Genomic DNA, 56,725 nt, shown 5'->3' with positions numbered 1-56,725 from the left:
TCGCGCTTCCCGGGCGAGGCATCGAGGCACGCACCGATGGCGAACGGCTGACGCTGGGCAATCATCGCTTGATCGAGGAGCGCGGCCTGTGCAGCAAGGAAATCGAGGCGCGGTTGGAGGTGCATGAATCGCAGGGGCGCAGCGTGACGATGCTGGCCTCGGAACGGCACGTACTGGCAATCTTTGCCGTCGCCGACACGATCAAAGACAGCTCGCGCACGGCCATCGCTGAACTGCATCAACTTGGCGTCGTCTCGGTGATGCTTACCGGCGACAACAGCGCGACGGCCGTCACCATTGCCCGCGAGGCCGGCATCGACGATGCGCGCGGCAACCTGCTGCCCGAAGACAAGCTGGCGGCCATCGAGGAAATGCAAGGCCGTTATGGTTTGACCGCCATGACCGGCGACGGAATCAACGACGCGCCAGCTCTGGCCCGTGCCGATATCGGCGTGGCGATGGGCGCGGCAGGTACCGATACCGCGATGGAAGCCGCCGACATCGTGATCATGAACGACGATCTGCGACGGATTCCTGAAGCCATTCGGCTGTCGCGGCATACCCATTCAGTACTCTGGCAGAACATCACGCTGGCCCTTGGTATCAAGGTCGTATTCTTGACGCTTGCATTGTTTGGTAGCGCCACCATGTGGATGGCGGTCTTTGCCGACATGGGGGCGAGCCTGATCGTAGTGTTCAATGGATTGCGGCTGCTGCGCAAATGAACTGGAAATTTGTGCTGTACGACTGGTTCGGATGGAATGTCACACTTTTCCAGCAGATCTATAGCCATGCCCCATCGACATTGACACCGTTGATCTCGATATTCGGGTTCGCCGGCAATTACTGGACTGCGCCCTTTGTGGCGATTGGCCTATGGCTGTGGTCGCGATCGGAGACTGAAAGACAGCCCTCCGAGACGGCACATAAGCAGTTGATCTGCTTTATTGTTGCGTTCGGATTGGCGGTGCTTCTGGCCGCGCTGCTAAAACTGACGCTGGGTTATCCGCGTCCGGCAGCGGTTCTAGGTGACCTGGTGCGTCACACGGAAGGTACTGACCTGAGTTACAGCCTGCCGAGCGGGCATGCGACCTACGCGGCATTGGTTGCCGGAGCGCTTTGGCCCTTGGCGGGAAAGCAATTGCGGGTGGCTCTGGTGCTGTATCCGCTGATGGTCGGCTGGGCGCGTATCGCTGCGGGCATGCATTTCCCGTCCGACGTGTTGGCGGGATGGAGTTTGGGTCTGGTCTGCCTCACCATCGCAAATGCCTTGATCCGCATCGGCGACAGATTCAGCAACCTGCCGACGTCGTTGCCCACCTTGCCATGGTATGGCCTGGCGTTTCTGGTCATGCTGACCGATCAATTCGTCAAACTGACAATCATCGATACATTCGTCTATGGTGAGCAAACGCCGGTTACTTCATTCTTTAATCTGGTGTACGTCGTCAATCCCGGTTCGGCATTCAGTTTCCTGGCGGATGCCGGGGGGTGGCAGCGATATTTCTTCATCGCACTGGCTCTGTGCATTTCGGGGTGGTTGATGTTCGCTCTTCGTCAGGGTAAACCCGGACTGGAATCGGCTGGCTACAGCCTCGTACTAGGCGGGGCTCTGGGCAATATGCTGGACCGAATATTGCAAGAACATGTTGTCGACTTTCTGGATTTCCATTGGCATGGAATTCATTGGCCGGCGTTTAACTTTGCCGACATTGGCATCAGCCTGGGCGCGACATTTCTTGTTCTCGCGACGTTCGTAACCGGCACTGACAGAACTGTCCGTAACGCCGTACCAAGATAGAAGCGCATGTGAGCATTATCCATCGAGGAGTATCCATGCGTCGGATCAGTGTTGTAGTCGCCTTGCGCTTGACCGAAGCCAGGGTGAAGCAATGGCTGTGGCGGGGCAATCCTATTTCTTGGAGGACATTTGCTTCACACCCCGGAGCGTATGCGGCACACGTTCAACTTTGACATGCGAACGGGGAGGCATATCGACCGGTTGCGCCAACTCATTGAGAATTCCGCAGTGTCCGGCATCCAGCGGGTCCCGACACAGCTTGCGTAGTCCTTTGAGTTGCTGTTCGAGATGCCTCAGTTCGCGGATGCGATTGCCTACGGTATCAATGTGCCCATCGAGCAGTTGATTCACACCCTCACAATCATTCGCAGGGTTATCTTTGAAGCGAAGCAGTTTCCGAATTTCATCGAGCGTCATGTCCAGGTTACGGCAGTTGCGGATGAAGGAAAGTCGCTCCAAGTGAGCTTCACCGTAAATGCGGTAGTTGCTGTCGGTTCGGGCAGCCACAGGCAATAGCTCCTCGCGCTCGTAATAACGAATCGTTTCCGCATTCGTGCCCGTGATTCGGGCCAGATCACCAATTTTCACGTTGAACCCTCAAATCCAGAAGTGCAACGCGGAAACGCCGCACCGGACGTAGCCCAAGTCCATCCACGTTTTAGCCGCCTTGATATCAAGGCCATTAAACACTTGACTCTGTAGCCACACAAGACTTTATGGTAGCAGACTGAAAGGAGTTGAAATGAGCACATTGCTAACAGAACAAGTGTTGAGCGTCCATCACTGGAACGAAACGTTATTCAGTTTCAAGACGAGCCGCAATCCCGGGCTGCGTTTCGCCAATGGCCAGTTCGTGATGGTCGGACTCGACGTAAACGGAAAACCGCTGACCCGGGCCTACAGCATTGCCAGTCCGAATTACGAGGAACATCTCGAGTTCTTCAGCATCAAGGTGCAAGACGGTCCGCTGACGTCCCGCCTGCAACATCTGCAGCCGGGCGACCCCATCGTCGTCAGCCGCAAACCCACCGGCACATTGGTGCTGCACGACCTTCTGCCGGGAAAGAATCTCTATCTCCTTGCCACGGGCACCGGTCTTGCCCCCTTCATGAGCGTCATCCAGGATCCGGAAACCTACGAACGGTTCGAGAAAGTGGTGCTTGTTCATGGCGTCCGCCACGTGAGCGAACTGGCCTATGCTGACTTCATCATCACGCAACTTCCGGCAAACGAATTCTTCGGCGAGGAAGTCCGCAACAAGCTCATTTATTACCCAACAGTGACCCGCGAGCCTTTCCGCAACCAGGGGCGGCTGACGGAACTCATCGACAGCGGCAAACTGTTCGCGGACATCGGCCTGCCACCACTGGATCCGGCCGTCGATCGGGCGATGATCTGCGGCAGTCCCGCCATGCTGCAGGACTGCTGCGACCTGCTGAATTCACGCGGCTTCCGGATTTCACCGCACATCGGTGCTCCGGCCGACTATGTGATCGAACGGGCATTCGTAGAGAAATGAAGCGCTCTCGACTGATTCTCCTGTTTGTCCTCGCGACCTGCGGTGCCCAGTCGGTCCTGGCGCAAGGCTGGCAATCCGGGCGCCAGGGCGGCGGCTGGAACAAGCTGGAGATGTGTCACGGCTGCCACGACATGGGAATGCGCGGCGGCATGGGAATGGGTATGGGTATGGGCATGAGTCGGGGAGATACCGCGCCGAAGCTCGGCGGGCAGCACGCCGCATATCTGGGAAAGGCCCTCAAGGCATACCGTTCCGGCGAGCGTCGGCATCCGGTCATGAACCGCATGGCCTCGATGCTGACGGACCGGGATATCGCGGACATCGCCCGCTCCTACGCGCAGGCGGAGTGAGGAAATGAAATCGCTATCGATCGCGTTCCTGCTGGCGCTGTCCTGGGTCGGCGTGTCTCCGGCAGCAAGCGTTTCGTCGTCGGGCAGGCTCAAGGCCGAACAAGTCTGCGCGGCCTGCCATGGGCCGAACGGCAACAGCGCAACGGACCAGTTTCCCCGGCTTGCCGGGCAGCGCGAGGCTTACCTGGAATCGGCGCTGCGCGCCTACCGTGCCGGGTTGCGCAACGACGCGACGATGCGTCCCCAGGCCGAGCGCCTCACCGATCAGGAAATCGCCGATCTGGCCGCCTACTACGGGGCTCGGACCGGTCTCACCACCCGCCGTGCGACCTGGTGCGGCGGGTAATTCGCCAAACTTCACCGAGGAGTAATCGAGCATGAAACATACGTTGATAATTGGCCTGGTTGCCATGGGCGCTCTCGGATTTTCCGCTGTCCACGCGGCCGATCCCAAAGCGGCATCGGACGACAAGGCCTTCCAGGAATACATGGGCAAGATGCAGGATCACATGAAACTGATGCAACAGCAGTGGCAGAGAATTCAACAGAGCAGCGATCCCGTCCAGCGCCAGAAGCTGATGCAGGAGCATTGGACTGCGATGCAGGAAGGCATGCGCATGATGCATGGCTCCGACGCCGTGCCCGGTTGCGGCATGATGATGGGGCCAATGATGGCGAGCATGGGGTGCTGGGGTGGCGACGGCAAGCAGGGCATGGGCGGTATGCACGGGATGGGCGGCATGCGAGGCATGGGGTGGTGGAACCCCGAGGACACCTCGCCCCAGGCCATGAAGCGCCGCCAGCAGATGACGGGAGCCTGCATGGGCATGCAGCAGCAAATGATGCAGGAGAACATGGACATGATGGGCGGGGGCATGGGCGGAATGATGGATCCCGCCATGACGGGCGGGAATGAGAAGGGCGCCACGACGCTCGCGCCGGCCGGCAAGAAGTAATGGGCCAACAGGCGCTCTCGCAAACCCACCTTCACTGCGGGCATTCATGAGCCTGAAGCCCGGCGTCAGGCCAGGCTGATCAACCACGACAGGAGAAATCTTATGGGCCCGGAACATTTCTGGTGGGGCGGATGGTGGCCATTTCCCATCATCATGCCTATCGCCATGGTCGTTATTTTTGTGACCATGTTCTACTTTGTCTTCGGGCGTAGCGGTTTCAGGCCGCCATGGTGGAACGATTCCAACCGGCCATCAGGCCACTCACAGCACTTCGAGACAGCCATCGAGGTTCTTGAGAAACGCTATGCGAAGGGTGAAATCTCCCGCGAAGAATTTGAACAAATGAAAAAGGATATTCTGGGCTGACCGCGTATATCGGAAGGAAAGCCAGATCGCCAGAACGCCGTAGCCCCAGCGCCGACTTTCTGACTCATCGCGCAGCCCCTCAATGCACGTCCGGCAGTTGCCTTCCCGGCGCGGCCGCTTTTGCTTCCAGCAGTTCCACGATCTCATCGTGGCCCTTCATGCCCGCCACCCACAGTGCATTCCGGCCTCCGGGGTCCATCGCGTCCCACTGAGCTCCTCCGGCCAGCAGCAAGCGGACCACTTCCAGATGCCCCTTGTAAGCAGCCATGAACAAGGGCCGGTCACCTTCATGGGTTCCCGCATTTGCATCGGCGAGGTGCACAACCAGAAAACCGACGATCTCCGTGTGGCCATTGAAAGCCGCCCAGAATAGCGGTGTCCATCCACGCCGGTCCGGGAGATCGATGTTCGCTCCTCGCGCGAGGAGTTCCTCTGCAATCGCGAAATGCCTTCTGAAAATCGCATGGAACAACATGCTGAAGCCGTTCTCATCCTGCCAATTGACAGCTGCTCCTTCCTGCAGATGGACGCGCACTCGCTCCAGTTGTCCCGCCCGGACGGCGGCCAGACAGCTTGTCTGCACGGCAGGATGTGTAGCCTCGGGGGCCGCAGGCAGCCTGCGCCTGTGCTTGCGCTTGTTTTTCATTGCCCGCCTCAGCGAATCTGGACTGAGCGCTGAATATCGTTCACAAAAATCCAGCCCGCTTCGGGCTGCCCCGTATGCGCCGCCTTGGCGATGGCGTCAACCAGGGCATTGGCCACGTCGTCAGCACATGCCAGTTCCAGTTTGTATTCGGTGACGACAGCTTCGGCCAGGTCCATGGAGTAATGCTGCTGTGTCGGGTCCGTGCTGGCCAGCGGCCGTTGCACTTGGGATACCGTGATATTGTGGCAACTGGCGCCAGGGGTAGCCAATTCGCAAAGGCCCGATTGCCGCAGCGCCTGTAGCACGTCGGCGATGCGGTGTTGGCGGATGAATGCCTTGATCTCTTTCATGTGATTTCTCCTTTGTTCGTTGCGTGGCCTGATGCCGCTCACTCGAAACGGAAATTGATGTACGTTCCCTCATCGGTTACGCAATGTCCCTGCGGGATAGCCATTGCCTGCCATGCGGCGTGGCAGCGCAAGGTCGCGCCATTCCCGGCGCGCAATATGGGCTCGGCCGAATACACGTAGTGGTCGGTATCCATGCCCGAAGAAATCCGATCCCAATGTCTACGGTCAGTCCCGTAACGGCGTTGCAATTTCGCGAGGTTCTGATTGCGCTCGATGGCGAAGCCTCGTGCCTCGAATCGGGCGCCCCGCCACTCCAGAACCATCGACGCTCCCTCCGGCCCTTCGTGCTGGAACCTGCCAACCGTGAGGTCCCGGTCGCTATCTTCCTGGGCCAGATTGTGCATATGGCCCGCGCAACCAGCCAGCGCGAACGTAGCCAGCCACGCCGATACTGCAATCCGTGTTTTCATGATTTCCCCAGTCCGTCCGACGAGCCCGGAGAACTCCGCTCTCTCCGGGTTTCCAGCCATTCATACATGAGCGGCAGCAACAGGAGCGTCAGCGCGGTCGAGGTAAACAGCCCGCCGACGACGACGGTGGCCAGGGGCCGCTGCGTTTCCGCGCCAACACCTTGGGAGAGCAGCATCGGGACCAGGCCGAGGATCGCCACCGAAGCGGTCATCAGCACTGGCCGTAGCCGCAGCGCCGCCCCTTCGCGCACTGCCTCGCGGATGCTGAATCCTTGTCGTCGCCGATCATTCAGAAACGACACCAGCACGATGCCGTTGAGCATCGCCACGCCGAACACGGCAATGAAGCCGATGGCGGAAGGTACCGACACGTACTGTCCGGTGATTGCCAGGCCGAAGACGCCGCCGATCACCGCGAAAGGCACGTTGGCGATGATCAGCGTGGCGTGGGCGAGTGAGTTGAATGCCGTGTAGAGCAGGATGAAGATGAGCCCGATGGTCAACGGCACGATCACGGCAAGCCGGGCCATGGCCCGCTGCTGGTTCTCGAAGGCGCCGCCCCACTCGATCCAGTAGCCCTCGGGCAGCTTCACCTGGCTGCGGATTTTGGCGTCGGCCTCCTTGACGAAGCCGTCCACGTCGCGGCCCTTCACGTCCAGTTGCAGTACCGCGTAACGGGAGAGCTGCTCGCGGCGCACGAAGGTGTAGCCCTCGTCCAATTCCACCGTCGCGACGCGCGACAGAGGCACCAGTGCCCCGGTCTGGGTACGCAAGGGAATGTCGCCGATCGCCTGCAGGCTGTCGCGGAAGGCCGGGTCGAGCCGCACCTGGATGTCGAAGCGGCGCACGCCATCGAGCAGGGTGCTGACGGCCTTGCCACCGATGCCGGCCTGCACCACTTCGAGAATCTCGTCGGCATTGATGCCGAAACGCGCCGCGGCCTCCCGATTGACCTTGACCACGATCTGCGGCTTGCCCTTGTTGGCCTCCAGCGAGAGGTCGGCGACCCCCGGCACGGTACCGAGCACCGGTTTGATCTCGGCCGCCAGGCGATCCAGCGTACCCAGTTCGGGGCCGTAAAGCTTGAGGGCCAGGGTCGCGCGCACGCCCGAGATCAGTTCCTCGACGCGCATCTGGATCGGCTGCGTGTTGCCCAATACCACGGTCGGCAGCGCTTGTTCCAGCGTCTCCTTCATCCGGTCGGAGAGCTCGGGCATGGAAATCTTCTCCGGCCATTCGTCCCGAGGCTTCACGTCCACCAGGACTTCCATGTAGTTGGCGTCGGTGGTCTCGCCCTTCTCGGCGCGGCCGATGGTGGCGAGCACCGAGCTGGTCTGCGGATATTCCCGCTTCAGCACCGCGTCCATCTTCTGCGAGACGCGCACCGATTCCTCGAGCGAGGTCGAAGGGATGCCGGTGACGCGGAACATGATGGCGCCCTCCTGCAGCGTGGGCATGAACTCCTTGCCCAGAAACGGGAAGGTGGCGAGGGCCGCCACCAGCAGTACCACGGCGGCGCCGATCACCTTCTTCTTGTTCTCCAGCGCCCGGTCGAGCAGCGGCAGGTAGGCGGCCTTGACCCAGCGCACGAGGAAGGTGTCCTTCTCTTCCATCGGCTTCAGGATCAGCGCCGCGAGCACCGGCACCAGGGTCAGCGTCAAGACCAGCGAGCCCACCATGGCGAAGGTGATGGTCAGCGCCATCGGCTTGAACAGCTTGCCTTCGAGGCCGGTAAGCGAGAACAGCGGCAGGAACACGACGATGATGATGAGGATGGCGAAGGCGATCGGGTTGATCACCTCGCGCGCCGCCTCCAGGATGATATGGGTGCGGTTCACCGTCTTGCCCGCCTGGTGGGAGAGCAATCGGAAACCGTTTTCCACCATCACCACCGCGCCGTCCACCATCATGCCGATGCCGATGGCCAGACCGGCCAGCGACATGAGGTTGGCCGACAGGCCGAAGTACTGCATCAGCAGGAAGGCGATCAGCATGGCGAGCGGCAAGGTCACGATCACCACCAGCGCCGAGCGGATCTCGCCGAGGAACAGGAAGAGCACGATCGCCACCAGGATCGAGCCTTCGGTCAGCGCCGCCGTGGCGGTCTTGATCGCCTTGTCGACGATATCGGTACGGTCGTAGACGGGATTGAGCGTGACGCCGGCGGGCAGCGCCTGCTGGGCCAGCTTGAGCTTCTGCTTCACCGCGTCCACCACATTCTTGGCGTTCTCGTTGATGCGGGAGAGCGCGATGCCAAGCGTAACCTCCTTGCCGTCGCGGGTTACCGCGCCGAAGCGGACGGCGGCGCCTTCCTTGACTTCGGCCACGTCGCGCACATAAATCGGCACACCTTCGTGCGCGGCGACGACGATACTGCCGATGTCCGTGGTGTTGGCTACCAGGCCAAGTCCGCGCACCAGGTACTGCTCCTGACCCAGGTTGACGTACTGTCCGCCGACTTGCCGGTTGTTGGCGGCGAGCGCCTCCATCACCGCCTTGAAACTCAGACCGTACTTGATCAGCTTCTGCGGGTGGATCAGGACCTGATACTGCTTTTCCTGGCCGCCCCAGGTGGTGACGTCATCCACCCCGGGCGCGGTGCGCAGCATGAGCCGCACGCTCCAGTCGTGCAGGGTCCGCAGATCCATCGCCGAGAGCTTCTGGTCGGCCGACTCGATGGTGTACCAGAACACCTGGCCGAGGCCCGAGCTGTTGGGTCCCAGCGCCGGTTCGCCATAGCCCTGCGGCAGGCGCTCCTTCGCCTCCTGCAGCTTCTCGCCGACGAGGCGCCGGGCGAAGTAGATATCCACATCGTCCTTGAAGTAGACCCCAACGTAGGACAGGCCGAACAGCGACACCGAGCGGATCTGTTCGACGCCCGACAGTCCCGCCATCGCGGATTCGATCGGCGCCGTGAGCAGCTTCTCGACATCCTCGGCGGCAAGTCCGGGCGACTCGGTATAGATATTGACCTGGTTCGGCGTGACGTCCGGGAAGGCATCCACCGGCACGGTCAGCACGGCGCGGACACCGAAGAAGGTCAGCAGCACGAAGCCCAGCAGGACCAGGAGTTTGTAGCGCAGCGAGAGATCGACAATTCCGTTTAGCATGCTGCCCCCTTAGTGTGCGTGGCCTTCGCCGAGCAGCGACTTCTGCACCCGTGCCTTGAGGGCATAGGTGCCGGCCGTCACCACGAGATCGCCGGCCTGCAGCCCGGCCTTGATGACGACCCGGCCGCGCAGTCTGTCGCCCAGTTCCACGGTACGCGGCTCGAAGCCGCCATGCTCCTCGATGAACACCGTGGGTTTGCCGTCCACCAGCACGACCGCGTTTTCCGGCAATAACAGGCCACGGCCCTTGCCGCCGGTACGGATTGCGGCGGAGGCGAACATCTCGGGCTTGAGCCGTCCGTCCGGATTGGCGACTTCGAGGCGCGCCTGGATGGTGCGGGTTTCCTTGTCGACCATTGCCGCGATGTAGGTCAGCTTGCCGCGGAAGACCTGGTCGGGATAGGCGGCGACCGTCACCTCGGCCTCCGCGCCGGTCTTGACGCGGCCGAGGTCCTTCTCGAACAGATTGGCCTCGATCCACAGCGTCGAGAGGTCGGCCACGGTGAATATCAGCTTGTCGGGCTGAGCCAGCTCGCCGAGGATGGCGTGCTTCTCGATTACCGTGCCGGCAAACGGCGTGGTCAGCGGGAAAGTCGATACGGCCCGGCCATCGTCGGCTGGCGTTGTCCCCACCCCGAGCATGCGCAGCTTGTCGCCGGCGGCGGCGAACGATGCCTTGGCCTTCTCGTACTCGGCGTGGGCGCGCAAATGGTCCTTCTGGGCGATGATCTGATCGCCGTGGAGTTTCTCGGCACGCTCGAAGTCGGCCTTGGCCACCGCGAGCTGGGTCTTCGCCTGGAGATAGCTGGAGTGCGCTTCGCCCACATCGAGGCTGTCGAGCACGGCCAGCGCCTGTCCGGCCTTCACCCGATCGCCGAGATTGACGTGGACCTTGACGATGCGTCCCGGCACCCGTGGTGCGACATGGGTGATGCGATCCTGGTTGGGGCGGATGGTGGCGGTGACCGTCAACTGCTCGCTGATTTCCTGTGCAGCGAGTTCTTCGACCTTGATCCCGGCAGCCTCGATCGCCTCGGCGCTGAGCTTCAATTGCTCCTCCTCGCCGTGTCCGGCCTCGCCTTCCTTGTGCTCGCCTTTCTTTTCACCCGGTTTGTCGGCCGACGCGCCGGGCTTCGCGGCAGCCGGCTGCGCGGCCGCCGTCGGCGATGGTTCGGGTTTGCCGCAGCCGGCCAGGGAGATGCTCGCCATGGCGATCACTAGCGCGATGCCCAGTTCCGTTCTTGATGTCTTCATGAGTTCTTTTCCAATACGTGTGTTCTTCAGGTGGCCGGCCATCATTTCGTTCCCGTCCAGCCGGCGCTCTGTTCCAGCTCGCTGCGGGTCAGGGCGAAATCGGTCATCGCCTCCAGTACCTCGCGGCGGGTGTCGAGCACCTGCCGGGTGGCGAGCAGCATCTGCACCAGGCTGATCTCGCCGGCGCGATAAGCGACGGTGGATAGGCGCTGGTTTTCTTCGAGGCGTTGCAATACCGACTGATCGAGCCGTTGTGTTCGCTGGTGCAAGCTGTCGAGCTTCTGCCACAGAGCCAGGACACGGGCGCGGGTGTCACGGCCGGCGGCCTGCTTCTCTATCTCGGCCTGGGTCAGTTCGGCCGAGGCCTTACCGATGCCGGCGGCATTGCGCCGGAAGAGTGGCAAGGGGAGCGATACACTCAGCCCGACGATCTTCTCGCGGGCATCGCCGGGGCCTTCGCGGGCCGAACTCAGGCCGACGGTGACATCGGGATAGACGGCGGCGCGTTCGAGGCCGAGCCGGTTGCGTGCCGCTTGTTCACGATAGTCGAGGGCACGCAGCTGCGCTCGGCTCGCAGCCGCTGCCAGCAGCTGTTCCAGGGTATAAGGCAGTTCCGGTTTCGCGACGAGCGCCCCTTTGACGACAGGCAGCTTCTCTGCAGGAAGTTGTAGCAGCATGGCCAGATCGGCGCGGGCCTGGATCAGTTGTTCGCCAACGGACTCAAGCTGGTTGCGCGTCCGTCCGAGTTCGACTTCGGCAAGATTGGCGTCGAGCTTGGTGTCTTCTCCCGCGTCGAAGCGCTTGCGGGTCACCGCGCTGTTGTTCTTGATCAGATCGACCAGACCCGTTTCCATCTCGGCGCGTAGTTGCAGGCTCACCACGCGGACGAACTTCTGTTCGACCTCGGCGCGCAATTGCCGGCGGGCTTCCTCGATGGTTTCGCGCAGCGCCGCCAGTTCCTGTTCCGCAGCCGTCCGCCGATAGCCCTGCTGGCCGGCAATCTCCAGCGTCTGCGTCAGGCCGACGTTCCACTCGCGCTGTGTGCGTTCGTTCAGCGTAGGGTCTGGGACCGTCCGCCGCAGGCGCTCGGCGGCGATCTGCGGATTGTTCCAGAGCAATCCCTGGGCGTCGGCGAGTTGTCCTTCGGCGGCGGCGAGATTCGCCCGTGCGCTGTTCAGGACTGGATTTGACTGGTCGGCGAGTTGCCAGGCGGCTTCCAGGGTCAGCGGGAAATTGGCCGCCGTCGCAGTGGCGTCAACAGGTGCAGGCGTCGCGACCGGGTTGGCCGGGTATCGCGAGTTTTGCGCGTGGGCGAGCAGCGCGGTAAGCAGCCCCAGCAATAGCAATAGTGTCTTTTTCATCGAATTCCTCAGCGAGTTGAATCATGCGAAGAATCCGACGGAACGCAGCCGACAGCCCGCTGGCGCGGGCTTGGTCAGCCGTCAAGGACGAAAAGGTGTAGCGCGTCCCGCCGGATCAGGCGAGGCGGGCGAGTGGCGGACGGTCGAAGGGATCGACAGTGGTGGAGCAGAACTCCGCGACAGGGAGTGCCACGAGTTGGGGCGGACTGTTATCGCCCAGCGTCGGCGACAAAGCCGGGACGAACGACGAGAACGACAGATGGCAGAATCCGCAGTCGGGATCGACCTGGGTGCCGGTGTCACCCGACTTGTCCGCCGAGCGATCATGTTGATGCACGTGGTGTCCGAAATGCGCCGCCTGCGGAGATTCCTTCTGATGCTGGCAATAACCGGCAGCCGCAGCAAAAGCGGCATTTAGCGGTAGCATAACCAGCAGCAGAATGGCGAGGAAGCGTCTCATAGGCGCCGCCATTATAGCAGTTGGCAGCTTAGAAAAACCCATCAGAGGTCGATTGACTCGATTGTGTGAGGCTTGACCGCCCGACGGGAGATCGACCCGCGGAGAATGTTTTGAGAGGCCGCATTCCACGCTCGGCTACGCCTCGCCCATGAAATTCCTGGAAGACTGGATCAGCACTCAGCATGAGCAGCAATTGGCGGCATAATGCCGATGGGTTGGAAGACGAAAAACAGAGGGAAGCTCAGTTTTGCATTTCACGATACCGTCAACGCGTCCATTTGATGTTGACGGTATCGATGTTACTGGAGCTCTCAAGAAATGCCAATACCGTCACCGATACCGTCTCCACAAGTGGGCTACCCTGAATAGTCAGGAATAGTAAAAAACAGAAAACCCCTTATTTTACCAAGGGGTTTTCGTATTTTTTGAATAGGTACGAATAGTACCGAAATGCTATGTAATCATTCCCACTCTATCGTCGCTGGTGGTTTGCCCGAAATGTCGTAGACCACGCGGTTGATACCGCGCACTTCGTTGATGATGCGATTGGAGACCCTGCCCAACAGTTCATGGGGCAGTTCGGCCCATTTGGCGGTCATGAAATCGGAGGTCTGCACGGCACGCAGGGCCACTACGTATTCGTAGGTGCGGCCGTCGCCCATGACGCCAACGCTCTTCACCGGCAGGAACACGGCAAACGCCTGGCTGGTCTTGTCGTACCAGTCGGCGGCGCGCAGTTCGTCGATGAAGATCGCGTCGGCGCGGCGCAGCAACTCCGCAAACTCGTGCTTCACTTCACCGAGGATGCGCACGCCGAGGCCTGGACCGGGGAAGGGATGGCGATAGACCATTTCGTGCGGTAAACCGAGCGCCACGCCGAACTCGCGCACTTCGTCCTTGAACAGTTCGCGCAACGGTTCCAGCAGCTTGAGGTTCAGCGTCTCAGGCAGGCCGCCGACGTTGTGGTGGCTCTTGATGGCGTGTGCCTTCTTGGTCTTGCCGCCGGCCGATTCGATCACATCGGGATAGATGGTGCCCTGCGCGAGCCATCTGGCGTTGGGCAGCTTCTGTGCCTCGGCCTGAAACACCTCGACAAACTCGCGACCGATGATCTTGCGCTTCTGTTCCGGATCGGCAATGCCATTCAGGTGTCCCATGAACTGGTTCACCGCATCGACATGGATCACCTTGACGCCCAGGTTGCGGGCGAAGGTGTCCATCACCTGCACGCCTTCGTTGAGCCGCAGCAGGCCGTTGTCGACGAAGACGCAGGTCAACTGATCGCCGATCGCACGATGCAGCAGTGCGGCAACCACCGATGAATCGACGCCGCCAGAAAGACCGAGAATGACTTCCTCCGCGCCAACCTGGGCGCGTACCTTGGCAATCGCCTCCTCCACGTAGTTGGGCATGTTCCAGTCGCCGCGGCAGCCACAGATGTCGCGCACGAAACGGGAATAGATCTCGCGCCCTTTCAGCGTGTGGGTGACTTCCGGATGGAACTGCACGGCATAGAAGCCGCGCGCCTCGTCTGCCATGGCGGCTATCGGCGTCGATTCGTTGCTGCCGATGACCTTGAAGCCGGGCGGCAGTTCGGTGACCTTGTCGCCGTGGCTCATCCAGACTTCGAGCAGGCCATGGCCTTCCGCATTGGTGCGATCCTGGATGCCGTCGAACAGTTTGGAGTGGCCGCGGGCGCGCATTTCAGCGTAGCCGAATTCGCGCTTGTGGCTGCTTTCGACCTTGCCGCCGAGCTGTGCAGCCATGGTCTGCATGCCGTAGCAGACACCCAAGACGGGCACACCCAGTTCGAAGACGATCTGCGGCGCCTTCCATTCCTCGGCCTCATAGACCGAGTTCGGCCCGCCGGAGAGGATGATGCCCTGCGGATTGAATTCGCGGATGAATGCCTCGCTGACGTCAAAGGGATGCAGTTCGCAATACACCTGTTGTTCGCGCACGCGGCGGGCAATGAGCTGTGCGACCTGGGAACCGAAGTCGAGGATGAGAATTTTCTGGTGGGCCATGGTGGGGTCTCGGTAAAAGAAAATGCAGTTTCAGTGAAGGCTAACGTCGGCACTTTGACGTTAAGCGTAGCGGCCGAAACTAAAAAGGCGGCCGCAGCCGCCTTTTCCGGACAAGAAACATCAATCGATATGGTAGTTCGGTGCTTCCTTGGTGATCTGCACGTCATGCACATGCGATTCCCGGATGCCGGCTGAAGTGATTTCGACAAACTCGGCCTTTGCGCGCATGTCGTCGATCGTGGCGCAACCGACATAGCCCATCGATGAACGCAAGCCGCCCATCAACTGGTGAATCACGGCGGTGACCGGGCCCTTGTAGGGAACGCGGCCTTCGATGCCTTCCGGCACCAGCTTCTCGACATTCGCGTCGGAATCCTGGAAATAGCGATCCGCGGCGCCGTCCTTCATGGCGCCGAGACTGCCCATGCCGCGATAGGCCTTGTAGGAGCGTCCCTGGTAGAGCACTGTTTCGCCCGGCGCTTCCTCGGTGCCGGCGAACAGGCCACCCAGCATCACGGCATTGGCGCCGGCGGCGATGGCCTTCGAGATATCGCCCGAGTAACGGATGCCGCCATCGGCCACCAGGGGGATGCCGCTGGCAGCGAGCGCATTGGCGACCATATCGACTGCGGTGATCTGCGGCACGCCGACACCGGCGACGATACGCGTGGTGCAGATCGAACCGGGGCCGATGCCCACCTTGACCCCATCGGCACCGTGATCGACCAGCGCCTTGGCGGCATTTGCCGTGGCGATGTTGCCGCCGATCACTTCGACCTGCGGGAAGTTCTTCTTGACCCACTGCACGCGCTTGAGCACGCCTTCGGAATGGCCGTGGGCGGTATCGACCACGATCACATCGACGCCGGCTTCGGCCAGCAGTTCGACGCGCTCTTCGGTGCCTTCGCCGACGCCGACGGCCGCACCGACGCGCAGATGTCCCTGCTCGTCCTTGCAGGCAAACGGATGTTCGCTGGACTTGAGGATGTCCTTGACGGTGACCAGGCCGCGCAACTGGAATGCGGCATTGACCACCAGCACGCGCTCCAGGCGATGCTTGTGCATCAAGGCCTTGGCTTCCTCGGCCGAACTGCCTTCGCTGACCGTGATCAGGCGCTCGCGCGGTGTCATGATGGCGCGCACCGCCTGGTCGAGATTGGTCTCGAAGCGCGTGTCGCGATTGGTGACGATGCCGACAACGACGCCGTTATCCACCACCGGCAAGCCGGAAATCCGGTGGGTGCGCGTTAACGCCAGCACTTCGCGCACGGTCATGGTCGGCGGAACGGTAATCGGGTCCTTCAGTACGCCGGACTCGAAACGCTTGACCTTGGCCACTTCGGCCGCCTGGGCCTTGGGATTCAGGTTCTTGTGCACAATGCCGATACCGCCTTCCTGGGCCAAGGCGATGGCCAAGCGCGCTTCGGTCACCGTGTCCATGGCGGCGGACAGCAGAGGCAGGTTCAACTGGATCTTGCGGGTAAGACGGGTGGCAAGGCTGACGTCGCGGGGGAGGATCGCCGAGTGGGCGGGTACCAGGAGGACGTCGTCAAACGTCAGCGCCTTCTGGAGCAGTCGCATAATTATTTTCCTTGATTCCAAAGCGGCATTATACGCGAGAGCACCTTTCCCTCTTTGCCGCAGCGTACAGTGGTGCCAGCGCCGTCCGCAAGGGATACCGTCTCCGGCAGAGCCGGAGACATAACTTTCTCAGGCATCTGCTTCGCCGCCGCCTTTTTTCATGGCCTTGCCTTCCGCCGCGCGCTGTTTGCGCACTTCCTTGGGATCGGCGATCAGCGGACGGTAGATTTCCACGCGGTCGCGGTCGCGCAAGGCCGTATCGGCTTTGGCCAGCTTGGCGTAGATGCCGAGCTTGTTCTTGGTCAGGTCGATTTCGGGATATCGGGCCAGCAGGCCCGAAGCTTCGATCGCCTGCCCTGCCGTGCTGCCGGCGGGCAAGGTGACACTGGCGACTTCCTGGCGGTCCGGCCGGGCATAGACAACTTCGACATGGATGGTTTCAGCCATAGACTTTCTGCGCCCTTTTGACGAAGGAATCAACGAAGGTATCGGCGATGTGATTGAACACGGGGCCGAGTACTTTTTCCAGCAGGTGGCTGGAAAATTCGTAGTGCAGGCGGAATTCTACCTTGCAGGCGGTCTCGCCCAGCGGTGTAAAGCGCCAATGTCCGTCCATTTGGGCGAACGGCCCATCGGTCAATCGTATGTCCATCTGACGCGGTTCTTCCTTGGTGTTCTCGGTCGAAAAGTGCGATTTGAGGCCATGGTAATTGATTCGTATGGTCGCCGCGGTGTGCGCCGCCGTCCGCTCGTGCAGTTCTGTGCCGCCGCACCAGGGCAGGAACTGGGGGTAATCCTCGACGCGATCGACGAGGGCGAACATCTGCGCCGGCGTGCGTTCGATAAGTACGGATTTTTCGACCAGAGCCATCGCAAAGCCGGGTAGACGGGGTGAAGTAGAATGCCGCATTTTATCGCGCCACTTCATGAGCATCGCCGACAACAAGAAGGCATTCCACGATTACTTCATCGAAGAGCGCTACGAGGCCGGATTGGTGCTCGAGGGCTGGGAAGTGAAAGCGATTCGCGCCGGCCGGGCGCAGATCAAGGAAGCCTACGTGGTGCTCAAGCGCGGCGAGGTGTTCCTGATCGGCGCCCACATCACGCCGCTGCTTTCCGCCTCGACCCATGTCCATCCCGATCCGGTGCGCACGCGCAAGCTGCTGCTGCATGCCACCGAGATCAGCAAGCTGATAGGCAAGGTCGAGCGCGCCGGCTACACCCTGGTGCCGCTCGACCTGCATTACAGCAAGGGCCGCGTCAAGCTGTCGGTCGGCTTGGCCAAGGGCAAGAAACAGCACGACAAGCGCGATGCCGAGAAGGACCGCGACTGGGTGCGGGAGAAGGCGCGCGTGATGCGCGACCGGCGCGGCTGATCGGCCACGCCAGGCCAAGATGACGCCCACCACCCTGCTCTGGCTGGTCACCGGCTGCCTGATGCTGCAGCCCTTGTCCACCGACCTCTACCTGGCTTCGCTACCAAGCATGGCCACCGACTTCGGTGTCAATCCGGCGGCCGTGCAGCACACCCTGTCGCTGTTCGTGATCGGCTTCGGCTCGGCGCAACTCGTCAGCGGTCCCCTGTCCGATCGCTACGGCAGACGCCCGGTGCTGATCGGCGGCTTGACGCTCTACCTGCTCGCCAGCGTCGCCTGTGCCCTGGCGCCGGGCCTGAGCTGGCTGATCGCGGCACGATTTGCCCAGGCGATCGGCTGCTGTACGGGCGTGGTGGTGGCCCGGGCGATCATTCGCGACGCCTATTCGCCGGCCGAAGGTGCCCGGGTGCTGGCCAGGGCCAGTTCCCTGCTGGCGCTGGCGCCCATCCTGGGACCAATACTCGGCGGCTACCTGCAAGTCGCTTTCGGCTGGCGTGCCGCCTTCGTTGCCCTGGCCTTGGCCGGCCTCGCCGTCTGGATCGCCGCTTTGCGTCGCATGAAGGAGTCGAATAACCAGCCCAACCCCGGCGCAATGCGTCTGGGCAGTCTCGGACGCAGCTACCTCGATGTCGCCCGCGCTCCCGAATTCTGGTCCTACGCCCTGCCTGGGGCGCTTTCGTACGCCTCCATCTTCGCCTTCATTTCCGGCACCCCCTTTGTGCTGATCAAGGTACTCGGCGTGCCGATTTCACACTATGGCTATTACTTTGCCGTCGGCGTTTTCGGTTATCTGGGCGGCACCTTGCTGTGCCGCCGCCTGCTCGGCCGAATCGGCCTGCAAGGCGCGCTGCTGCTGGGTACTACGATCGGTCTGGTCGGCAGCCTGGTCTTCCTCGCCCTGGTGCTCGGCGACGTCCATCATGTTGCGCTGGTAGTGGGCGCACAGTTTGTCGTCATGACGGCGCACGGCATCAACTTTCCCTGTACCCAGTCCGGCTCGCTCGCCCCGTTCCCGGAAAAAGCCGGTGCCGCAGCGGGCCTGTTCGGCTTCATCTCCATGTTGGGTGCATTCTTCACCGGCATGTGGGTCGGCGCCAGTCACGACGGCTCGCTGCTGCCGCTGGCCTCGATCAGCGCCGCGGTCGGCGTCATGCTGTTCACGTCGACCCGGCTGCTGGCGCGCTACGGCAAGGCGGCATAGCATTCCGCCAGCCCGCTGTCGGCGTGTCGCCATCCGCAGCGGCGAGGAGAGCGTAGTTTGCTCGGCCGCCCTGCTGCGCAGGGGCTTCATCAGCGCCGACTTTCAAGCCCGTCATCAGTAGAGGAAACGGGGTTCCAGGTCCTTGAGATTCAGCGCCTGCAATATCCGCTCGATGCGCTCGCGCGCATTGCCGCGCGGCGTACTGCTACGGCGGGCAATGATCAGTTCGTTCTTCATCGAATGCTCCCAGCCCACCAGTTCGGTAACAGTCAACTGGTAGCCATGCGCTTCGAGCAATAGGCAGCGCAGCACGTTGGTGATCTGGCTGCCGAATTCACGGGTGTGGAGCGGATGGCGCCAGATTTCGGCCAACGGCGTCTGTGCCAGCGATTCGCTCTTGTGTCTTCGCAGCACGGCCGCTACTTCAGCCTGGCAGCAAGGCACCAGCACGATGAACTGTGCCTCTTGGTGCAGGGCAAAGCGGATCGCGTCGTCGGTTGCCGTGTCGCAGGCATGCAGGGCGGTGACGATGTCGACCTGCGGCGGTAGCTGTGCCGACCCGATCGAATCCTCGACCGACAGGTTGAGCAGGGACATGCGGGCGAAGCCCAGGCGCTGCGCCAGTTCGCGGGATTTCTCGACGAGTTCCGTGCGGGTCTCGATGCCGAAGACCTGCCCGTGGTCGCGGCCCTTGAGGAACAGGTCGTAGAGGATGAAGCCGAGGTAGGACTTGCCCGCACCGTGATCGACCAGCGTCAGGTCGCCGCGCGCGGCCATGACTTCGGCCAGCAGCGGCTCGATGAACTGGTAGAGGTGATAGACCTGCTTGAGCTTGCGCCGGCTGTCCTGGTTTAGCTTGCCGTCGCGGGTCAGGATGTGCAGTTCCTTGAGCAGTTCGAGCGACTGCCCAGGCCTGATTTCGGGGATGCTTTTCAAACTCAAACTCAGTCTTCGGCGGGCAGGCGAATGATGTGCTGGCCGGACTTCTCGTCGCGCTCCAGCACCAGCAGCTTGTGCTTCATGGCGTCTTCCAGCAGTTCGCCGAAAGAGCGGTAACCGTAGTAGGACTCGCTGAAGCCGGGCTTGCGCCGCTTGAGCGTCTGCTTGACCATCGAACCCCAGATTTTCTCGTCCTCGCCGCGCTCGGTGACCAGAGCCTCGACGGTTTCGACCACCAGGTCGATGGCCTCCTGCCGCCTGCGGTCTTCGGTCTTTTCCTCGCTCTTCGGCTTGGCGGCCGTGCTGGCGGCAGGCTTGGCCGCAGCCTTGCGTTCGCTGCGCTGCTTCTTGGCCGGCAGTTCGCGCACCAGGTCGTCGTAGAAAATGAATTCGTCGCAGTTGGCGGCGAGCAGGTCGGAAGTCGCCGCCTTGACGCCGACGCCGATCACGCGCTTGTTGTTCTCGCGCAGCTTGGACACCAGCGGCGAAAAATCCGAGTCGCCGCTGATGATGACGAAGGTATCGACATGCGACTTGGTATAGCAGAGGTCGAGGGCATCGACCACCATGCGGATGTCGGCCGAGTTCTTGCCCGACTGGCGCACATGGGGAATCTCGATCAGCTCGAAGGCCGCCTCGTGCATCGGCGCCTTGAACTCCTTGTAGCGCGCCCAGTCGCAATAGGCCTTCTTGACCACGATGCTGCCCTTGAGCAGCAGACGTTCGAGCACCTTCTTGATGTCGAACTGCGCGTACTTGGCGTCGCGCACGCCCAGTGCGACGTTCTCGAAGTCGCAGAACAGCGCCATGCTGGTGATTTCGGGATTTCCGGCCATGATCGGGCTCCAGTGGATAGGCTTCGATGATATCAGCGTCGCGGCAGCGATTTCCCGTAAGCAGGGTGAGCGGGCATAATGCACGCCCCGCTCATCACCGTTTTTTCTGCATGGCTGACCCTCTCGACACATTGCGCCGCGTCTTCGGCTACCCCTCGTTCCGCGGACCGCAGGCCGAGATCATCGAGCACATGATCGGCGGCGGCGACGCGCTGGTGCTGATGCCGACCGGAGGTGGCAAGTCGCTGTGCTACCAGATTCCGGCCATGCTCCGGCCCGGCGTCGGCGTGGTGGTCTCGCCGCTGATCGCGCTGATGCAGGACCAGGTGGATGCCCTGCTGCAGGCCGGGGTGCGCGCGGCTTTCCTCAACTCCTCGCAGGATTTTGCGACGGCGTCCGAAATCGAGCGGCGCCTGCGCACCGATGAACTCGACCTGATCTATGTCGCGCCCGAGCGCCTGCTGACCGAGCGCTTTCTCGGCCTCATGGATCATCTGCTCGACAGGGAGCGCCTGGCCCTGTTCGCCATCGACGAAGCGCACTGCGTTTCGCAATGGGGCCACGATTTCCGTCCGGAGTACATCCAGCTTTCGGCCCTGCACCGGCGCTACCCGACGGTGCCGCGCATCGCGCTGACCGCGACCGCCGACCAGTTGACGCAGCAGGAAATCATCGCCCGGCTCGGCCTCGATGCGGCGCGCGTTTTCATTTCCAGCTTCGACCGGCCCAACATCCGCTACACCGTCGTCGAACGGGACAATCCGCGCCGCCAGCTGGTCGATTTTCTCGCCGGCTACCGGGGCGCCGCCGGCATCGTGTATTGCCTGTCGCGCAAGAAAGTGGACGAGACCGCGGTCTGGCTCAATGAACAGGGCATCAGCGCCCTGCCCTACCACGCCGGTCTCGATGCCGCCGTGCGTCAGCGCCACCAGCAGCGCTTCCTGCGCGAAGACGGCATCGTCATGGTGGCGACCATCGCCTTCGGCATGGGCATCGACAAGCCCGACGTGCGTTTCGTCGCCCATCTCGACCTGCCCAAGAGCCTCGAAGCCTATTACCAGGAAACCGGGCGCGCCGGCCGCGACGGCGAACCCGCCGAAGCCTGGATGACTTACGGGCTCAACGACGTGGTGATCCACCGCATGCGCATCGAGGAATCGGTGGCCGGCGATGAACAGAAACGGGTCGAGCGCAGCAAGCTCGACGCCCTGCTGGCCTGGTGCGAAACCGTCGCCTGCCGGCGCGCGCTGCTGCTCAGGTATTTCAGCGAGGAAGCCGGCGCTTGCGGCAACTGCGACACCTGCCTCGAACCGCCGGAACTCTGGGACGGCACGGTCGCCGCGCAAAAAGCCATGTCGGCGGCGCTGCGTACCGGCCAGCGCTTCGGTGCCGGACACCTGATCGACATCCTGCGCGGCAAGGCCACCGAAAAAGTGCAGCAGTTCGGCCATGAAAATCTGCCGACCTTCGGTGCCGGTGCCGAGCTCGACGATGCCGGCTGGCGCTCGGTGTTCCGCCAACTGCTGGCGGGCGGCCTGCTGCACGCCGATGCCCAGGCCTTCGGCGCCTTGCGCCTGATGGATGCGGCGCGTCCGGTGCTGAAAGGCGAGACCGCGCTGGCGCTGCGCAAACCGGCGGCGCGCGTGCGCGGCAAATCCAGGCGGCCGCAAGAGTTGGCGCTGGCGGGACGGCGATCCGGCACGGAAATCGCCGTCGCTGCCGCCGACCTTCCCCTGTTCGACGCCCTGCGCGCCTGGCGCGCCGATCTGGCGCGCGAGCAGGGTGTGCCGGCCTACGTCATCCTGCACGACAAGACCCTGCGCGAACTGGCGGCGCGCCGGCCGGCAGGCCCGGAGGAACTGCTCGGCGTGCCCGGCATCGGCCAGGCCAAAGTCGACCGTTACGGAGAGGCCCTGTTGCGGTTGATGGCTTGAGGCACAAAGATTTTTCCGCCCGAATGGCACCAGATTGGCGTGCCTACAGGCGATAATGTCGGGCTGCGAAAACGAAGTTTCGGTGGAGACTAACGCCGGCTTCATCGGCGTTAAGCGTAGCGGCCGTAACTAAACAATGGAAAAGCTTTCAATGAAGCGCGTCGATGATTTCCGCCTGCGGCTGGGCAAGCAGGAACTGGTGCCGATCGTGGTCGGCGGCATGGGTGTCGACATTTCGACCGCCGAACTTGCCCTTGAGGCGGCTCGCTTGGGCGGCATCGGCCACATTTCCGACGCCATGGTGCCGACGGTTTCGGATCGTCGCTTCAATACCAAGTACGTCAAGAACAAGCTCAGGCAGTACAAGTTCAACGTCGCCAATACCGAGAAAGCCGTGGTGCAGTTCGACCTCGGCCTGCTGGTGGAAGCCACGGCCCTGCATGTCGGGCGCACCATGGAGGCCAAACGCGGCGATGGCCTGATCTTCATCAACTGCATGGAAAAGCTGACCATGAACGCGCCTCGGGAAACCCTCCGTGCGCGGCTCAAGGCGGCACTGGATTCGGGCATCGACGGCATCACCCTGGCGGCAGGACTGCACCTGGGCTCATTCGCGCTGATTGAGGATCATCCGCGCTTCCGCGACGTCAAGCTCGGCATCATCGTTTCGTCGCTGCGCGCCCTGCAGCTGTTCCTGAAGAAAAGCGCGCGCACAGGCCGCCTGCCGGACTATGTCGTGATCGAAGGACCGCTGGCCGGCGGGCACCTGGGCTTCGGCATGGATTGGGCGAAATACGACCTGGCCAGCATCGTGATCGAAATCCGCGACTGGATGAAGGCCGAACATCTCGACATCCCGTTGATTCCGGCGGGCGGCATTTTCACCGGCTCGGATGCCGTCGCCTTCATGGAAATGGGCGCCGCCGCCGTGCAGGTCGCCACCCGCTTCACCGTGTCCAATGAATGCGGCCTGCCCGAAGATGTGCAGCAGGAATATTTCAAGGCCAGCGAGACGGACATCGAGGTGAATACGATTTCACCGACCGGCTATCCAATGCGCATGCTGAAGAACAGCCCGGCGATCGGCTCGGGCATTCGTCCCAACTGCGAGGCTTTCGGCTATCTGCTGGATTCCGCAGGCAGTTGTCAGTACATCGAGGCCTACAACCGCGAAGTCGCGCTGCATCCGGGTGCGAAGAAGATCAAGGTGATGGACAAGACCTGCTTGTGCACCCATATGCGCAACTTCGAGTGCTGGACCTGTGGTCACTATACCTACCGCCTGAAGGACACCACGCGGCGCAACGAGGACGGCAGCTATCGTTTGTTGTCGGCCGAGCATATCTTCCACGACTACCAGTTCAGCACCGAAAACAAGGTCGCGCTGCCTGATTGAAATCTGCTGCGCCGTGGGCCGGGGCGGCGCTCGCTACGTTTTCTGCGCGATTTAGGCCGGGAAAACCCCGGTCGACAGATAGCGGTCGCCGCGGTCGCAGACGATGCTGACGATCACCGCGTTCTCCACCTGACTCGCAATGCGCAAGGCGACCGCCAGCGAGCCACCGGATGAAATCCCAGCGAAGATGCCCTCCTCGCGCGCCAGCCGGCGCGTCATTTCCTCGGCCTGCCCCTGGCTCACGTTTTCGACCTGATCGACGCGCGAGCCGTCGTAGATTTTCGGCAAATAGGCTTCCGGCCACTTGCGGATGCCGGGAATCTGCGAACCTTCCTCGGGCTGGCAACCGATGATGCGGATCGCCGGATTCATTTCCTTGAAATAGCGCGAGCAGCCCATGATGGTGCCGGTGGTGCCCATGCTGGAAACGAAGTGGGTGATGCTGCCTTCGGTGTCGCGCCAGATTTCCGGCCCGGTGCCTTCGTAGTGCGCCAGCGGATTGTCCGCATTGGCAAACTGGTCGAGCACGATGCCCTTGCCATCGGCGACCATTTTCTCGGCCAGATCGCGCGCCGCTTCCATGCCACCGGCCTTGGGCGTCAGAACCAGTTCGGCGCCGAAGGCGCGCATGGTCTGGCAACGTTCGACGCTCTGGTTCTCCGGCATGATCAGGATCATGCGGTAGCCGCGCATCGCGGCGGCCATCGCCAGCGCGATCCCGGTGTTGCCCGAGGTGGCCTCGATCAAGGTGTCGCCCGGTTTGATGCGGCCGCGTGCCTCGGCGTGGGTGATCATCGACAGCGCCGGCCTGTCCTTGACCGAACCGGCCGGATTGTTGCCCTCCAGCTTGGCCAGGATCACGTTGTTGCGCCGGGCGTTCTCCGCGCCGGGCAGGCGCTTGAGCTGCACCAGCGGGGTGTTGCCGACGAAATCTTCGAGCGATCTGTATTTCATTTCGCGAGCCATTTCACATAGTCGGCCACGCCGTCTTCGACGGTGGCGAAGGTTTCCTGATAGCCGGCTGCGCGCAATTGCCCAAGATCGGCCTCGGTAAAGCTCTGGTACTTGCCTTTCAACGCATCCGGAAAGGGAATGTATTCGATGATGCCCTGCGCCACCAGTTCGGCCACCGACTGAGCCGGCTTGCCTTCCAGCGCGCGGCAGGCATTCACCGTTGCGGCGGCAAGCTCGTTGAAGCTCTGCGCGCGGCCGGTGCCGAGATTGAAAATGCCCGATGCCCGGCTTTCGAGGAAATCCATGTTGACCTTGACCACGTCCCCGACATAGACGAAATCGCGCCGCTGCTCGCCGTTGCCATAGCCGCCATAGCCCTCGAACAGCTTGACCTTGCCCTCGGCCCGGTACTGGTTGAAGTGATGGAAGGCCACCGAGGCCATGCGTCCCTTATGCTGTTCGCGTGGGCCATAAACGTTGAAATAGCGGAAGCCGGCCACCTGGGAGTCGGCGTTGGCGAGGCGGCGACGTACCACCTGGTCGAAGAGAAATTTCGAATAGCCATAGACATTGAGCGGCGCCTCGAACTCGCGTTCCTCGCGGAATACGCCACCACCGCCATAGACCGAGGCCGAGGACGCATACAGCAGCGGCATCTCCTGCTCGGTGCAGAAATCCAGCAGGGACAGCGAGAAGCGGTAATTGTTGGCCATCATGTAGCGGCCATCGGTTTCCATGGTGTCCGAGCACGCACCTTCGTGCAGGATGGCCTCGACGCCGCCGTCGAGCTGGCCGTTCTCCACCAGTTCGAGGAACTCGCGCTTGTCGAGGTAGTCGGCGATCTCGCAGTCGGTGAGGTTGAGAAACTTGTCGGCGCGGGTCAGGTTGTCGACCGCGATGATGTCGGTGACGCCACGCTCGTTGAGCGCCTTGACCAGGTTTGCGCCGATGAAGCCGCAGGCGCCGGTGACTACGTAGTACATAAGTTCCTCATCCTTCCATATTGAGCGGGCAAAGCCCGCTCCTTCTTAGTCACCCCCTTCCCCGGGAAGGGGGCTGGGGGGATGGCGCCTCTATGGACGTGCAGTCTTCAGCTCCTGAAGACTGCACGTCGCCGTGCCCAATTTGCCGACCACGATGCCTGCGGCGAGATTGGCCTGACGCATGGACTGCGGCAGGGACAGGCCGCTGCCCAGCATCACCGCCAGCGTCGCAATCACCGTGTCTCCGGCGCCACTGACATCATAGACCTCGCGCGCCACGGCGGCCTCATGGGCCACAGCACCGGCCGAAAACAGCGTCATGCCTTCCTCGCTGCGGGTCACCAGCAAGGCTTCCAGCTGCAATTCCTCGCGCAGACGCATGGCTTTGCGTTCAAGTTCGGCATCGTCTTTCCAGCGCCCGACGACCTGGCGCATCTCGGACCGATTCGGCGTCAGCAGTGTGGCGCCGGCATAACGGGCGTAGTCCTCGCCCTTCGGATCGACCAGCACCTGCTTGTCGGCGGCGCGGGCCAGGGCAATCATTTCCGTGATGTGGGCGAGACCGCCCTTGCCGTAATCGGACAGGATCACCACGTCGCAGTCGGCCAGGCGCGACTCAAAATCCGCCAGTTTGGCCTGCAGCACTTCGTGATCCGGAGAGTTCTCGAAATCGATGCGCAGCAACTGCTGCTGGCGGCCGATCACGCGCAGCTTGACCGTGGTGCTGAGCTTGGCGTCCTCGTGCAGGCTGCATTCGATGCCGGAATCATTCATCAGCCGCGCCAGGCTCAGGCCCGCCTCGTCGGCACCGACCACCGAGAGCAAGGCCACGCGCGCGCCCAGGGCGGCGCAGTTGCGCGCCACGTTGGCGGCGCCTCCCGGGCGCTCTTCAACGCGCTCGACCTTGACCACCGGCACCGGCGCTTCCGGCGATATGCGCGACACCTCGCCGAACCAGTAGCGGTCCAGCATCACATCGCCGACCACCAGGATGCGGGTGTTGGAAGTGTCAGGAACCAAGTTCACAGGCGGCCGATCGCGAAGTATTCCAGCCCGGCCTTGCGCGGCGTCGCCGGATCGTAGAGATTGCGGCCATCGAAAATCACCGGCGTCTTCAGCTTGGCCTTGATCGCCGCAAAGTCCGGGCTGCGGAATTCCTTCCACTCGGTGACGATGGCCAGTGCATCGGCGCCGTCGAGCGCTTCCATCGGCGACGCGGCATAGCGGATGCGCGGATTCTCGCCGAGGATGCGCCGAGCCTCATGCGCGGCCACCGGATCGTAGGCCTGGATCGCTGCGCCGCGTGCCAGCAATTCCTCGATCAGCACCAGGCTCGGCGCCTCGCGCATGTCGTCGGTATTGGGCTTGAAGGCCAGGCCCCAGAGGGCGAAAGTCTTGCCGTCGAGATCCTTGCCCAGGCGCGCGGTGATCTTGTGCCCCAGCACGCCCTTCTGCACCTGGTTGGCCGCCTCGACCGCCTGCAGCACCTGCAACTCCTGTCCGGCATCCTGCGCGGTGCGAATCAGGGCCTGCACGTCCTTGGGAAAGCAGGAACCGCCGTAGCCGACTCCCGGATACAGGAAATGGAAACCGATGCGCGGATCGGAGCCGATGCCCTTCCTGACCAGCTCGATGTCGGCACCGAGCTTTTCGGCCAGGTTGGCGAGTTCGTTCATGAAGCTGATGCGGGTCGCCAGCATGGCGTTGGCCGCGTATTTGGTCAGCTCGGCGCTCTTCACGTCCATCAGGATCAGGCGTTCATGATTGCGCTGGAATGGGGCGTAAAGCTCCCGCATCAGGGCTATCGCCCGCTCGTCGTCGGCGCCGACGACAATGCGGTCAGGCTTCATGAAGTCGTCGACCGCCGCACCTTCCTTGAGGAACTCTGGATTGGAGACCACGCTGAAGTCAATCTTGGCGCCACGCCCGTCGAGCTCTTCGGCGATCGCCGCGCGTACCTTGTCGGCAGTACCCACCGGAACCGTGGACTTGTCCACCACGACCTTGTAGCCGTCCATGTAGCGTCCGACATTGCCCGCGGCCGCAACCACGTATTGCAGGTCGGCGGACCCGTCCTCGTCGGGCGGCGTGCCGACGGCAATGAACTGCAGCACGCCGTGGGCGACCGCGGCCTCGATGTCGGTGGTGAACCGCAGGCGCCCGGCCGCTTCGTTCTTCCTCACCATGGCCTCCAGGCCGGGTTCGTAAATCGGAATGCCGCCTTCGTTGAGGGTGCGGATTTTCGCCGCATCGAGATCGAGGCAGAGCACGTCGTTGCCTACGTCTGCCAGGCAGGTGCCGGAGACCAGGCCGACGTAACCGGTGCCGATGACGGTGATCTTCATGGAGTTCCTCTACAAGGTAATATCGAATTCTTCGGTGCGCCGGGGCGGGTAGGTTTCCCAGCCGCCGCAGCCGGGGCAGCGCCAGTAGAACTGCCGCGCCTTGAAACCGCAGGCGTCGCAACGATAGCGCGCGACGCGGCGGGTGTGATTGTGGATCAGGTTCTTGATCAGTTCGAGGTCGGGGCGGCGCTCGGGCGGCACCACCAGGATTTGCGCCTCGAGCAGCTTGTCGAGTCCGAGCAGCGTCGGATTGCGCCGCAACTCGTCGCGCACCAGCGTATAGGCGACTTCGGCGCCGTCGTTGTCGAGCGTCGCGCGAAATACCGCGTCGAGCAGATCGAGCGAGGGATGACGTTCCAGCCAGCCGCGCAGGAGCTGCACGCCCTGTTCGCGGCGCCCGGCCTGGATGTGGGCGGTCATGAGCTTTTCCGCGGCCAGCGCGAGATACACCGGATTCTGCTGCTCGATGCGCTTCCAGTGGTCGATCGCCTCGTTTACGTCACCTCGACCAGCGTCAACTTTTGCCGCCAGGTCTCCCAGCAGCAAGGTGGCGCGCACGCATTTGCGGTTGGCGGCCAGCGCCTCGTCGAGCAGCCGGCGCGCTTCGTCGTGACGATCGTGAAGCATTTCGTTGGCGGCCATCTCGCAACGAAACTCGGCGATTTCCTTATGCCAGAGATGATCGGAATGGTTGGGCATGGCATCGCAAATGGCGATCGCCTTGGCCCATTCCTTTTCCTGCTGGTAGATTTCCAGCAGGTTCTTCAGCGCTTCCTCGTCGCGGTCAGTGCCGCGCAATTTGACGAAGATGTCCTCGGCGCGGTCCAGCAGGCCGGCCTTGAGATAGTCCTGGCCGAGTTCCGATAGCGCATGCAGGCGCTGGGCTGCCGACAAGCCATCGCGTTCGATGAGGTTCTGATGCACGCGGATGGCGCGGTCGGTCTCGCCGCGGCGGCGAAACAGGTTGCCCAGCGCGAAATGCAGTTCTATGGTTTCCGGATCGACGCGCGCCGCCTCGATGAAGGCCTCGATGGCCTGGTCCGGCTGTTCGTTGAGCAGGAAATTCAGGCCCTTGAAATAGGATCGCGGCAGGGCGCGCGATTCCTTCAGGAGCTGCCTGATATCGATGCGCGCCGCGACCCAGCCGAGAACGAAAAAAGCTGGCAGAACCAGCAGCCACCAGAGTTCGATTTCCATGGGGCTAATGCGGCTCGCGCGAGGAAGTGCGGTCGGGGCGCAGGAATACGCCCAGCGCCGCGGTCAGCCCGACCGCCACGCCTATGGCGAATACCGTGAGGATCACCAGCGAGATCGGCGCGGTCCAGGACTGTTCGAGAAAGAAGCGCAGTTCCATCGGGCCGCTGTTCTTGATCGCCAGTCCGAACAGGCCGACGAAGACCACGATACGCAACAGCCAGACAAGAAGCTTGAGCAGGGTGGTCACAATAGAATTCTGAAGGTCAGCAAAACGGCACCCTGACTAGGGTGCCGCTCTGATGCAAGCTGCGCGGCTCATGGCCGATAATCGACCCGTTCCCGCAGTTCCTTGCCGGCCTTGAAATGGGGCACGTACTTTTCAGGTACCTGCACCTTGTCGCCCGACTTCGGATTGCGACCTACACGCGGTGGCCGATAGTTCAGCGCAAAGCTGCCGAAGCCGCGGATCTCGATGCGATCACTGCGCACCAGCGCCGCAGTGAGGGCATCGAGCATCATCTTGACGGCATAGTCGGCATCCTTCGCCACGAGCTGGGGAAAACGCTCCGCCAGCCGGGCGATGAGTTCCGATTTTGTCATAAGGTCGGATTGTTATGACTGCTGGTTGAGTTTGGCCTTGAGCAGCGCGCCCAGATTGGTCGTGCCGCTGCTGGCCGAACTGCTGTCCGATGCAAGCTTCTGCATCGCCTGGCTCTGTTCCACCTGATCCTTGGCCTTGATCGACAGATTGATCGAGCGCGTCTTGCGGTCGACATTGACGATCATGGTTTCGATCACGTCGCCGACCTTCAGATGCTGAGTCAGGTCTTCGATGCGCTCGCGGGAGAACTCGGAGACGCGCAGATAGCCTTCGACCTCGGAACCCAGATCCACCACCGCACCGCGCTGATCGACGCTGGTCACCGTGCCGGACACCAGGCTGTTCTTGTCGTGAGTCGCAACGAAACTGGTGAAGGGGTCGCCATCGAGTTGCTTGACGCCGAGCGAAATGCGCTCCTTCTCGACATCGATGGACAGCACCACGGCCTCGACTTCATCGCCCTTCTTGAAGTTCTGCTTGGCCTCTTCGCCGGTGGCCGACCAGGACAGGTCGGACAGATGCACCAGGCCGTCGATGCCGCCGGGCAGGCCGATGAAGATGCCGAAGTCGGTGATCGACTTGATGGCGCCGCGGACCTTGTCGCCCTTCTTGTGGTTCATCGCGAAATCGTCCCACGGGTTCGCCATGCACTGCTTCATGCCGAGCGAAATACGGCGACGGTCTTCGTCGATTTCGAGGATCATCACTTCGACTTCATCGCCCAGTTGGACAACCTTGGTCGGGTGGATATTCTTGTTGGTCCAGTCCATTTCCGAGACGTGCACCAGGCCTTCGATGCCCTGCTCGATTTCGACGAAGGAACCGTAATCGGTCAGGTTGGTGACCTTGCCGAACAGGCGCGTGCCCTGCGGATAGCGGCGGGCGATTCCCACCCACGGATCTTCGCCCAGCTGCTTCATGCCGAGGCTGACGCGGTTCTTTTCCTGGTCGAACTTGAGCACCTTGGCGGTGACTTCGTCGCCGACGTTGAGCACTTCCGACGGGTGACGCACACGACGCCAAGCCAGGTCGGTGATGTGCAGCAGGCCATCGATGCCACCGAGGTCGACGAATGCGCCGTAGTCGGTAATGTTCTTGACGATGCCCTTGATGACGGTGCCTTCCTGCAGGTTTTCGAGCAGCTTCTGGCGCTCTTCACCCATGCTGGCTTCGAGCACGGCGCGGCGCGAAACCACCACGTTGTTGCGCTTGCGGTCGAGCTTGATGACCTTGAATTCGTATTCCTTGCCTTCGAAAGGCGTGGTGTCCTTGACCGGACGGGTATCGACCAGCGAGCCGGGGAGGAAGGCACGGATGCCATTGACCATGACGGTCAGGCCGCCCTTGACCTTGCCGGTGATCAGACCCTTGACCAGGGCGCCGTCGACCATGGCCTTGTCGAGATCGTTCCAGGCGGCGATGCGCTTGGCCTTCTCGCGCGACAGGCGCGTGGCGCCATAGCCGTCTTCGAGCATCTCGATCGCCACCAGGACGAAATCGCCCGGCTTGGCTTCGAGTTCGCCACGTTCATTGTGGAATTCCTCGACGGGAATCATGCTTTCGGATTTGAGACCCGCATTGACGACCACGAAATTCTGGTCGATGCGAACAACTTCGGCCGTGATTACTTCACCGGCACGCATTTCCTGGCGCTGGAGGCTTTCCTCGAACAGGGCGGCAAAGCTCTCCATGGGTGAAGCTTCGGCAATAGCAGCAGTAGACATTGAGTTGGGGACCTTACGGATGTGTGTCACCGGGGTGACGGGTTGGTTGATTTTCGCCGCAACAGCCGGGCGGCCGTTGCGACACCATTACTGTGTTGCTCTACTCGTATGACAATTTCCTGATGCTTGAATCACAGTGGCGACCGCTGGACGATGCTCATTACGGCTGCCACTGCTGCTTCGATGTTCATCTCGGTGGTATCCACCAGATCCGCATCGTCGCAATGCCGGAGGGGCGCCACGCTGCGTTGGGCATCGCGCGCATCCCGTTCCTGCAAATCTTGCAAAAGGGCGTGCATGTTAGCAGGCATCCCCTTTGCGATCAACTGTTTATAGCGTCTTTCTGCACGCGCCCCGGCCGAAGCGGTAAGAAACACCTTGGCGCCGGCCGCGGGGAAGACCACCGAGCCCATGTCGCGACCGTCCGCCACCAGGCCCGGGAAGCGACGGTAGGCCCTTTGCCGGGCCAGCAAGGCGGCGCGCACTGCCGGCAAAGCCGCCACTTTCGAGGCGCCAACCGAGATTTCCTCGGTACGGATGGCGTCGGTGACGTCATCGTCCGCGAGCAGAATGCGGCCGCCGGAGAAACTGGCGGGCAGGCCGGCCGCCAACGCGGCGACGCCGGTTTCGTCATCCAGCGCAAGGCCGGCGCGTAACGCCGCCAGGGCGGTCAAGCGATACAGCGAGCCGCTGTCGAGGTAGTGGTAGCCGAGGGCTGCCGCAACGCGCTCGGCCACCGTGCCCTTGCCCGAGGCCGACGGGCCGTCGATGGCGATCACCGGTGCGGTGATTTCGGCGAAGGCGTCGAAGTAGTCGGGGAAGGTCTTGTTCACGCAAGCGGGGTCGTTGATGGTGAGCGGCACGCCGCCCAGTGCCGCCAGCGAAAAGCACATTGCCATGCGGTGGTCGTCATAGGTGTCGATAGCGCAGTTAGGCACAAGAGTTGGCGCTGGTGAGACGGCGAGCCAATCGGCGCCCTCCTCCACGATCGCTCCGAGTTTCCTCAGTTCGGTGGCCATCGCTGCGATGCGGTCGGTTTCCTTGACGCGCCAGGAGCCGATGTTGCGCAGCAGGCAGCGGCCGTCGGCGAACAGCGCGGCAACGGCCAGCGTCATCGCCGCATCGGGAATGTGGTTCAGATCGAGATCGAAAGCTTTGAGCTTGCCGGAGACGGGCGCCCGCGCCTCGATATGCTGCTCGCCCCACTCGATGCGTGCGCCCATCGCCTGCAACGCCTCGGCAAAGCGTACATCGCCCTGGATGCTGTCGCGGCCGACGCCTTCGACCCGCACCGGGCCGCCGCCGATGGCGCCCGCGGCGAGGAAGTACGAGGCGGCCGAGGCATCGCCTTCGACATGCAGCACGCCGGGGCTGCGATAACCCTGCCCCGCGGCAAGCGTGAAGCGCTGCCAGCCCTCGCGTTCGACGTGCACGCCGAAGCGCGCCATCAGGTTCAGCGTGATCTCGATGTAGGGCCGCGAAATCAGCTCGGTGGTCATTTCGATCATCGCCGCTTCCCCAGTCAGCGGCAAGGCCATCAGCAACGCGGTGAGGAACTGCGAGGAGACATCGCCGCGCAGACGGATCGGCGCGGCGAGTTTCACGCGCGCCGGATGGATGGCCAGCGGCGGAAAGCCGGGCGTGCCGCTGTAACGGATATCGGCGCCGATCTGCAGCAGGCCATCGACCAGATCGCCGATCGGCCGCTCATGCATGCGCGCCACGCCGGAGAGGCGGTAATGCCCTCCCGACAAGGCCAGCGCCGCGGTCAAGGGGCGAATCGCGGTGCCGGCATTGCCCATGAACAGATCGGCATTCTTGACCGGGAAAACCCCGCCGCAGCCCTCGACGCGCCAGGCATTGCCGGCCCGCGAAGCGGAATCCCCGGCATGCAAAGCACTGCCCATCGCCGTCACGCCAACGCCAACTTTCTCCAGCGCCGCCAGCATCACGCGCGTGTCATCGGAATCGAGCAGATCGCGGATTTCGGTCGTGCCTTGCGCCAGCGCGGCGAGCAGCAGCATGCGATTGGAAATGCTCTTCGAGCCGGGCAGGCGCACGCATCCCGAGGCGGATCGCAAGGGCGGCAGATTCAGGCTTTCCATCACTCCCCCGGCGGCGGCAGGGAATCGAGCCAGGCGTCGCGCCTTGCCCGCGCAGTCGAGAACAGTTCCTCCAGCCCCTCCGCATCGGCGGCGGCCAGGAGTACCCGGGTGCGCATCAACTCGGCCATGTAGGCATCGAGTTCGAGCAGCAGCGCCTTGCGATTGGCGACGCAGATGTCGCGCCACATCTCCGGATGGCTGCTGGCGATGCGCGTGAAGTCGCGGAAGCCGCCGGCGGCGAAGCCGAACAGCTGATCCGAATTGGGGCGCTGGGCAAAATCATGGACCAGCGCAAAGGCCAGCAGGTGCGGCAGATGACTAACGGCTGCGAAAAGACGGTCATGTTCCTCTGGGGCGAGTTGCGATACCTTCGCTCCGCAAAGTTCCCAGATCGTGCGCACTGCCTGCACATCGGCGGCGGAGTTTTCCGGCAGCGGTGTCAGCACCACGCGGCGGTCAACATAAAGTTCGGCCTGGGCAGCGGCCACGCCGCTCTTTTCGGCGCCGGCAATCGGGTGGCCGGGTACGAACTGCCCGATCTTGTTGCCGAACGCGGCGCGCGCCGCTACGACCACGTCCGACTTGGTGCTGCCGCCGTCGGTGACGATGGTGTGCGGCTGCAGATGCGGCGCCAGCGCATTCATCACCGCCGGCATCTGGCCCACCGGCATGCCGAGCAGTACCAGGTCGGCGCCGTCCAGCGCAGATGCCCAGTCGGTCGCGATCGCGTCGATCACGCCGAGGCGCCGCGCCTGCTCCAGCGGCGCGCGCGTGCGCCCCATGCCCACCACCTGCAAATCCTGCCGTAGCGCCAGCGCCGACTTCTTGAGTGCAAGGGCGAAGGAGCCGCCGATCAGCCCGACGCCACAGATAACGATCTTGCTTTGCGCCATCAGAGCGATGTTTCCAGCGCTTCCAGGAAGCGTGCGTTCTCGGTCTCAAGGCCAACCGTGACGCGCAAATGATTGGGCATGCCGTAGCCGCCGATCGGCCGCACGATCACGCCCTGCTTCAGCAAGCGGCCGTTCACACCGGCGGTGTCGGCCACCTCGAAGGTGACGAAATTGCCGTGGGACGGAATATGCGACAGGCCGAGCCGCTTCAGGCCGGCAATGATCTGCTCCATGCCGCGGCGGTTGGATTCGTAACTTGCAGCAAGGAAGGCATGGTCGTCGAGCGCAGCAATGGCGCCCGCCAGGGCCAGGTTGTTCACGTTGAAGGGCTGGCGCACCCGGTTCAGCAGGTCGATCACCTCTGCCCGCCCTACCCCATAACCGACGCGCAGTCCGGCCAGGCCGTAGATTTTCGAGAATGTGCGGACCACCAGCAGGTTCGGGAAATCCCTGATCCAGGCCACGGTGTCGGCACGGTCGGCCGGCGCCAGGTACTCGGTATAGGCCTCGTCGAGCACCACGGCGATATGTGCCGGGATTTTTTCGATGAATGCGCGCACTTCGGCTTGCGGCAGGAAATTGCCGGTGGGATTGTTGGGGTTGGCAATCCAGACCATGTGCGTGTCGGGACGGATTGCGGCGAGCATCGCCGCCGGATCATGGCCATAGTTCTTCGCCGCGGCGGCAATGCATTCGGCGCCGGCGGACATGGTCGCCAGCGGATAGACGGCGAATGCATGCTTGGAGAACACGGCCGAACGCCCCGGCGCCAGAAATACGCGGGCCGCCAGGTCGAGCACGTCGTTCGAGCCGTTGCCCAGCACCACCTGCTCCAGCGCCACGCCGTGGCGCTCGGCCAATGCGGCGATCAGATCGAACTGGTCCGGGTAGCGCTCGACACCGGCCAAAGCCCCTTCGACCGCCTTGCGCGCCAGCGGACTCATGCCCAGAGGATTTTCGTTCGAGGCCAGCTTGACGATCTTTTCGACCGGCAGACCCATCTGGCGGGCCAACTCGGTGATCGGCTTGCCGGGGATATAGGGCGAGATGGCTCGAACATAGGACGGAGCCTGGAGAACAATGCTCATGGTCGGACCTTTAGTAAATGGCTTTGGGATAAGAGCCCAGCTCTTTGACGAAGCCGGCGCGGTGACGGAGTTCTTCCAGCGCGCGGGCAACCGCCGGCTCGCTGCGATGGCCTTCTATGTCGATATAAAACACATATTCCCAGCGGCTGCCGCCAAAGCCGCGGGCCGGACGGGATTCGAGGCGGCTCATGGAAACGCCGTTATCGGCGAACGGCGCCAAAAGCTGATACACCGCGCCCGGCCGGTTCTGTGCCGAACACACCAGCGAGGTGCGATCCGCCCCGGAAGCGCCGGCATCATGGTCGGCAATGATGACGAAGCGCGTGGTGTTGTTCGGGTCGTCTTCGATGTTGGCGGCCAGTATCGGCAAGGCGTACAGCTCGGCGGCCGCATCGCCCGCGACGGCGGCGGCGCCGGCTTCTCCCGCCGCCAGGCGCGCCGCCTCGGCATTGCTCGCCACCGGCACGCGGATCGCCAGAGGCAGGTTGCGGTTGAGCCACTCATGGCACTGCGCCAACGATTGGGCATGGGAATAGACGCGGGCCACATCGGGCAATGTGCCGCACCGGGTCATCAGGTTGTGATGAATCGGCAGATTGATCTCGCCGCAAATCTTGAGCGGCGAGGACAACAGCAGATCCAGCGAACGGCCTATGGCACCCTCGGTCGAATTCTCGATCGGCACCACGCCGTAATGGGCGTTGCCGGATTCGATCGTCCTGAAAACATCGTCGATCGCCGCACACGGCAGCAGGGTTGGTGCGCCGCCGAAATGCTTGCGCGCCGCCGCCTCGGAATAGGTGCCGGCCGGACCCAGGTAGGCGATGGTCAGGGGCTGTTCCAGCGCCAGACAGGCCGACATGACCTCGCGAATGATGCGCTGCGCCGCGGCCGCGGAGAGCGGGCCGGGATTGCGTTCGGCAACCCGCCGCAGCACTTGTGCTTCGCGTTCCGGCCGGTAGATATTGCCCTGCTTGATTTCGCCGATGCGGTGCGCGAGTTGCGCCCGTTCGTTGATCAGGCGCAGCAGTTCGCCGTCGATCGCGTCGATTCCCTCGCGCAGCCTGCCCAGCTCCTGCGAATCGTCGGCCACTCTCAGTTCTCCAGCGGCAGATACCGAACAGCCAGCACACCATCGATTTTCGCTATGGCGTCGATCACCGCGGGTTTCACCTGACTGTCCACATCCACCAGCGTATAGGCCATTTCGCCGCGCGATTTGTTGACCATGGTGTGGATGTTCAATCCCGCATCGGCCATGGTCGTTGAAATCTGGCCCAGCATGTTCGGCACATTGGCGTTGGCAACGGCAATGCGGAAATTCGATTCACGTGGCAGCGTGACGTTGGGAAAGTTCACGGCGTTCTGCACATTGCCGTGCTCCAGATATTCGCGCAACTGGTCGGCGACCATGATGGCGCAGTTTTCCTCGGCCTCGCCCGTGGAAGCGCCCAGATGCGGCAAGGCGATTACATGGGGATGACGGTTGACGTCGGCGCTGGGGAAGTCGCAAACATAGGCACCGAGCTTCCTGGTGTCGAGCGCGGCGAGCACTGCCACCTCATCCACCACGCCCTCGCGGGAAAAGTTCAGCAGCACGGCACCATGCCTGGCGTGCGCCAGCATCTCCGCGTTGATCATCTTGCGCGTGGCATCGACCAGCGGCACATGCATCGAGATGAAGTTAGCGCTTTTCAGCACTTCCGCCACGCTGTTCGCCTTCTTGACCTGCGACGGCAGGCTCCAGGCGGCATCGACCGTGATCTCGGGATCGTAGCCAAGCACGTGCATGCCGAGCTTGATCGCCACATCGGCGACCAGGCAGCCGATTTTGCCAAGACCGATCACGCCCAGCGTATGCCCCGCCAGCTCGAAGCCGGCGAAGGTCTTCTTGCCGTCCTCGACCTTCTTCTCCATGTCCGGATCGGCGGGATCCAGCGATCCGACGAACTTCATGGCGCCGCCGATGTTGCGCGCCGCGAGCAGCATGCCGGCGACCACCAGTTCCTTGACCGCATTGGCATTGGCGCCCGGCGCATTGAACACCGGCACGCCGCGCGCCGACATGGCCTTGACCGGAATGTTGTTGGTACCGGCGCCGGCACGGCCGATGGCTTGCACCGACGGCGGAATCTGCATCGAGTGCATATCGGCCGAGCGCACCATGATGGCGTCGGGGTCGGCGATGTCCTTGCCGACCTTGTAGCGCTCCGTCGGCAGCCGCTTCAGGCCGTTTTGCGAAATCTGGTTAAGGACCAGGACGCTGATCGGCTTGGCCATGCTCATTTGCCAAACCTCGCCTCGAATTCCTTCATGTAGGTCACCAGTGCCGCAACGCCGCCCACCGGCATGGCGTTGTAGATCGAAGCCCGCATGCCGCCCACCGAACGGTGACCCTTGAGTTGGGCCATGCCCTTGGCCTTGGCGCCCTTGAGGAATTCCTCGTCGAGTGCGGCATCCTTGAGCGTAAAGGGCACATTCATGATCGAGCGGTCTTCCTTGCGCACCGGATTGGCGTAGAAGCTCGATGCGTCGATACAGTCATAGAGCATCTTGGCCTTGGCGATGTTCTGCTTCTCGATGGCCGCCAGTCCGCCCTGTTGCTTGAGCCACTGAAATACCAGGCCGGCGATGTAGATGCCATAGGTGGGCGGCGTGTTGTACATCGAATCGTTTTCGGCATGGGTTTTGTAATCCATCATGGTCTGCGGCGCCGGAACGCCCTTGCCGATCAGGTCGTCGCGGATGATGACGATGGTCAGGCCGGCCGGACCGATGTTCTTTTGCGCGCCGGCGTAGATCAGGCCGTACTTGCTGACATCGATCGGCTTCGACAGGATGTTCGAGGACATGTCGCACACCAGCGGCACGTCGCCGGTTTCGGGAGTCCAATGGAATTCGACGCCGCCGATGGTTTCGTTGGCGGTGTAATGCACGAAGGCGGCATCCTTGTCGAGTTTCCATTCCTGCTGCGCCGGGGCGTAGGTGAATTTGCCTTCTTCGCTGCTGGCCACGATATTGACCTTGCCGAAAGCCTTGGCTGCCTTGATGGCTTTCTTGGCCCACTCGCCGGTATGCACGTAGTCCGCGCTGGCCTTGCCGGCGAACAGGTTCATCGGGATCATCTCGAACTGAAGTGTGGCGCCGCCCTGCAGGAACAGCACCTTGTAGTTGGCGGGGATGGCCATCAGTTCGCGCAGATCGGCTTCGGCCTGGGCGTGGATGCCCATGTACTCCTTGCCGCGATGGCTCATTTCCATGACCGACTGGCCACTGCCGTGCCAGTCGAGAAGTTCGTCGGCAGCTTGCTTGAGTACGGTCTCGGGAAGCGCCGCGGGTCCTGCGCTGAAATTGAAAATACGTGCCATAACCAGCCTCCGGAAGTGACTAAATCAATGTGGGAAAATCAGGATAGCAAAAGAATACAGGATACCGTATACATTAATCGATGGATTGTCACGTCCACTCGCGCGGGATAGCCCTTGGCTAGTCCGCCGGGTCTTCGATCGGCAGGTCCGCAGCCGGATCTTCATCTTCGGTTTCAATCACCTTCTCGACGCCGGCCAGATAGGTGCCTTCATCGAGGTTGATCAGCGTCACACCCTGGGTTGAGCGGCTCATGACGCGGATGTCGGCAACCCGGGTGCGGATCAGCACGCCGCCAGTCGAAATCAGCATGATCTCTTCGCGCGTTTCGCCGAGGTCGGCAAGCACGGCAGCAACCACCTTGCCATTGCGTTCGGAAGTCTGGATTGCGATCATGCCCTTGGTACCGCGCCCATGCCGGGTGTATTCGGCAATCGGCGTGCGCTTGCCGAAGCCGTTTTCCGTGGCTGTCAGTACCGAGTAGTCTTCGCTGTCGGCCACCAGCATGGAAATCACCTGCTGATCGTCTTCCAGCATCATGCCGCGCACGCCGCGCGCCTCGCGCCCCATCGGCCGCACGTCGTCTTCGGCAAAGCGTACCGCCTTGCCGGCATCCGAGAACAGCATGACGTCGCACTGGCCGTTGGTGATCGCGACGCCGATCAGGTGATCGCCCTCGTCCAAGCCGACGGCGATGATGCCGGCCTTGCGCGGATTGGCAAAGCTGGTCAGCGGCGTCTTCTTCACCGTACCCATGGCCGTGGCCATGAAGACGAAGTGTTCTTCGTCGAATTCCTTGACCGGCAGGATCGCCGTAATCTTCTCGCGCTCTTCGAGCGGGAAAAGGTTGACGATGGGTTTGCCGCGCGAATTGCGCGTGCCTTCCGGCGCTTCATAGACCTTGAGCCAATAGACCCGGCCGCGGTTGGAAAAGCACAGGATGTAGTCGTGGGTGTTGGCGATGAACAGGCGATCGACGAAATCGTCATCCTTGATCGCCGCCGCCTGCTTGCCGCGGCCGCCCCGCCGTTGCGCGCGATAATCGGCCAGGGGTTGGCGCTTGACGTAGCCGGTATGCGAGAGCGTGACCACCATGTCCTCGCGCACGATCAGGTCTTCGAGGTTGATATCGGCTGTGCTGAGGACGATCTCGGAACGCCGCGCGTCGCCGAACTGCGCCTTGACCGCCGCCAGTTCGTCGCCGATGATCGTGGTGATGCGTTCGGGGCGGGCCAGGATGTCGAGCAGGTCGGCGATCTGGTCCATCACCTCCTTGTACTCGGCAACGATCTTGTCCTGCTCCAGCCCGGTCAGGCGCTGCAGGCGCAGTTCCAGAATCGCCTGGGCCTGTGCGTCCGAGAGCAGATAACCTTGTGCGGAAAGACCAAATTCCGCCGCCAGGCCTTCGGGACGCGACGACTCGGCAGACGCGCGAGCCAGCATGCCTTCGACCATGATTGAGCGCCAGCTGCGCCCCATCAGTCCGCGCTTGGCGTCAGCCGGCGTCGGCGCCGCCTTGATCAAGGCAATGATTTCGTCGACATTGGACAAGGCGACGGCCAGGCCTTCGAGGATATGCCCCCGTTCGCGCGCCTTGCGCAGCTCGAACACCGTGCGCCGGGTGATGACTTCGCGCCGATGGGCAAGGAAGCACTGCAGCATTTCCTTGAGATTGAGCAGGCGCGGCCGGCCATCGACCAGGGCCACCATGTTCATGCCGAAGGTGTCCTGCAACTGCGTCTGCTTGTAGAGATGGTTCAGCACCACCTCGGGCACTTCGCCCTTCTTCAGTTCAATTACCAGGCGCATGCCCGACTTGTCGGACTCGTCCTGAATATGTGCGATGCCGTCGATCTTCTTCTCGTGCACCAGTTCGGCGATCTTTTCCTGCAGGGTCTTCTTGTTGACCTGGTAAGGCAGTTCGTCGACCACGATCGCCTGGCGCCCGTTGCGCGGCAGATCCTCGATGTGCGTGCGTGCCCGCATGATCACGCGCCCACGACCGGTGAGATAGCCGTCGCGTACGCCGGAAACGCCGTAGATCAGTGCGGCGGTGGGAAAATCCGGGGCCGGAATGATATTGATCAGTTCGTCGATCGTGGTTTCCGGATTGCCCAGCAGCAGCAGGCAGGCATCCACCACTTCGTTAAGGTTGTGGGGCGGAATGTTGGTCGCCATGCCGACCGCGATACCCGAGGAGCCGTTGATCAACAGGTTCGGGATGCGCGCCGGGAGAATCAGCGGTTCATGTTCGGATCCGTCGTAATTGGGGCCGAAATCGACGGTTTCCTTGTCGATATCGATCAGCAATTCATGGCCGATGCGTGCCATGCGCACTTCGGTATAGCGCATCGCGGCCGCATTGTCGCCGTCAACCGAGCCGAAGTTGCCCTGGCCATCGACCAGCATGTAGCGCAGCGAGAAATCCTGCGCCATGCGCACGATGGTGTCGTACACCGCCGTGTCGCCATGCGGATGGTATTTACCGATCACGTCGCCGACGATGCGCGCCGACTTCTTGTAGGCCCGGTTCCAGTCGTTGGACAACTCGTGCATGGCAAAAAGCACACGGCGATGGACGGGTTTCAGGCCGTCCCGCACATCCGGCAGCGCCCGCCCGACAATCACGCTCATGGCGTAATCGAGGTAAGAGTGGCGCATCTCCTCTTCGAGGCTGATCGGCAGGGTTTCTTTGGCGAACGAGGTCATTTAGGCTGCCTTAACCGACTTGCGGCGGACGATGGCGTAAAAAGGAGCAATTTTAGCATGCGCGGATAGCCGCGGCGGTTGTCGCGGCCAGCCAAATCTGGTTGAATCGAGCCATGAATGCACTCGCCGCCCTGAGCGCCAATCCCGTCGATGTGGATCTTCTGATCCATCCCGAATGGATCATCCCGATCGAACCCGCCGGAGTAACGCTTTCCGGCCATTCACTGGCAGTCAAGGACGGCCTTATCCTTGGCCTGCTGCCCAATAAAGAGGCAGCGCAACGCTGGCGACCAGGGCAGACGCTCGATCTGCCGGGCCAAGTGCTGATGCCGGGCCTGGTCAACCTGCACACCCACGCCGCCATGAGCCTTTTGCGCGGCTACGCCGACGATCTACCCCTGATGCGCTGGTTATCCGAACGTATCTGGCCGGCCGAATCGCGCCACGCCGGACCGGATTTCGTGAGGGACGGCACCCTGCTGGCCTGCGCCGAAATGCTGCGCGGCGGCATCACCACCTTCAATGACATGTATTTTTTTCCAGGCGCCGTCGCCGCTGCGGCAAAACGGGTCGGGATGCGCGCTGTGTTGGGAATCATCGCGATCGAGTTTCCCACCAGCTATGCCGCCGATGCCGACGATTATCTGGCCAAGGGACTCGCAATCCGTGACGACTTCGCCGGCGACCCCCTGCTGAGTTTCTGTCTCGCCCCACATGCACCCTATACCGTCGCCGACAAGACCTTCAGCAAGATCGCAACCCTCGCCGCGCAACTCGAGCTACCGATACACGTGCATGTTCATGAAACCCGCCACGAAATCGAGGATAGCCTCAAACAACATGGCGTGCGTCCGATTGAACGTCTGCGTCGTCTGGGCCTGATCGGGCCGCAGTTGATCGCGGTACATGGCGTCCACCTCGACCCCGGAGAGATCGACCTGCTGGCGCACGAAGGATGCCACCTGGCACATTGCCCGACATCCAACCTGAAACTCGGCAGCGGCATTTCGCCCCTGTCCGCGATCCAGTCGCATGGCATTAATTTCGGCTTCGGCACGGACGGCGCCGCTTCGAACAACCGTCTCGACATGTTCCAGGAAATGCGCCACGCCGCACTGCTGGCCAAAGGCGCGAGCCAGAATCCGGAAGCGCTCGCGGCCCATGCAACACTTGCAGCGGCTACGCTGGGCGGCGCTCGCGCCCTCGGACTGGACGGAAGAATCGGTTCGCTGCTGCCCGGCAAGGCAGCCGACCTATGCGCCGTACGCCTCGATGAATGGCTGATCCAGCCTTGCTTTGATCCTGCATCCCACCTCGTTTATGTGGCGGGACGGGAACAGGTTAGCCACACTTGGGTCGCGGGAAAGTTGGTAATGAGCAACGGTGTTCCCGCACAAATCGGCATTTCTGAATTGCTTGACGTCGCAGGTTTGTGGCATACTCATCTGACGTCGTGACGAAATGCTGCGCTCCGGAAAAAGAAAAAGCCGGATTCCGTCAAACTCAACAAACCCAACAAAGGGGGAAACATGATCAATAGCGCCAAACATTCTCTGCTGCTCGCCACTCTGCTCGGACTTTCCGCCGCCGCCGTCGCTCAGACGCCGGGTATCGACCGCTCGGGTACCGTTGGCTATGTCATCGACCAGCGCGACAATGTCGTCAAGAGTGGTACCGGCCTTTGCTGGCGCACCGGATTCTGGACCCCGGCCATGGCCATCGCGGAATGCGACCCGGATCTGGTGAAGAAGGCGCCGATGGCTGCGCCGATGGCGAAGCCTATGGCACCCGCTGCCAAGCCCGCCGCCGCACCGAAGCCCGCCGCGCAGAAAGTGACCCTGGCCGCCGATGCGCTGTTCGATTTCGACAAGGCCGTCCTGCGTCCTGAAGGCAAGTCCAAACTCGACAAGCTTTCCGGCGACATCAAGGGTATCAAGCTCGAAGTGATCATAGCCGTCGGTCATGCCGACCGCTTCGGTAGCGACGCCTACAACCAGAAGCTTTCCGAGAAACGTGCGGAAGCCGTCAAGGCCTATCTGGTGAGCAAGGGTGTCGAGCCGAACCGTGTCTACACCGAAGGCAAGGGCGAGAAGCAGCCGATCACCAAGGCCGATCAGTGCAAGGGTCCGAAGAGCAAGAAGACCATCGACTGCCTGCAGCCTGATCGTCGCGTTGAAATCGAAGTCATCGGAACCAAGAACCAGTAATTTCGTCTGACTCCGGAAAAAGCCCTGCCCTGCAGGGCTTTTTTTGTTTTGGCCACTGCGCTTAATGCTGATAGATGACCTGGGGCACCCACATGAATCCAAGCAGCAACGCCGACCCGCGGGAACTCGACAAATTCGGGGAAGTCGCCCATCGCTGGTGGGACCCGAATTCCGAATTCCGCCCCCTGCATGACATCAACCCGGCCCGTCTGGCATGGATCGACCGCCACGCAGGACTGAGCGGCAAACGCGTGATCGATGTCGGCTGCGGTGGCGGGCTGCTCAGCGAAGGCATGGCGGCGCTGGGTGCGCAGGTGACCGGAATCGATCTATCGGACAAGGCCTTGGGCATTGCCCGCCTGCATCTCTACGAGAGCGGCCATGCCATCGATTACCGCCTGATCTCGGCAGAGGCCGTGGCAGCTGAAGCGCCGGCAAGCTTCGACCATGTCACCTGCCTTGAAATGCTGGAACACGTGCCCGATCCGGCCAGCACGGTGGCAGCCTGCGCGCGCCTCGTGAAACCCGGCGGGCAAGTGTTCCTGTCCACGCTCAATCGCAACGCCAAGGCCTATCTGCTGGCGGTTGTCGGCGCCGAGTACCTGTTCAACCTCCTGCCACGCGGCACCCACGACTACACGCGCTTCCTCAAGCCGGCCGAACTCGCACACCTGTGCCGCGATGCCGGGCTGGAAGTGCTCGAAATCACCGGCCTGCGCTACAACCCCTTCACGCGCGAAGGCGTGATCGGCGCAGATACCGACGTCAATTACCTGCTCAGGGCACGGCGCAGTGCCTGAGGCCGTACTTTTCGACCTCGACGGTACGCTGGCCGACACGGCACCAGACCTCGGCGGGGCCCTCAACCAATTGCTGCGGGAGCGCGGACGCGATCCACTGCCGATGGAAAAGCTGCGCCCACACGTCTCCTCGGGCGCCCGCGGCATGATCGGTGCCGGTCTCGGCATCACGCCGGCTGATCCGGGTTATGTCGACCTGCAGCAGAGGTTTCTGGCCATCTATCAGGAAGCATTGTGCGTCGGTACCCGGCTGTTCGAAGGCATGGCCGAGCACCTCGATGAGCTGGATGCCCAGGCAATTCCCTGGGGCATCGTGACCAACAAGTCGCAGCGTTTCGCGATTCCCCTCATGGAAGGTCTGGGCCTGCGTCAGCGCTGCGTCTGCATCGTCTGCGGCGACAGCGCCCGACGTGCCAAGCCTCACGGCCATCCCATGCAGCTTGCCAGCGCGGTGATGGGAGTCGCCGCCAGCGCATGCGTCTACGTCGGCGACGATGAAAGGGACGTGATCTCCGGCCGCGCCGTCGGCATGAGGACCATCATCGCCGGCTGGGGCTACCTCGGCGACGGCAAGCCACCGGCAAGCTGGGGCGCCGATGCGATTGCCGGGACGCCGCAAGATATCCTGCAAGATATCCTCGGCATCGCCGCAGCAAAGCGTTAAACTCCTACTTGCAATCCGCAGATCAGGCGCCATCTGATTTGCACCATCCAGGGGGCGACATGGCTTCGACATGGGTGACAAAGCATGCAGGGCATACCGAGGATCCGGGTACCTCGTAAATCCATCTGGAAAGTACTAACTGCCAACGACGAGCGTTTCGCTCTAGCCGCTTAACAGCGGCTGGCTTCCGAACTGGTTTGCTTCTGGACCAGGCAGCGCAAGCTGCATCGGAATCATATACAGGAGATAAGGCTGTGCGGAGTCGCGATGCACAGTTCGAAAATTCAGCGAATCGTCTGCAACCAGCCTGTCCGTCGGCGTGTTGCAGGTTAAATCAAATGACGCGACTAAGTATGTAGAACTGTATGTGGCGCACTTATGGACGCGGGTTCAATTCCCGCCGCCTCCACCACCAACCAATAAAAGCGGCTCCCCTGCGGGAGCCGTTTTTATTGGTGCCGGCAGTCGGAATCGAACTGACGACCTACCGCTTACAAGGCGGTTGCTCTACCAACTGAGCTATGCCGGCAAAAATGGAATTATAACGGAGCCGATCCGCTATAAACTTCCTCTTCGCCACATCCGACGTTGCCCATGGTCGCCACCTCCTCTCCCCGTCAGCCCTTGCACCTGCTGGTCATTGCGGCCTCCGACGAGGCCATGGAGCGTCTGCTGCCGATCCTTGCTGAGTCGGACAAGGCCTGTAAATTCCATCGCGTCGACAGCGCTGCCGGATTGCGCAATGCCCTCGGCGAGCAGCCGTGGGATGCGGCGCTCTACCTGCCCGGCGTTGCCGCGCTCTCGCTGCCGGCGGCGGTGCGGGAAATCGATGGGTTCGGCATGGACCTTCCGGTGATTCTCGTTGCCGGTCCCGGCGACCAGCCCGCGATGCAGCCGGCGATGAAAGCCGGTGCGCGTGACGTGATCGACGCCGACCGGCTGGAACGGCTGATCCCTGCGGTCGAACGCGAAGTGCGCGAGGCGCGACATCGCGCCGACCACCGGGCCGCGCTGGAAATGCTCAACGAGAGCCAGGCGCGCTTCGACGCCCTGGCGTCCAACCTGCCGGGCATGCTGTTTCATTTGCGTCGCGATGCCGAGGGCGGATTTCGCTTCCTCTTCGTCAGCGAAGGCTGCCAGAAGCTGTTCGGCTTCAAGCAACAGCATCTGCTGGCTTCGGCCAACAAGCTGTTCGACGCCTTCGATGCGGACAAGCGCAAGAGCCTCGAACATGCGCTGCTCGAATCCGCCGCCAAGGGCACTTTGCTGAACTGGGAGGGCCACACCAAGGGACGCACCCGGCAGAAGTGGATCAACCTGCGCTCGACGCCCTACCGTTTCGATTCGGGCGTGGTCGAATGGCGCGGCATCGCCACCAATGTCACCGAAAGCAAGGAAAGCGAAGCCGAACTGCGCCGCTCGCGGCAGCAGCTCGCCGAACTCTCGACCCACCTCGAAGCGGTCAAGGAAGAAGAACGCGAGCGCATCTCGCGCGACATCCACGACGAACTCGGTTCCATCCTGGTTTTCCTCAAAATCGAGGCCGCGCACCTGGCCAGCAAGTTGCCGGAAGGCACCGGCCGCCTGCGCGAGAAGGCCCACTCCATCGAACATCTGCTGGACCAGGCGATGAGCACGGCGAGCCGCGTCGCGCGCGAACTGCGTCCTGGAATCCTCAAGGAATTCGGCCTGCCCGCCGCGATCGAATGCCAGGCGGAGGACTTCACCCAGCGTTTCGGCATCCCGTGCCGGGTGCAATGCGACGAAGACGCCATCGAGCCGGAACCCGATACCTCGCTGGCGCTGTTCCGCATCGCCCAGGAAGCGCTGACCAATGTCGCCAAACATGCCCACGCCTCGCTGGTCGTCATGCGTTTGCGACGCGAACGCGGTAACATCCTGCTCGAAATCAGGGACAACGGTCGCGGCATTTCGGAGGTCGATATGCAGAAGCCGAAATCCTTCGGCCTGCGCGGAATCCGCGAGCGTGTCCTGAGTCTTGCCGGCGAGTTTTCGATCGAACCGGCGGAACACGGTGGCACCCATATCGTGCTGCGCGTTCCGGAACGCGCGGGTGTGGAACCGCCGAGCGAAGAGGAATTGCAGCGCAACCTGTTTTAGTCGGGGCATGACGTCGCCGTGCGGCGCCAGCCTTCCCTGTAAAACCAATGCTTAGTTACCATGGCCGACAAGATCCACGTCCTTATTGCTGATGACCATGCCATAGTGCGGCAGGGCCTCAAACAAATTCTGTCCGAAACCGAGGATCTGCTGGTCACCGGCGAGGCCGACGACGGCGCCGAAGCGCTGAACCTGGCCCGCCAGCAGCCGTGGGATGTCTTTCTGCTGGACGTATCGATGCCCAACCGCAATGGCATCGACACCCTGAAACAGCTCAAGAAGGAGTTTCCGCGCCTGCCGGTGCTGATTCTCAGCATGCATCCCGAGGAACAGTACGCGGTGCGCGCGCTCAAGGCCGGCGCTTCGGGCTATCTGACCAAGCAGAGCGCGCCGGAACTGCTGGTCACCGCCATTCGCCAGGTCGCTTCCGGCCAGAAATACCTGAGCCCGGCCGTTGCCCAGCAACTGGCCGAGGCCATTTCGGACAATTCCGAAAAGTCGCCGCATGAACGGATCACGGACCGCGAGTACCAGGTGCTGGTGCTGATTTCCACCGGCAACACGCTGACGCAAGTCGCCGAAAAGCTCAACCTCGGCGTGGCCACGGTCAGCACCTACCGCGCCCGCCTGCTGGAAAAAATGGGCCTCAAGAGCACGGCCGAACTGATTCGTTACGGCCTCGAACACGGCCTGGCCGAGTGAAGCCATGCTCGGGGGATCATCCGCGCCGCATTTGAAATCCGCCGCATGCAGCGAACACCGGCGCCGCGTCTTACTGCACAATAGCAAGCATGCCGAGTTCGCAGCGAACCGGCTAAAGATCAACGCCCAGTAGCGGCCGCCAGCGGCCAGCCTGTCAACCGGAGGAGAAGTCGTCATGAAAACCCTGAAACAATTACTTGATGAGCGTCCGCGCGAACCGCTTGCGGTGTCTCCCGACGATTCGGTTTTCTCGGCCCTGGAACTCATGGCGAAGCACGACGTCGGCGCCGTGCTGGCAATGCGCGACGGACGCCTCGCCGGCATATTCAGCGAACGCGACTATGCGCGCAAGGGCATCCTGTTCGGAAAGTCGTCGAAGGAAACCCTGGTACGGGAGATCATGACCGAAAAGGTGCTCTATGTCCGGCCCGAGCAGACCACCGACGACGCCATGGCGCTGATGACGGAAAGGCGCGTGCGCCACTTGCCCGTGCTCGATACCAACCAGCGCGTGATCGGCGTGGTGTCGATCGGCGACCTGGTCAAGGAAACCATCTCGGAGCAGGCCTTCCTGATCCAGCAACTGGAGCAGTACATCGCCAGCTGAGCCGCCTGTGCGCTTCCTCAGCGCGATTGCTTGATCGCCAGCAGGGCCTGGTTGCGCAAGGTCTTCAGCAGGGACAGTTCCTTGTCCGGGATCGCGATGCTGCCGGCCTTGTCGCGGTCGCAGTAGATCAGCGCCACGGCATTGCCCTTGATCAGCAGGGGCAGCAGGACGAAGGTCTTGGCGATCAGGATCCTGCGGTACCACGCCGGGATCTTGTCCGCGATCTTCGGATCATCGACATCGGTGATGATGATATCCACACCCCGCGCGATCGCCAGTTGAAACACGTTCGGCGTGTCGCTCGCCATGAAGCGGAACTTGTGCGCCAGTTCGTTGGTGTCGGCGCCGAAACCGAAGCGCCCCACCATGCTGCCGCTGACCGGATCCTTGAGGCAGAGCAATACCCGCTGGAAGCCGATTGCGCGATACATGGTTTCCAGCGTGATGCGCAGGATGTCGTTCAGTGAAAAATCATCCACCAGCGAATTGCTGATGTCCTGGATACCGGCGGCGAGGATGTCCTGGGCGTCATCCGGCACGCCATCGGCATCGTCGGCCGCCGCCTGCTTGCGCAGCACGGGATCGTCGAGCCGGGTGCTGTCCAGCGCATTCGCGCCGCCATCGATGACGGTTGCTTCATGCGGCTTGCCGGTCCAGGCCTTGACGTGGCGGGCGAACGGGCTTTGCGTCAGATTCACCCGCAGAATGGCCGCCAGCTCACCGAGTTCGTCGAAGGATTTTTCGAGCACGGCCTGCAACTGCTTGTCGGAAAAGCGCAGCGCGGAATAGAAGCGCTCGCGCGCCGCCTGGGTGGCGACGCCGCGCTGCTCCCGCGGTACGGAGGCGATGGCCGTGCAAATCTCGTTGGCAAAACCCGAAACCACGCGCAGTGCCTCATCGTGCGTCTCGGGCTTCCTGATCACGCCTTCGGGCAGGGGCCGCAGGCTATTCACCAGCCCCGGCGGGAAGCCCCAATGCCGCGCAATGCCGATGCCGAGGTCCGAAAATGACAGGCCCAGCACCAGCGCGGAGGCGACTTCCTCGCTGCAGCTTCTTTGCAGCATGACCTTGCGGATTTCCGCGACTTCCTCGGGAAAGTAGAACTGCGCCAGCAACTGGCCCAGGCTATGGAACAGGGCGCAGATGTAGGCGGCCTCGGCTTCCCGTGCCATGAACTGCTTGCTCGCGTCGCGCGCCAGGCAACCCGCCAGGTTGGCGCGCAGGAAGGCCTCCTTCAGTTCGCGGGCGCTGCCCTTGTCCTGCATGTGCTCGAACAGCAGGATCGTCACCGCGATATTGCGCAGCGCATCGAAACCCAGCACGATCACCGCGCGCGACACGGTGTTGATGGTGCCGCCCGAGGCCTGGCGGTAATAGGCCGAGTTCACCAGGCGCAGGATCTTGTTGGTCAGGCCGTAGTCCCTGAGTATGGTGTTCGACAGGCGGTTGACGCTCTCCTTGTCCGAGTTCGTCAGCTTGTTGATGGCCGACACCGAATCGGACAGGGCCGGAAAGTCCTTCTTGTGCTTCATGCGCCGCATGAGGAATTCCAGCGTGTCCTTCTTCCTCGCCTCGGCGGCGCCGGCGGCGCCGGCGGCATCGATCGGCGTGGCGGCGGCGCCGAGATAGTCGTCCAGCTGCGCCTTCATCTGCGCCGCGCCGGGCGTGCGCAAGGCCGGATCGCGGGCGCTGGCGGTCAGGATGATCCCGGTCAGCTGATTGTCGATGCTGACATCGGCCGGCAGCGTGACCGGCTGGTTCAGGATCTGGTTGAAGATCGCGACGGGCGTGTCGGCCGACACCCATGGCCGGCCCGAAAGCATTTCGACCATCACCAGGGCGGCGGCGAAGACATCGGTCTTTTCGCTGACCTGCTGGCCGTCCAGGTATTCCGGAGCGAGATAGCTCAGCGTCCCGGAAATCTCCTTCAGGCGCCGGCTGGCGGCGCTGTCGTCGAGGCGCATGGCAATGCCGAAATCCATGACGCGCGGCCGCCCCTGCGGGTCGATCAGGATGTTCGAGGGCTTCAGGTCGCGATGGATGATCCCCGCCGCGTGCGCCGCGGCCAGCGCATCGAGCACCTGGCGCATCAGGTCGGCAGCGCGCGCGGGCGCCAGCCGGCCCTCCTCGGCCAGCAGCGCGGCGAGGTTCGGGCCGTCGACGAATTCGAAGACCAGGTAGGGATCGCCGTCTTCCTCGCCGACGTCGAAAATCGGCACCAGATTGGGGTGGCGCAGGCGGCTGACCGCGCGCGCCTCGGCGATCAGGGCATCGTTGCGCTGCGCATCGGTGTTGGCGAAATGCAGGGTCTTGATGGCGACTTCGCGTTCGAGTTGCGGGTCCCATGCCAGGTACACGATGCTCTGCGCACCGCGCCCCACTTCGCGACGGATTTCAAAACGGCCGACATGCTCTTTCATGGCCGGATAATAACGTGTCCGGGTTGCCAAGAAGCCGCGGCGCCCATACCATAGCGCCATGGAACCGATCGATGCGACAGATACTCCCGAGGCCCTACTGACGCGCCTGATCGATTTGCGCACCGAGCATCGGGATCTCGACGAAGCCATCGGCCGCCTGACCCAGAGCCCCCCCGATGACCAGCTGCTGCTGCGGCGCCTGAAGAAGCGCAAGCTGCTGATCAAGGATCGCATTTTTGCGCTGGAGCGCATGCTGGATCCCGATCCCGACGAATACGCATGAGCGCTCCGCACGGCCGCCCGAAGGGGCGCCAGTCATCACACGAAGCCGCGCAGCGGCGCACCGTAGTCACCCCCTCGCTCGGCGAGGGGGCTGGGGGGAGGGTAGTCCAGTGAGCACCGCCGCAGGGCCGCGCCAGGACGGCACAATCGACAACATGGAGCCGCGCCAGCGGCGAACCGCAATCACCCCCTCCCGTGCGGAGGGGCCGGGGGGAAGGCCCAACAATGACTTATAACTTCGATACCCTGGCCCTGCATGCGGGCCAGGTGCCCGACGAGCGCTACGGCGCGCGGGCGACGCCGATCTACCTGACCACGTCCTTCGTCTTCAAGGATTCCGACCAGGCCGCCGCGCTGTTCAACATGGAACGCGCCGGCCACGTCTATTCGCGCATTTCCAACCCGACCAATGCGGTGCTCGAAGAGCGCATCGCCGCGCTCGAAGGCGGCGTCGGCGCGATCGCCACGGCCTCGGGCCAGGCCGCGCTGCACCTGGCGATCGCCACGCTGATGGGCGCCGGATCGCACATCGTCGCCAGCCGCTCGCTCTACGGCGGCTCGCACAACCTGCTCGATTACACGCTGCCGCGCTTCGGCATCACCACCACCTTCGTCGATCCGCGCGATCTCGACGCCTGGCGCGCCGCGATCCGTCCCGAGACGCGCCTGCTGTTCGGCGAGACGCTGGGCAACCCCGGCCTCGACGTGCTGAACATTCCCGAAGTCGCCGCCCTGGCCCACCAACACAGCCTGCCGCTGATGGTGGACAGCACCTTCACCACGCCCTGGCTGATGCGCCCCTTCGACCACGGCGCCGACCTGATTTTTCATTCCGCGACCAAGTTCCTCGGCGGCCACGGCGTCGCCATCGGCGGCCTGCTGGTCGATGGCGGCACCTTCGACTGGGACAAGTCCGGCAAGTTTCCGACCCTGACCGAGCCCTACGAGGGCTTTCACGGCATGGATTTCAGCGAGGAATCCACGGTCGCCGCCTTCCTGTTGCGCGCGCGGCGCGAAGGCCTGCGCGACTTCGGCGCCTGCATGAGCCCGATGACCGCCTTCCAACTGCTGCAGGGCATGGAAACCCTGCCGCTGCGCATGGCGCGCCACATCACCAACACGCGCCAGGCGGTCGAGCATCTGACCAAGAGCGAGGCCGTGGCCAGCGTCGGCTACCCCGAGCTGGAAGACCATCCCGACCACGCGCTGGCGCAGAAACTGCTGCCGCGCGGCGCCGGCTCAGTGTTCAGCTTCACGCTCAAGGGCGGGCCCAATGAGGCAAGGGCGGCGGGGCGCAAGTTCATCGAAGCCCTGCGCGTGTTCTCGCACCTGGCCAATGTCGGCGACGCCAAATCGCTGGTGATCCATCCGGCATCGACCACGCATTTCCGCATGTCCGACGCCGCGCTGGTGGCCGCCGGCATCCATCCCGGCACCATCCGCCTGTCGATCGGCCTCGAAGACGCCGGCGACCTGCTCGAAGACCTCAATCGCGGCCTCGCGGCTGCACAAAAAACATAAAAGCGGGTCTGAACATGGAACTCGAACTCAACGGTCAACAGGCTTACGCCTACACCGGCGGCAAGCCCTTCGATGCCGCCCTGCCCTGCGTCGTGTTCATCCACGGCGCGCAAAACGACCACAGCGTCTGGGGGCTGCAAAGCCGCTGGTTCGCCCATCACGGCTTTGCCGTGCTGGCGGTCGACCTGCCCGGCCACGGGCGCAGCGCCGGCGCGCCGCTGCCGTCGATCGAGGCCCTGACCGACTGGATCGAACTGCTGCTGGAGAAAGTTGGCGCTGGCGACACGGCGGCGCCCGGCAAGGTCACTCTGGTTGGCCACAGCATGGGTTCGCTGACCGCGCTGGAATGCGCGGCGCGCCACCCGGCGCGCATCGCGCGCATCGCCCTGGTCGGCACCGCCGTGCCGATGCCGGTGTCCGACGCGCTGCTGGGTGCGGCCCGCGACAAGGAGCCCAAGGCGATATCGATGATCAATGCCTGGTCGCATTCGCCGCGCGGCGCCGTCGGCGGCAACACCGTGCCCGGCATGTGGCTGCTGGGCAGCTCGAAGCGCCTGATGGAACGCCAGCAGCCCGGCGTGCTGCACAACGACCTCGCCGCCTGCAACGCCTACACGCACGGCATGGAAGCCGCCGCCGCGCTCACCTGCCCGGCGCTGATCGTCAGCGGCAGCCGCGACATGATGACCCACCCCAGGGCTGCGGCCAAGCTCGCCGCCGCAATCAGGCAATCCACAAGCGTCAGCCTCGAAGGCGCCGGCCATGCCCTGATGGCCGAGCAGCCCGACGCGGTGCTCGACGCCTTGCGCGGCTTCATTGCCTGACCGCCTTGGCTTCGCCCCAAGACCCACCCCAGCCGCAGCAGAACCCGTTTCCGGCGGTCCGCAGCGGCCTGCCCTGGTCGGCGCCCTTCGTATGGCTGCGGTACGGCGCAGCCGACCTCAGGGCCTGCGGCTTCGCCAGCCTGTTCTACGGCATCTGCTTCGCCGCCGCCGGCGTCCTGCTCTGGCTGGCCTTTCGCCATGCCGTGCAAACCGTCACCGCCATCACCACCGGCTTCATGCTGGTCGGGCCCTGCCTCGCCATCGGCCTGTATGAACTCTCGCGCCGGCGCGAAGCGGGCGAGCCGCCGCAACTGCTGCCCACGCTGATGGTCTGGCGGCAGAACCTCGGCTCGATCGGCATCTACTCGCTGATCCTGATCGTCATCTACCTGGTCTGGGCGCGCGCCTCGCTGGTGATCTTCGCGCTGTTCTACCAGGGCGGCATGCCGACCCTGGGCAGCTTCATCGCGCAGATATCCAAGTTCGACAACCTCGAATTCCTGCTGGCCTACCTCGTCGTCGGCGGCTTCTTCGCCGGGTTGGTGTTCGCCTTCTCCGCGGTGTCGATCCCGATGATGCTGGACCGCAAACAGGACACCGTCACCGCCATGCTCGGCAGCTTCCTTGCGCTGGTGCGCAACTTGCCGGCGATGCTGGTCTGGGCGGCGCTGATCGTGCTGCTGACCGCCATCGGCTTCGCCGTGGGCTTCGTCGGCCTGATCCTGACCATGCCGCTGGTGGGCCATGCCACCTGGCATGCCTACCGCGCACTGATCGAACCCCTGCCGGCATGAGCTACCGCAAGAACGTAACGCTGCTGGCCGCGGCGCAGGCCCTGCTGCTGACCAACGGCATCATGCTGGTCTCGATCAACGGCCTGCTCGGCCTGCAGCTCGCGGCCGACAAGCGCCTGGCCACGCTGCCGATCACCACCTATGTGATCGGCGGCGCGCTGGCGACCTTGCCCGCGGCCTTCTTCATGAAGCGCTTCGGCCGCCGCGCCGGCTTCATGCTCGGCGCCGGGCTGGGCATGCTCGGCGCGGCGATATCGGCCTTCGCCGTCAGCATCGGCAGCTTCTGGCTGCTGTGCCTCGGCACCGTGTTCGCCGGCATCTACAACGCCTTCGGCCAGCAATACCGCTTCGCCGCCGCCGATGCCGCGCCGCTGGACTGGAAGGGCAAGGCGATTTCGCTGACGCTGACGGGCGGCATACTCGGCGGCGTGATCGGCCCCGAAGTCGGCAAGCTCACGCGCACCTTCCTGGAGCCGACCTACCTCGCCAGTTACGCCGCACTGATCGGCTTCGCCGCGCTGTCGATGCTGATCGCCAGCCGGCTGAATATCCCGCCGCTGTCGGTCGCCGAGCAAAAGGCCGTCGGCCGCCCGCTGCGGCAGATCGCCCGCCAACCCGCCTTCGCCGTCGCCGTGCTGGCCGCGGCCTGCGGCTACGGCGTGATGAACCTGCTGATGACGGCGACCCCGCTGGCCATGGACATCTGCGGCATGCCCTTCGCCGACACCGCCTTCATCCTGCAATGGCACGTGATCGGCATGTTCGCGCCCTCGTTTTTCACCGGCGACCTGATCAAGCGCTTCGGCGTGTTGAACATCCTGATCGTCGGCGCCGCGCTGATGTTCGTCTGCATCGGCATCGCATTGTCCGGTGTGACGCTGATGCACTTCTGGTGGGCGCTGGTGCTGCTCGGCATCGGCTGGAATTTCCTGTTCATCGGCGGCACCACGCTGCTTACCGAGACCTATCGCCCCGAAGAAAAGGCCAAGGTGCAGGGCACCAACGATTTCCTGGTGCTCGGCGTGCAGGGCCTCACCTCGCTGTCTTCGGGCGTTCTGGTCACCAGCGCCGGCTGGGGCACGCTCAACACCTACGCCGTGCCCATCGTCGCCATGACCGCGCTGGCGACCTCGCTGCTGTGGCTGTACAGGCGTTCGGCACGCGCCGGAGACGCAGCATGAATCCCGTGCTGCCCGTCGTCAGCGCCGCGCTGGCGGCCGCTCTCTACTTGGTCGGGCTGGCGCTCGACATGTTCTGGCTCAAGCTGCTGACCAAGCCCTGGCTGGTCGTCGCGCTGGCCGCGGCGGTATGGCTCCATGCCGACCGGCGCGCCGGCCGCCTGATCGCCTGGGGTCTGCTGGCCGGCGCCGTGGGCGACGTCTGCCTCGCCCTGCCCAACGCCTTCCTGCCCGGCATGATCGCCTTCGCCATCGGCCACGCGCTGTATGTCGCCGCCTTCCTGCAATGGAGCCGCACGCCCGCGCTGGCCTTGCTGCTGCCGGTAGGCATTTTCGCCGCCGCGGGGCTGTGGCTGATGCTGCCGGGCGCCGGCGCGCTGACGCTGCCGCTGGTGGTCTACGTCCTCGTCATCGGCGCGATGATCTGGCGCGCTGCCGCCTGTGCGCTGGACGCGCAGGACGACGCCCTGATCCACTGGGGCCCGCTGGCCGGCGCGATCCTGTTCGGCTTTTCGGATTTCCTGATCGGCATCCACCGTTTCCACCAACCCCTGCCCGGCGCGGCCTTCCCCATCATCCTCAGCTACTGGACCGGCCAGGCGCTGTTCGCGGCGACGGCAATCAGGCGCAAGGCCTAGTAGTCAGTCGACAGGGAAAAGGCGCATTCCCTGCAGGAGCGAGCTTGCTCGCGATAAGCCGCTATCGCG

At 63.0% G+C, this 56,725-nt stretch carries 54 protein-coding genes, 1 tRNA gene and 1 other RNA gene (1 of these 56 cut by a window edge); 25 read left to right on the top strand and 31 right to left on the bottom strand.

Annotated features, from left to right (window positions below; genetic code table 11):
• Positions 1-725 carry the final stretch of a heavy metal translocating P-type ATPase gene (locus RMO95_RS00280; protein WP_409574912.1) on the top strand. The gene continues 1,489 nt to the left of window position 1, outside the view, so 725 of the gene's 2,214 nt are visible here — the last part of the coding sequence; its start codon lies off the left edge, out of view; it ends in the stop codon at positions 723-725.
• The gene (lspA, locus tag RMO95_RS00275; protein WP_310448579.1) at positions 722-1,801 is read left to right on the top strand and encodes a signal peptidase II; all 1,080 of its coding nucleotides are present in this window, start codon (positions 722-724) and stop codon (positions 1,799-1,801) included. The genes RMO95_RS00280 and lspA overlap by 4 nt, the downstream gene beginning before the upstream one ends.
• Before the next feature lie 111 nt (positions 1,802-1,912).
• On the opposite strand, the gene cadR is transcribed toward lspA, so the two are convergent.
• Positions 1,913-2,389: a Cd(II)/Pb(II)-responsive transcriptional regulator gene (cadR, locus tag RMO95_RS00270; RefSeq protein ID WP_310448578.1), complete on the bottom strand. Its 477-nt coding sequence runs from the start codon at positions 2,387-2,389 to the stop codon at positions 1,913-1,915.
• 154 nt (positions 2,390-2,543) lie between these two features.
• On the opposite strand from cadR, the gene RMO95_RS00265 reads away from it, so the two are divergent.
• The 5 genes from RMO95_RS00265 (at position 2,544) to RMO95_RS00245 (ending at position 4,992) form a co-directional block, all read left to right on the top strand.
• A complete protein-coding gene (locus RMO95_RS00265) occupies positions 2,544-3,320 on the top strand; it encodes a ferredoxin--NADP reductase (protein WP_310448577.1) in 777 nt (258 codons plus the stop codon).
• Positions 3,317-3,670, top strand: coding sequence for a cytochrome c (locus RMO95_RS00260; RefSeq protein ID WP_310448576.1), 354 nt, complete (start codon positions 3,317-3,319; stop codon positions 3,668-3,670). Before RMO95_RS00265 ends, RMO95_RS00260 begins: the two co-directional genes overlap by 4 nt.
• A gap of 4 nt (positions 3,671-3,674) precedes the next feature.
• Entirely contained in the window at positions 3,675-4,016 is a 342-nt protein-coding gene (locus tag RMO95_RS00255; RefSeq protein WP_310448575.1) for a cytochrome c, read from the top strand.
• Between the two features lie 31 nt (positions 4,017-4,047).
• The gene (locus RMO95_RS00250) at positions 4,048-4,626 is read left to right on the top strand and encodes a hypothetical protein (RefSeq protein WP_310448574.1); all 579 of its coding nucleotides are present in this window, start codon (positions 4,048-4,050) and stop codon (positions 4,624-4,626) included.
• A gap of 102 nt (positions 4,627-4,728) precedes the next feature.
• On the top strand, positions 4,729-4,992 hold the full coding sequence (locus RMO95_RS00245; protein ID WP_310448573.1) for an SHOCT domain-containing protein: 264 nt from the start codon (positions 4,729-4,731) through the stop codon (positions 4,990-4,992).
• Between the two features lie 79 nt (positions 4,993-5,071).
• Here RMO95_RS00245 and RMO95_RS00240 read toward each other — a convergent pair whose 3' ends face one another.
• From RMO95_RS00240 to RMO95_RS00190, 11 genes are all read right to left on the bottom strand, one after another.
• Complete coding sequence (locus tag RMO95_RS00240) at positions 5,072-5,638, bottom strand: ankyrin repeat domain-containing protein (protein WP_310448572.1); 567 nt, start codon at positions 5,636-5,638, stop codon at positions 5,072-5,074.
• Between the two features lie 8 nt (positions 5,639-5,646).
• Positions 5,647-5,988 (bottom strand): P-II family nitrogen regulator, encoded by a 342-nt coding sequence (locus tag RMO95_RS00235; protein WP_310448571.1) that lies wholly within the window; start codon positions 5,986-5,988, stop codon positions 5,647-5,649.
• A gap of 38 nt (positions 5,989-6,026) precedes the next feature.
• Positions 6,027-6,458, bottom strand: coding sequence for a hypothetical protein (locus RMO95_RS00230; protein WP_310448570.1), 432 nt, complete (start codon positions 6,456-6,458; stop codon positions 6,027-6,029).
• Entirely contained in the window at positions 6,455-9,568 is a 3,114-nt protein-coding gene (locus RMO95_RS00225; protein WP_310448569.1) for a CusA/CzcA family heavy metal efflux RND transporter, read from the bottom strand. The genes RMO95_RS00230 and RMO95_RS00225 overlap by 4 nt, the downstream gene beginning before the upstream one ends.
• 9 nt (positions 9,569-9,577) lie before the next feature.
• Positions 9,578-10,822 carry an efflux RND transporter periplasmic adaptor subunit gene (locus RMO95_RS00220; protein ID WP_310448568.1) on the bottom strand — a complete coding sequence of 415 codons (1,245 nt, stop codon included), beginning with the start codon at positions 10,820-10,822 and terminating at the stop codon, positions 9,578-9,580.
• A gap of 41 nt (positions 10,823-10,863) precedes the next feature.
• On the bottom strand, positions 10,864-12,183 hold the full coding sequence (locus RMO95_RS00215; protein WP_310448567.1) for a TolC family protein: 1,320 nt from the start codon (positions 12,181-12,183) through the stop codon (positions 10,864-10,866).
• Positions 12,184-12,298: 115 nt separating this feature from the next.
• Positions 12,299-12,643 (bottom strand): cobalt-zinc-cadmium resistance protein, encoded by a 345-nt coding sequence (locus RMO95_RS00210; RefSeq protein WP_310448566.1) that lies wholly within the window; start codon positions 12,641-12,643, stop codon positions 12,299-12,301.
• Positions 12,644-13,104: 461 nt separating this feature from the next.
• Positions 13,105-14,670, bottom strand: a complete 1,566-nt coding sequence (guaA, locus tag RMO95_RS00205; RefSeq protein WP_310448565.1) for a glutamine-hydrolyzing GMP synthase — start codon at positions 14,668-14,670, stop codon at positions 13,105-13,107.
• 120 nt (positions 14,671-14,790) lie between these two features.
• Entirely contained in the window at positions 14,791-16,251 is a 1,461-nt protein-coding gene (gene guaB, locus RMO95_RS00200; RefSeq protein ID WP_310448564.1) for an IMP dehydrogenase, read from the bottom strand.
• Between the two features lie 129 nt (positions 16,252-16,380).
• Positions 16,381-16,698, bottom strand: a complete 318-nt coding sequence (locus RMO95_RS00195) for an RnfH family protein (RefSeq protein ID WP_310448563.1) — start codon at positions 16,696-16,698, stop codon at positions 16,381-16,383.
• Entirely contained in the window at positions 16,691-17,122 is a 432-nt protein-coding gene (locus RMO95_RS00190; protein WP_310448641.1) for a type II toxin-antitoxin system RatA family toxin, read from the bottom strand. The genes RMO95_RS00195 and RMO95_RS00190 overlap by 8 nt, the downstream gene beginning before the upstream one ends.
• Before the next feature lie 55 nt (positions 17,123-17,177).
• On the opposite strand from RMO95_RS00190, the gene smpB reads away from it, so the two are divergent.
• Together smpB and RMO95_RS00180 are read left to right on the top strand one after the other, a co-directional pair.
• Positions 17,178-17,627: an SsrA-binding protein SmpB gene (gene smpB, locus RMO95_RS00185; RefSeq protein ID WP_310448562.1), complete on the top strand. Its 450-nt coding sequence runs from the start codon at positions 17,178-17,180 to the stop codon at positions 17,625-17,627.
• Between the two features lie 19 nt (positions 17,628-17,646).
• A complete protein-coding gene (locus RMO95_RS00180) occupies positions 17,647-18,828 on the top strand; it encodes a multidrug effflux MFS transporter (protein ID WP_310448561.1) in 1,182 nt (393 codons plus the stop codon).
• A 114-nt stretch (positions 18,829-18,942) separates the two neighbouring features.
• On the opposite strand, the gene RMO95_RS00175 is transcribed toward RMO95_RS00180, so the two are convergent.
• Both RMO95_RS00175 and RMO95_RS00170 read right to left on the bottom strand, forming a co-directional pair.
• Positions 18,943-19,764 (bottom strand): SAM-dependent methyltransferase, encoded by an 822-nt coding sequence (locus RMO95_RS00175; protein WP_310448560.1) that lies wholly within the window; start codon positions 19,762-19,764, stop codon positions 18,943-18,945.
• An 8-nt stretch (positions 19,765-19,772) separates the two neighbouring features.
• Entirely contained in the window at positions 19,773-20,603 is an 831-nt protein-coding gene (locus tag RMO95_RS00170; protein WP_310448559.1) for an NYN domain-containing protein, read from the bottom strand.
• Positions 20,604-20,713: 110 nt separating this feature from the next.
• Between RMO95_RS00170 and recQ the strand changes: the two genes are divergently transcribed.
• On the top strand, positions 20,714-22,537 hold the full coding sequence (gene recQ, locus RMO95_RS00165; RefSeq protein ID WP_310448558.1) for a DNA helicase RecQ: 1,824 nt from the start codon (positions 20,714-20,716) through the stop codon (positions 22,535-22,537).
• Between the two features lie 151 nt (positions 22,538-22,688).
• Positions 22,689-23,933 (top strand): nitronate monooxygenase, encoded by a 1,245-nt coding sequence (locus RMO95_RS00160; protein ID WP_310448557.1) that lies wholly within the window; start codon positions 22,689-22,691, stop codon positions 23,931-23,933.
• A gap of 51 nt (positions 23,934-23,984) precedes the next feature.
• On the opposite strand, the gene cysM is transcribed toward RMO95_RS00160, so the two are convergent.
• The 15 genes from cysM to gyrA form a co-directional block, all read right to left on the bottom strand.
• Positions 23,985-24,887 (bottom strand): cysteine synthase CysM, encoded by a 903-nt coding sequence (gene cysM, locus RMO95_RS00155; protein ID WP_310448556.1) that lies wholly within the window; start codon positions 24,885-24,887, stop codon positions 23,985-23,987.
• Positions 24,884-25,870 (bottom strand): ADP-glyceromanno-heptose 6-epimerase, encoded by a 987-nt coding sequence (gene rfaD, locus RMO95_RS00150; RefSeq protein WP_310448555.1) that lies wholly within the window; start codon positions 25,868-25,870, stop codon positions 24,884-24,886. Before rfaD ends, cysM begins: the two co-directional genes overlap by 4 nt.
• Before the next feature lie 90 nt (positions 25,871-25,960).
• On the bottom strand, positions 25,961-26,896 hold the full coding sequence (gene rfaE1, locus RMO95_RS00145) for a D-glycero-beta-D-manno-heptose-7-phosphate kinase (RefSeq protein WP_310448554.1): 936 nt from the start codon (positions 26,894-26,896) through the stop codon (positions 25,961-25,963).
• Positions 26,893-28,215 carry a UDP-glucose/GDP-mannose dehydrogenase family protein gene (locus RMO95_RS00140; RefSeq protein WP_310448553.1) on the bottom strand — a complete coding sequence of 441 codons (1,323 nt, stop codon included), beginning with the start codon at positions 28,213-28,215 and terminating at the stop codon, positions 26,893-26,895. The genes rfaE1 and RMO95_RS00140 overlap by 4 nt, the downstream gene beginning before the upstream one ends.
• Before the next feature lie 9 nt (positions 28,216-28,224).
• Positions 28,225-29,412 carry a lipopolysaccharide assembly protein LapB gene (lapB, locus tag RMO95_RS00135; RefSeq protein WP_310448552.1) on the bottom strand — a complete coding sequence of 396 codons (1,188 nt, stop codon included), beginning with the start codon at positions 29,410-29,412 and terminating at the stop codon, positions 28,225-28,227.
• 4 nt (positions 29,413-29,416) lie between these two features.
• Positions 29,417-29,659: a LapA family protein gene (locus RMO95_RS00130; RefSeq protein WP_310448551.1), complete on the bottom strand. Its 243-nt coding sequence runs from the start codon at positions 29,657-29,659 to the stop codon at positions 29,417-29,419.
• Positions 29,660-29,727: 68 nt separating this feature from the next.
• Positions 29,728-30,012 (bottom strand): integration host factor subunit beta, encoded by a 285-nt coding sequence (locus RMO95_RS00125; RefSeq protein WP_310448550.1) that lies wholly within the window; start codon positions 30,010-30,012, stop codon positions 29,728-29,730.
• Positions 30,013-30,024: 12 nt separating this feature from the next.
• Entirely contained in the window at positions 30,025-31,737 is a 1,713-nt protein-coding gene (rpsA, locus tag RMO95_RS00120; protein WP_310448549.1) for a 30S ribosomal protein S1, read from the bottom strand.
• A 131-nt stretch (positions 31,738-31,868) separates the two neighbouring features.
• Entirely contained in the window at positions 31,869-33,842 is a 1,974-nt protein-coding gene (locus RMO95_RS00115) for a bifunctional 3-phosphoshikimate 1-carboxyvinyltransferase/cytidylate kinase (RefSeq protein ID WP_310448548.1), read from the bottom strand.
• Complete coding sequence (locus RMO95_RS00110) at positions 33,842-34,735, bottom strand: prephenate dehydrogenase (RefSeq protein WP_310448547.1); 894 nt, start codon at positions 34,733-34,735, stop codon at positions 33,842-33,844. Before RMO95_RS00110 ends, RMO95_RS00115 begins: the two co-directional genes overlap by 1 nt.
• On the bottom strand, positions 34,735-35,823 hold the full coding sequence (hisC, locus tag RMO95_RS00105) for a histidinol-phosphate transaminase (protein ID WP_310448546.1): 1,089 nt from the start codon (positions 35,821-35,823) through the stop codon (positions 34,735-34,737). The genes RMO95_RS00110 and hisC overlap by 1 nt, the downstream gene beginning before the upstream one ends.
• Positions 35,824-35,833: 10 nt before the next feature.
• Positions 35,834-36,916, bottom strand: coding sequence for a prephenate dehydratase (pheA, locus tag RMO95_RS00100; protein WP_310448545.1), 1,083 nt, complete (start codon positions 36,914-36,916; stop codon positions 35,834-35,836).
• Positions 36,917-36,918: 2 nt separating this feature from the next.
• Complete coding sequence (locus tag RMO95_RS00095; protein ID WP_310448640.1) at positions 36,919-38,103, bottom strand: phosphoglycerate dehydrogenase; 1,185 nt, start codon at positions 38,101-38,103, stop codon at positions 36,919-36,921.
• Between the two features lie 2 nt (positions 38,104-38,105).
• Positions 38,106-39,191: a 3-phosphoserine/phosphohydroxythreonine transaminase gene (gene serC / locus RMO95_RS00090; protein ID WP_310448544.1), complete on the bottom strand. Its 1,086-nt coding sequence runs from the start codon at positions 39,189-39,191 to the stop codon at positions 38,106-38,108.
• A 118-nt stretch (positions 39,192-39,309) separates the two neighbouring features.
• On the bottom strand, positions 39,310-41,898 hold the full coding sequence (gyrA, locus tag RMO95_RS00085) for a DNA gyrase subunit A (protein WP_310448543.1): 2,589 nt from the start codon (positions 41,896-41,898) through the stop codon (positions 39,310-39,312).
• 113 nt (positions 41,899-42,011) lie between these two features.
• On the opposite strand from gyrA, the gene RMO95_RS00080 reads away from it, so the two are divergent.
• The 5 genes from RMO95_RS00080 to ssrA all read left to right on the top strand — a co-directional run bounded on the left by RMO95_RS00080 (position 42,012) and on the right by ssrA (position 45,981).
• Positions 42,012-43,355 carry a TRZ/ATZ family hydrolase gene (locus tag RMO95_RS00080; protein ID WP_310448542.1) on the top strand — a complete coding sequence of 448 codons (1,344 nt, stop codon included), beginning with the start codon at positions 42,012-42,014 and terminating at the stop codon, positions 43,353-43,355.
• Positions 43,356-43,427: 72 nt separating this feature from the next.
• A complete protein-coding gene (ompA, locus tag RMO95_RS00075) occupies positions 43,428-44,105 on the top strand; it encodes an outer membrane protein OmpA (protein WP_310448541.1) in 678 nt (225 codons plus the stop codon).
• Between the two features lie 92 nt (positions 44,106-44,197).
• Positions 44,198-44,905, top strand: a complete 708-nt coding sequence (gene ubiG / locus RMO95_RS00070) for a bifunctional 2-polyprenyl-6-hydroxyphenol methylase/3-demethylubiquinol 3-O-methyltransferase UbiG (RefSeq protein ID WP_310448540.1) — start codon at positions 44,198-44,200, stop codon at positions 44,903-44,905.
• Complete coding sequence (locus RMO95_RS00065) at positions 44,898-45,569, top strand: HAD hydrolase-like protein (RefSeq protein ID WP_310448539.1); 672 nt, start codon at positions 44,898-44,900, stop codon at positions 45,567-45,569. The genes ubiG and RMO95_RS00065 overlap by 8 nt, the downstream gene beginning before the upstream one ends.
• Before the next feature lie 50 nt (positions 45,570-45,619).
• Positions 45,620-45,981: a transfer-messenger RNA gene (gene ssrA, locus RMO95_RS00060) on the top strand.
• Positions 45,982-46,022: 41 nt separating this feature from the next.
• Here ssrA and RMO95_RS00055 read toward each other — a convergent pair.
• Positions 46,023-46,098: transfer RNA gene (locus RMO95_RS00055), tRNA-Thr, on the bottom strand.
• 65 nt (positions 46,099-46,163) lie between these two features.
• Between RMO95_RS00055 and RMO95_RS00050 the strand changes: the two genes are divergently transcribed.
• From RMO95_RS00050 to RMO95_RS00040, 3 genes are all read left to right on the top strand, one after another.
• Positions 46,164-47,690: an ATP-binding protein gene (locus RMO95_RS00050; RefSeq protein WP_310448538.1), complete on the top strand. Its 1,527-nt coding sequence runs from the start codon at positions 46,164-46,166 to the stop codon at positions 47,688-47,690.
• Between the two features lie 60 nt (positions 47,691-47,750).
• A complete protein-coding gene (locus RMO95_RS00045) occupies positions 47,751-48,392 on the top strand; it encodes a response regulator transcription factor (protein ID WP_310448537.1) in 642 nt (213 codons plus the stop codon).
• A 175-nt stretch (positions 48,393-48,567) separates the two neighbouring features.
• Positions 48,568-48,999, top strand: a complete 432-nt coding sequence (locus RMO95_RS00040) for a CBS domain-containing protein (RefSeq protein ID WP_310448536.1) — start codon at positions 48,568-48,570, stop codon at positions 48,997-48,999.
• Between the two features lie 17 nt (positions 49,000-49,016).
• Here the strand turns inward: RMO95_RS00040 and RMO95_RS00035 are convergent, their stop codons facing one another.
• Complete coding sequence (locus RMO95_RS00035; protein WP_310448535.1) at positions 49,017-51,419, bottom strand: protein kinase domain-containing protein; 2,403 nt, start codon at positions 51,417-51,419, stop codon at positions 49,017-49,019.
• Between the two features lie 58 nt (positions 51,420-51,477).
• On the opposite strand from RMO95_RS00035, the gene RMO95_RS00030 reads away from it, so the two are divergent.
• The 6 genes from RMO95_RS00030 to RMO95_RS00005 all read left to right on the top strand — a co-directional run bounded on the left by RMO95_RS00030 (position 51,478) and on the right by RMO95_RS00005 (position 56,656).
• Entirely contained in the window at positions 51,478-51,702 is a 225-nt protein-coding gene (locus tag RMO95_RS00030) for a YdcH family protein (protein WP_310448534.1), read from the top strand.
• Positions 51,703-51,926: 224 nt separating this feature from the next.
• Positions 51,927-53,222, top strand: a complete 1,296-nt coding sequence (locus RMO95_RS00025) for an O-acetylhomoserine aminocarboxypropyltransferase (protein WP_310448533.1) — start codon at positions 51,927-51,929, stop codon at positions 53,220-53,222.
• Between the two features lie 14 nt (positions 53,223-53,236).
• Positions 53,237-54,046 (top strand): alpha/beta hydrolase, encoded by an 810-nt coding sequence (locus RMO95_RS00020; protein WP_310448532.1) that lies wholly within the window; start codon positions 53,237-53,239, stop codon positions 54,044-54,046.
• Between the two features lie 5 nt (positions 54,047-54,051).
• The gene (locus RMO95_RS00015; RefSeq protein ID WP_310448531.1) at positions 54,052-54,840 is read left to right on the top strand and encodes a DUF2189 domain-containing protein; all 789 of its coding nucleotides are present in this window, start codon (positions 54,052-54,054) and stop codon (positions 54,838-54,840) included.
• On the top strand, positions 54,837-56,021 hold the full coding sequence (locus RMO95_RS00010; protein WP_310448530.1) for an MFS transporter: 1,185 nt from the start codon (positions 54,837-54,839) through the stop codon (positions 56,019-56,021). The genes RMO95_RS00015 and RMO95_RS00010 overlap by 4 nt, the downstream gene beginning before the upstream one ends.
• Complete coding sequence (locus RMO95_RS00005; RefSeq protein WP_310448529.1) at positions 56,018-56,656, top strand: lysoplasmalogenase; 639 nt, start codon at positions 56,018-56,020, stop codon at positions 56,654-56,656. The genes RMO95_RS00010 and RMO95_RS00005 overlap by 4 nt, the downstream gene beginning before the upstream one ends.
• The last annotated feature ends 69 nt before the right edge of the window (positions 56,657-56,725 follow it).

It is taken from the genome of Sulfuritalea sp., assembly GCF_031426875.1.
Classification (GTDB): domain Bacteria; phylum Pseudomonadota; class Gammaproteobacteria; order Burkholderiales; family Rhodocyclaceae; genus Sulfuritalea.
This window is presented reverse-complemented; position numbering and strand designations above follow the sequence as displayed.

Excerpts from the sequence above, each read along its gene's own strand:
- lspA (WP_310448579.1), top strand. The coding sequence starts at position 722 with ATGAACTGGAAATTTGTGCTGTACGACTGGTTCGGATGGAATGTCACA.
- RMO95_RS00265 (WP_310448577.1), top strand. The coding sequence starts at position 2,544 with ATGAGCACATTGCTAACAGAACAAGTGTTGAGCGTCCATCACTGGAAC.
- RMO95_RS00260 (WP_310448576.1), top strand. The coding sequence starts at position 3,317 with ATGAAGCGCTCTCGACTGATTCTCCTGTTTGTCCTCGCGACCTGCGGT.
- RMO95_RS00255 (WP_310448575.1), top strand. The coding sequence starts at position 3,675 with ATGAAATCGCTATCGATCGCGTTCCTGCTGGCGCTGTCCTGGGTCGGC.
- RMO95_RS00250 (WP_310448574.1), top strand. The coding sequence starts at position 4,048 with ATGAAACATACGTTGATAATTGGCCTGGTTGCCATGGGCGCTCTCGGA.
- RMO95_RS00245 (WP_310448573.1), top strand. The coding sequence starts at position 4,729 with ATGGGCCCGGAACATTTCTGGTGGGGCGGATGGTGGCCATTTCCCATC.
- RMO95_RS00240 (WP_310448572.1), bottom strand. The coding sequence starts at position 5,638 with ATGAAAAACAAGCGCAAGCACAGGCGCAGGCTGCCTGCGGCCCCCGAG.
- RMO95_RS00235 (WP_310448571.1), bottom strand. The coding sequence starts at position 5,988 with ATGAAAGAGATCAAGGCATTCATCCGCCAACACCGCATCGCCGACGTG.
- RMO95_RS00230 (WP_310448570.1), bottom strand. The coding sequence starts at position 6,458 with ATGAAAACACGGATTGCAGTATCGGCGTGGCTGGCTACGTTCGCGCTG.
- RMO95_RS00225 (WP_310448569.1), bottom strand. The coding sequence starts at position 9,568 with ATGCTAAACGGAATTGTCGATCTCTCGCTGCGCTACAAACTCCTGGTC.
- RMO95_RS00220 (WP_310448568.1), bottom strand. The coding sequence starts at position 10,822 with ATGAAGACATCAAGAACGGAACTGGGCATCGCGCTAGTGATCGCCATG.
- RMO95_RS00215 (WP_310448567.1), bottom strand. The coding sequence starts at position 12,183 with ATGAAAAAGACACTATTGCTATTGCTGGGGCTGCTTACCGCGCTGCTC.
- RMO95_RS00210 (WP_310448566.1), bottom strand. The coding sequence starts at position 12,643 with ATGAGACGCTTCCTCGCCATTCTGCTGCTGGTTATGCTACCGCTAAAT.
- guaA (WP_310448565.1), bottom strand. The coding sequence starts at position 14,670 with ATGGCCCACCAGAAAATTCTCATCCTCGACTTCGGTTCCCAGGTCGCA.
- guaB (WP_310448564.1), bottom strand. The coding sequence starts at position 16,251 with ATGCGACTGCTCCAGAAGGCGCTGACGTTTGACGACGTCCTCCTGGTA.
- RMO95_RS00195 (WP_310448563.1), bottom strand. The coding sequence starts at position 16,698 with ATGGCTGAAACCATCCATGTCGAAGTTGTCTATGCCCGGCCGGACCGC.
- RMO95_RS00190 (WP_310448641.1), bottom strand. The coding sequence starts at position 17,122 with ATGGCTCTGGTCGAAAAATCCGTACTTATCGAACGCACGCCGGCGCAG.
- smpB (WP_310448562.1), top strand. The coding sequence starts at position 17,178 with ATGAGCATCGCCGACAACAAGAAGGCATTCCACGATTACTTCATCGAA.
- RMO95_RS00180 (WP_310448561.1), top strand. The coding sequence starts at position 17,647 with ATGACGCCCACCACCCTGCTCTGGCTGGTCACCGGCTGCCTGATGCTG.
- RMO95_RS00170 (WP_310448559.1), bottom strand. The coding sequence starts at position 20,603 with ATGGCCGGAAATCCCGAAATCACCAGCATGGCGCTGTTCTGCGACTTC.
- recQ (WP_310448558.1), top strand. The coding sequence starts at position 20,714 with ATGGCTGACCCTCTCGACACATTGCGCCGCGTCTTCGGCTACCCCTCG.
- RMO95_RS00160 (WP_310448557.1), top strand. The coding sequence starts at position 22,689 with ATGAAGCGCGTCGATGATTTCCGCCTGCGGCTGGGCAAGCAGGAACTG.
- cysM (WP_310448556.1), bottom strand. The coding sequence starts at position 24,887 with ATGAAATACAGATCGCTCGAAGATTTCGTCGGCAACACCCCGCTGGTG.
- rfaD (WP_310448555.1), bottom strand. The coding sequence starts at position 25,870 with ATGTACTACGTAGTCACCGGCGCCTGCGGCTTCATCGGCGCAAACCTG.
- RMO95_RS00140 (WP_310448553.1), bottom strand. The coding sequence starts at position 28,215 with ATGAAGATCACCGTCATCGGCACCGGTTACGTCGGCCTGGTCTCCGGC.
- lapB (WP_310448552.1), bottom strand. The coding sequence starts at position 29,412 with ATGGAAATCGAACTCTGGTGGCTGCTGGTTCTGCCAGCTTTTTTCGTT.
- RMO95_RS00125 (WP_310448550.1), bottom strand. The coding sequence starts at position 30,012 with ATGACAAAATCGGAACTCATCGCCCGGCTGGCGGAGCGTTTTCCCCAG.
- rpsA (WP_310448549.1), bottom strand. The coding sequence starts at position 31,737 with ATGTCTACTGCTGCTATTGCCGAAGCTTCACCCATGGAGAGCTTTGCC.
- RMO95_RS00115 (WP_310448548.1), bottom strand. The coding sequence starts at position 33,842 with ATGGAAAGCCTGAATCTGCCGCCCTTGCGATCCGCCTCGGGATGCGTG.
- RMO95_RS00110 (WP_310448547.1), bottom strand. The coding sequence starts at position 34,735 with ATGGCGCAAAGCAAGATCGTTATCTGTGGCGTCGGGCTGATCGGCGGC.
- hisC (WP_310448546.1), bottom strand. The coding sequence starts at position 35,823 with ATGAGCATTGTTCTCCAGGCTCCGTCCTATGTTCGAGCCATCTCGCCC.
- RMO95_RS00095 (WP_310448640.1), bottom strand. The coding sequence starts at position 38,103 with ATGGCCAAGCCGATCAGCGTCCTGGTCCTTAACCAGATTTCGCAAAAC.
- serC (WP_310448544.1), bottom strand. The coding sequence starts at position 39,191 with ATGGCACGTATTTTCAATTTCAGCGCAGGACCCGCGGCGCTTCCCGAG.
- gyrA (WP_310448543.1), bottom strand. The coding sequence starts at position 41,898 with ATGACCTCGTTCGCCAAAGAAACCCTGCCGATCAGCCTCGAAGAGGAG.
- RMO95_RS00080 (WP_310448542.1), top strand. The coding sequence starts at position 42,012 with ATGAATGCACTCGCCGCCCTGAGCGCCAATCCCGTCGATGTGGATCTT.
- ompA (WP_310448541.1), top strand. The coding sequence starts at position 43,428 with ATGATCAATAGCGCCAAACATTCTCTGCTGCTCGCCACTCTGCTCGGA.
- ubiG (WP_310448540.1), top strand. The coding sequence starts at position 44,198 with ATGAATCCAAGCAGCAACGCCGACCCGCGGGAACTCGACAAATTCGGG.
- RMO95_RS00050 (WP_310448538.1), top strand. The coding sequence starts at position 46,164 with ATGGTCGCCACCTCCTCTCCCCGTCAGCCCTTGCACCTGCTGGTCATT.
- RMO95_RS00045 (WP_310448537.1), top strand. The coding sequence starts at position 47,751 with ATGGCCGACAAGATCCACGTCCTTATTGCTGATGACCATGCCATAGTG.
- RMO95_RS00040 (WP_310448536.1), top strand. The coding sequence starts at position 48,568 with ATGAAAACCCTGAAACAATTACTTGATGAGCGTCCGCGCGAACCGCTT.
- RMO95_RS00035 (WP_310448535.1), bottom strand. The coding sequence starts at position 51,419 with ATGAAAGAGCATGTCGGCCGTTTTGAAATCCGTCGCGAAGTGGGGCGC.
- RMO95_RS00030 (WP_310448534.1), top strand. The coding sequence starts at position 51,478 with ATGGAACCGATCGATGCGACAGATACTCCCGAGGCCCTACTGACGCGC.
- RMO95_RS00025 (WP_310448533.1), top strand. The coding sequence starts at position 51,927 with ATGACTTATAACTTCGATACCCTGGCCCTGCATGCGGGCCAGGTGCCC.
- RMO95_RS00020 (WP_310448532.1), top strand. The coding sequence starts at position 53,237 with ATGGAACTCGAACTCAACGGTCAACAGGCTTACGCCTACACCGGCGGC.
- RMO95_RS00010 (WP_310448530.1), top strand. The coding sequence starts at position 54,837 with ATGAGCTACCGCAAGAACGTAACGCTGCTGGCCGCGGCGCAGGCCCTG.
- RMO95_RS00005 (WP_310448529.1), top strand. The coding sequence starts at position 56,018 with ATGAATCCCGTGCTGCCCGTCGTCAGCGCCGCGCTGGCGGCCGCTCTC.